The following is a 57,671-nucleotide window of genomic DNA, read 5'->3' as shown; positions in this document are numbered from 1 at the left end:
CAGAAGTCCATCTTAGCAGGTTCATTTTAGAACCAGCTTTATCGTTTGTTCCAGAAGCTCTACCACCACCAAAAGGTTGCTGACCAACAACTGCACCAGTCGGTTTGTCATTGATGTAGAAATTTCCAGACGCATTTTCTAATGCTTTAAACGCTTCATTGATTGCGTATCTATCCTGAGCAAAAACAGAACCCGTCAATGAATATGGAGAAGAAGAATCCACCAATTGTAAAGTTTCAGCCCATTTTGAATCTTCATAAACGTAGATAGATAAGATTGGACCAAAGATTTCTTCAACCATACTTTCGTATTGAGGATTTGTAGTTTCGATAACAGTCGGGTGAACGAACCATCCTTTAGAATCATCCACTTTTCCACCAATTACAACGTTTGCTTCGCTAGATGCGTTCGCTCTGTCAATATATCCTTTACATTTTTCGAAAGAATTTTTGTCGATTACAGCATTTACGAAATTTGATGGATCTTCCGGAGAGCCAATTTTAATAGAAGCGATCTGAGTTTCCATTACTTTTTTCACATCAGCCCAAAGAGACTGAGGAATATAAGCTCTGGAAGCTGCAGAACATTTTTGTCCCTGATATTCGAAAGCACCTCTTACCAAAGCCGTTGCAACTGCTTCTACGTTTGAAGAAGGGTGAGCAATTACGAAATCTTTTCCACCAGTTTCTCCAACGATTCTTGGGTACGTTCTGTAATTGTGGATATTATCACCAATCATTTTCCACATTCCCTGGAATACTTTTGTCGATCCTGTAAAGTGAAGACCCGCAAAATCTCTATGCGCTAAAACTTTTTCAGCCGTTTCTTTTCCGTCTGTGAAAATCATGTTGATGACTCCTTTCGGAAGACCCGCTTCAGTTAAAACATCCATGATAACTTTTGCAGAATAAACCTGCTTATCAGACGGTTTCCAAACCACTACGTTTCCAAGCATTGCCATACAGGTTGGTAAATTTCCCGAAATTGCTGTAAAGTTGAATGGCGTTACTGCAAAACAGAATCCTTCCAATGGTCTGTATTCCACTCTGTTCCAGATTCCTGCATCAGAAACAGGTTGTTCAGAATACATTTCCGTCATAAATTCTACGTTGAATCTCAAGAAATCAATGAATTCACAAGCAGAATCAATCTCAGCTTGATGTACGTTTTTCGATTGACCAATCATTGTAGCAGCATTGATGACATCTCTGTAAGGTCCCGCCAATAGATCAGCAGCTTTCAAGAAGATCGCAGCTCTGTGTTCCCAACCTAGCTCGTTCCATTCTTTTTTTGCAGCCAATGCAGCGTTGATAGCATCATCTACATGTTGCATTGTTCCTCTATGATAAAAACCGAAATCGTGAGCATGATCCTGAGGAGACTGAAGTTGTACTTTATCACCAGTTTTTACTTCTTCACCGTTAATGATCATTGGAATTTCTATTTTCTCAGCCCACATTTTTTTGTATTGAGCGATAAGACTTTTTACTTCTGGAGTTCCCGGAGCATAAGAATTTACCGGTTCATTTACTGCAAATGGTACTTGCGAAATTGCTTTTGACATATTATGATGTATTATTTTAATTTATAAATATGTTGATATACAAATTTACAATAATTAAAGGAAAGAAAAAATAAAGCATTTATCACAGAATAAATCTTCCGGCTGTATTTTATTCAAAAAAATATTCATTTTTATGACAAAGGTTATGATTGCTGCAGGTTTTGTTTTTAAATTTTTAATAAATATCTGAAAATAGATTGTTCTTAAAATTATTTTAGATGAGAATTATAATCAACGAAAATTAAATTATAAAATTACTTTTTTACTTCTGTATTACATCTTCTCCGTTTCCAAAATCTTCAAAACTAGTTTCTCTTCCTGGGTTAGATCTGCTTTACCATCATTCACTTCAATTTGCTCGAGTTCGTCGAGATATTTTTTGATGGTATTATTTTCGTAAAGGTTGATAACTAAAGGATGCACGTAATATTTTCTGCAAACCGTACTTGTATTTCCGAGGTGTGAAGCGACCATTTCGAGAGCTTCCTTCACTTTTCTTTTATATTCTGTGTTGGTTTCTGCGTACCCGATTTCTTTAAATGCAATCAGTGCATTCACTGTTCCAGACCAGGTTCTGAAGTCTTTTGCCGTAAAATCTTCACCGCTGATTTCTTTAATATAATCATTCACCATTCCAGAATCAATCGAATGATGATTTCCTTCATCATCATAAAACTGAAACAGCTCTTTCCCAGGAATATCCTTACATTTTTGAACCAATCTTGCGAGTCTTCTGCTTTTAAGATCAACATTATGCATGATTCCTTTTTTACCTTTAAACTTAAAAGTAATTTTCTGCCCGGTTATTTTTACGTGTTTATCTTTTAAAGTTGTTAAACCAAACGAACCATACAATTTTTCATACGCATTGTTTCCAATTCTGATGTTTGTTTTTTGCATTAAACTGACAATTAAAGCTAAAATTTTTCGCTTTTCGAAATTCCTTAATGCCAAATCCTGCTCAATATGCAGTCTCATTTGTGGCAAAGCATACCCAAATTGAAGCATTCTGTAAAATTTTGTGTGATTTCTCAACGCGCTCCAAAGCGGGTGATAGCGGTATTGTTTTCTCTTTTTTACATCAAAACCTGTCGCCTGTAGATGCCCGTTGTCCAACGCGCAAATCCATACATTTTCCCAAGCAGGAGGAATCACCAAACTATTGATTCGTTTAATTTCGTCCTTATCTTTGATTCTTTCTCCGTCTTTGAAATAAGAATATTTTTTGCCTCGTTTTTTCCGGATAATACCCGCAGATTCTGCATCGGACGTGTAAATAAGATTTACCGCCCTAGCAGAAGCCTCCGGATCTTTCATAATTTTTACAATCTTGGAAGGTTTCAGGTGAGAAATTAGGTCTAAGTCTGAATTATCCATAAGTTTTGGTTAAGAGTTCTTACCCCTTGAAAACAGCCATAAAATAATGGCTATTACGCCTACAACTAAAATAATTCCCCACCACATGCCTGCCTTAAAGATTGTTTCTACTGCTTCACAACTAGTCAATAATAGTAAACTGAATATCGTAATACTGTATAAGCTAAATTTTTTCATGATAATTTATTTTTTGGTGTTTATTATTTTAAATTCGGTGTCGGTCTGCGCGCCAAGTTTTAATTGATCTTTTAATTTCGTCTCCCGAAATATTCTCATGAAGTGCTTTGTACAAGAGATCTTTAAACTCGTCATCGTATGCAAACCTTAATGCTGTAATTTGGTCAAATCTCAATTTTTCCTCAACGTCATCGGATCTCAGCTGGAAAATCTCAAAATATCTTTGCTTAAATTCCAGTCTCACCATTCGGTTTTGCAATCCCAATGCATAATGTTGCCTGAGCATAATTGCCAAATAGAAAATTAGAAAAATAACAACAGAAAACAAAATCCAGATCAGTTGATCGGCTCATCATTAAAAATTTTATAAATCCCAAAAATTTCCAACAGAATCAAAAGAGGGAGATAAATAAAATGATGAGGTGGATAAAATTTCCTGTGATTTTTATAATTCTGCCTTTCCATAATGTACAGTGTAGCAAGAACCTTTCCAAAATGTTAAATTTTTAATAAGAATTATTCTTTGTGGTATGTAAATATTCTTGATTTGTCTTAGATGATTGAATTTTTTTAATAATTAACACATGTGTTTTTTCATTTAGAACGAAGCATAGCGGAGTGAAGAATCTTTATCCACAATCATTCAGAATACTCAAACACTCAGACTCTCAAATTCTTATACTTTATTTGAGCTATTTCCTGCTTTCCACTATATCTTTTTGGTTACGGGCTCCGCTTCGCTCCGCCCGCAACCAAAAAGGATGTCGTTTCAATCAGGGCTAGGTTACAGTCTTTCATTAGAAATATTTGTCAATAAAATCGGAGGCTTCGAGACCCTCAGCCTCTGGTTTTTGTAGAAAATTTGTCATTCTTACCAAGCCTATATTTCTATCTGCAATTGGTGACTGAGGCTCTCGAAGTCACCACTAAAGAAAACCGATTATCTAAAAAAATTAGCGTCATTCATATTCAACAACACCAAAAATTCGTAACTTCCCATCTTTAAAAAAATCATTAAAAAATGACTTCAAAGGAAAAAGTAGCTGCGCTTCGTGAAGAAATGCAGAAAAATAATGTTGATGCATTTATAGTATATTCTGCAGATCCACATATGAGTGAATATTTGCCGGAAGAATGGCAGGAAAGAGCTTGGCTGTCGGGATTTTTGGGTTCTGCGGGTTTTGTGGTTGTTACAAAAGATAAAGCCGGACTTTGGACGGACGGAAGATATTTCACACAAGCTGCCCTCGAATTAGAAGGTTCAGGAATTGACCTTTTCAAAGACGGAATGGAAGGAACTCCCAACTATATCGACTGGATTATTTCTGAAATTCCGGCGAATGGAAAAGTAGCAGTAAATGCTGTAGCAACGGCTCACGCGAACTGGGAACTTTTAACACATAAATTAAATTCAAAAAATATAACGCTTGTTGATAATCCTCTTTTAAAACAAATCTGGACAGATAGAGGAACGCCTTCTAAAAATACGATTTTCGTACACCCTGTAAAATGGGCTGGAAAATCTGTTACCGATAAAATTTCTGCAATCCGTCAGAAAATGGAAGAGTTGGAAGCAACCGTTCACATCATTTCAAGTTTGGACGATGTCGCTTGGACATTGAATTTAAGAGGAAGTGATGTACAAAGCAATCCTGTATTTTTAGGATACATTATTATCACTAAAAATGATGCAATCTTGTTTACAGACCTTGAAAAATTAGAGGTTGAAGCAAGAAAACAAATGGACGAGTCTTTCGTAAAAATGATGCCTTACGAAGAATTTTACAATCATTTAGGTATATTCAAAAACGAAAAAGTACTGGTTTCTCCAAACAGCAATCAATCGATTTTTGAAGCATTAAAATCGGATAATCAATTCATCAAAGCTCCAGTTCCTGGAAATTTAATGAAGGCTCAGAAAAACGAAACCGAACTGGAAGGTTTTAGAAAAGTAATGGTAAGAGACGGTGTTGCCATGGTGAAATTCTTGTATTGGCTGACTCACAATGCCGGAAAAGAAGCCATGACCGAATACTCCATCGGTGAAAAACTGAGAGGTTTCCGTGCTGAAGGCGAAAATTTTGTGGGAGAAAGTTTCGGAAGCATCGTTGGATACAAAGATAATGGTGCCATTATGCACTATTCAGCAAAAAGTGAAGGAAGCAAGGAAGTCACGAATGATGCAAGTATTTTGGTCGATTCAGGAGGTCAGTATTTGGAAGGAACGACGGATATTACAAGAACATTCGCTTTAGGTACGGTTTCTGATGATTTTAAGAGAAATTCAACTTTAGTTTTACAAGGAATGATCCGTTTGTCGATGGTAAAATTCCCGAAAGGGACGAAAGGTGTTCATTTGGATGCTATTGCAAGATTGCCACTTTGGATGGAAGGAAAAGACTTCAACCACGGAACAGGTCACGGAGTTGGAAGTTTCATGAATGTTCATGAAGGGCCTCAAAATATCAGAAAAGATATGAATCCGCAGGATCTTTTGGTTGGAATGGTTTGTTCGAATGAACCGGGATATTATTTGGAAGGAGACTACGGAATTCGTCACGAAAACCTGATCGCTGTAAAAGAAGCAGAAAAAACAATTCATGGGACATTCTATGAGTTTGAAACATTAACTTTCTGTCCGTTCTTTAAAGATACCATCGTAAAAGAAATTCTTTCTGAAAGCGAAATCGCGTGGTTAAACGCTTACCACAAAACTTGTGAAGAAAAAATCGCTCCATTCTTGGAAGGCGAGGTGAAAGATTGGTTCTTGGAATTGGTAAGTCCACTTTAGAAAGGTGAATAGTAAATTGTTAAAGGTCAATTTTTAAAGATCGAAGCAATTTAAAATAAATTTAAAAACGTCCTGCAATAATAGTTTGTAGGACGTTTTTCTTTTATGCAACCGTATTTTTACGGATAAAGTTTTAGGGTTTATCCTGAATGTATCGGAAATGATTGAGCCTATCTTTGTATCAACAAAAAAGAACATCATTCATATCTTCATATATACTTAGTAAATTCAAAGCAATCGAATCATCTCAATTCTTGGGGTGATTTTTTTATTTGATGTTTTCAATGGAAATTCCTTCGTGCGTTAAAACTAATGTTTCGGTAGCAACCTGAGAATCGTTGCTAATTAAAACCGGACCGATATATTTTGAAGGAAAACAATTCTGAAGCTTCCAGATAATTAAAGGATTGTGTTGATCGTCTAATAATTTAATGACCACATTTCGTCTTTCCACCGTTCCGAAATATTTTGTTTTAATCCAGTTAAAAAAATCGTTGTCGCCTTTTACAATGGCTCTTTTTAAGGTAACATCCGAGAATTTCAGTAATCCTGGAGCTTTTTGCTCAGAATCGAGTTTTGAATTTCCATCTCTAATAGAAACAACATCAATATTCATATCTAATCCTGAAATTTCCAGGAAATCGGTTCTGTTTCCGCCCCATTCCACAGTGAAATGATACCGGTTGATGATTTTTTGAGGCATGGTTAATTGGTTTGATTTGCTTAAAGTTACTGATTTTTAGTGGATTGTTTTTGATTTTGTTAAAACTTTGTGGTGACTTCGAGAGTCTTACTCAGCAACTGCAGATAGAAATATAGATTTGGTAAGAATGACAATTTTCTGCAAAAACCGGAGGCTGAGGCTCTCGAAGCCTCCGGTTTTTGTGACCAATATTTTTAATGATAGACTGTAACCCTAGCCCTGATCGTAGCATTTGTTTGAGCTCATTTTTTTTAGGTTTCGGCGCGGCAGCGAAGCTGCCGCGCCGAAACCTAAAAAAAATAGCGAGTGCGAAGAGCAGGAAATAGCTTCTAAAAAGAAAGGAAGCTTGAAGTCGGATGATGGAAAAGTTTTAGATAATTGAAAATAATAGATGCTACAATCATTGTATTCAGAACGACAGAGGGGTTAAATAATGAGTTAGAAAATAGTGACAATAGATAAACGGTATGGTTCTTTGCAATTAAAAAACGTAAATTTGCAGCATGAATAACGATACCATTTGTGCATTGGCTACGGCTAATGGAGTAGGGGCTTTAGGCATTATCAGAGTTTCGGGAGATGAGGCTTTATCTGTGGTTCAGAAGTCTTTTCCGGCGAAAAAACTGGCGAAACAGAAATCGCATACGATTCATTACGGATATTTTGTAGATGGGGAAGAGGCTATAGATGAGGTGATGTTGTCTATATTTTTGGCACCAAAAAGTTTTACGACAGAAAATTCGGTGGAAATTGCTTTTCACGGTTCGCCGCACATTGGAAAACGTATTCTCGAAACTTTAATAAAAAACGGAGCGAGAATGGCGAAAGCTGGGGAGTTTACACTTCGAGCTTTTATAAATGGTAGAATTGATCTTTCTCAGGCTGAAGCGATTGCAGATGTGATTGCTTCTGAAAATGAGGCTTCTAGAAAAGTGGCTATCAATCAATTAAAAGGTGGAATTACTAATGAAATATCTTTTTTAAGAACAGATTTACTAAATTTTGTTTCTTTGATTGAATTGGAACTAGATTTTGCTGAGGAAGATGTAGAATTTGCAGACAGATCAGCTTTGGTTCAATTATTAAATAAAATTGAATTAAAATTAAATTCACTTATCGAAAGTTTCCAATACGGAAATGCCATTAAAAACGGAACAGCTGTTGCTATTATTGGAAAACCAAATGCAGGAAAATCAACTTTACTAAATGCTTTATTGAAGGAAGAAAGAGCAATTGTAAGTAATATTGCAGGAACAACAAGAGATACCATCGAAGAGGTTTTGCATATTAAAGGTCATGCTTTCCGTTTAATCGATACGGCCGGATTGCGCGAAACGATGGACGAAATTGAAGCCATCGGTGTGAAAAAAGCCAAAGAAAAAGTTGAGAACGCCAATGTTTTGGTGTATTTAGCTGATGCAGGAACAGAGGATTTTTCTGAGGATACCGAAATGATCAAATCTTTGTTAAGAGATGATTTGAAATTAATTATCTGTGCAACGAAAATTGATGAAGTTTCTCCTGCAATGTACGAAAAAGTGGAAGATATTTTCAGAAATGCAATATCTCATGAATTTGATTTTATAATGATTTCAGCTGTTGAGAATCAGAATATTCAGGATCTTAAAAACGAATTGTCTTCTTATGTGGAACAATTAAAGGCTTCTGAAAATAATGTTGTGATTACAAATCAGAGACATTTTGAGGCTTTACAAAAGTCTTTGGATGCGGTACATAAAGTTAAGGAAGCTATTTCAGTTCAAATTTCTACGGAATTATTGGCGTATGAGTTGAGAAATGCTTTGGAACATCTTGGTGAAATTTCGGGAGAGGTAACAAATGATGAGGTGTTGGGGAATATTTTTTCTAAGTTTTGTATCGGAAAGTAAAAAAATACTTCAATTGATATATTTCAAAAGCTACATTTATGAATGTAGCTTTCTGATATTCTCAACAAATTAGCAAAAGCCGAAACTCTCCATTATTTTCCACGGGAGCTCTATGAATACAAGGCAAAACCTTTTGCTCGGGATGGTCCACAGCCAGTCTCCACAAGTTTCCTAATCCTAAATTTATAGGTTGGGCATTAGGTTTTGGTTGATAATGCAAATCGAAGAAATATTCTCTTAGAAAAGTTTCAAAATCTTCCTCTGAACCATTATGTAAATCTTTAAGTTTTTGTCGAACTTCAGGAATCAAAATTTTTTGTTCAACCTGATCATTTGCAATAATATCACTTGCAGCACCGTGATATGTGCATAAAAAAGTATCTGTTCCAATAGGAGAACGATCTACGTGATAAGAATAAACGTCAGTAGAAATGAAATCAAATTCCTCGTCTCGTTCATAGTTTTTAAGCAAATTTAAAGAAGGAGAAGCTCCAAAATCCGTTAATAATTGTAAATCGTTTAAGATGATTTCTCTCGCCGTTTTGCCTTGTTCGGATAATTTTAATTCTAAAAGATCTTCACGAAAAACTTCTGTAATATTTTCCTTTAATTGCAGTTTAGAAACAATTTCTTTAAAATCTCCATCCAGATTTCTTTCCCAACATAATGCGTTCATTTCTCCTTTAAAATTGGCATTTATGAGTTCAGAAAAAGTGGAAACGACTCCAATTTGGTCGTTGTTGGAAAATGTTTGGCTCATATAGGTGAGAAATTATTCGGTGATTTACGGTACAAAAATAATGAACAATTGGAAAATGAATGTGAATTTACTTTTTTTTCTGACTATGACTTATAAATTGCGGTTTTCCATAATTTTACATTTAAGATTTTCCTTATTATTGTTTTAAAAATTTTAGTAAAACTAATGAATTACCACGATCTCCAGATTGAAGTCTACAAATGGCTGAAATCTAAATATGATAAGGATTATTATTTCACATTTTCTGTAAGGCAGAAAGCATCAAAAGGAGCAGAGAAAAATTATTTTATTGGAACAGAAAGATCACGATATTTTTCTACGACATTTTGGCAAATTCCTGTATCATATCCCGGATCTTCTACTGATCTCATTAATCTTGTTTTTGCATTAAAAAAAAATAATAAGCTTGAGATTTACTTTCAATTTTATCAAACAAGATATCCTAATAGCCAGCAAAATCAATATGCATTAGATTTAATAAAGAATATAAAACCAAGACTAAAAAGTTTTTCATCTCTAAAATTTCAGGAAGGAAAAGAAAAATCTAAAATGGAATTTTTCACAGTGATTATTCCAAAACACTATGATAGTTTTGAAGAATCAATCCCAGATTTGGAATCAATGCTTTTAGAAATTATTCCGATAGTAGATGAGGAAATTTTAAAACTAAAGAACATTCATGCAGATTTTATTGCACATCGGTTTACAGTGAAAAGTCAGGCAGATATGATTTCTAGAATGTATGATCGATTCAATAAATATTCAAAAGGGGAAGAAGAAGAAATTGTAGAAGAGGAAGAGTGGAAAATTATCCAAGACTTTGATACTTGGTTTGTAAAAAAGTATGATGAAAGCCCAGGAATTTATAATGGTATGGTTATCGGTTTTATTTACCAGTTAATAAATTTTAAAAATCTTATTACCATTAATGATTTGAACAATCAAACTCAGGAAACATTGGAAATTGTAAGAAACGAAATCCCCAATTTCGATTATGAGGGATTGGATTATTTTGACGAATTTTTAAATTTTATTTTAACTAAGAATACACAAATAAAAAAGATGAAACAACCGATTAACCAAATTTTATATGGACCTCCAGGAACTGGCAAAACATATAATACTATAAACAAGGCATTAGCAATTATAGAAAATAAATCTATTGATGAACTAGCCAGAGAAAATCGTAAAAACCTAAAAAAGCGTTTTAATAGTTATGTAAATTCAGGGCAAATTGTTTTTACAACTTTTCATCAAAGTATGAGTTATGAAGATTTTATTGAGGGAATAAAACCTATCAAACCTAAAGAAGAGGATAACTTTGTTAAATATGATATACATAATGGGGTTTTTAAAAAACTATGCCTTTCCTGTTCTAAATTTAAATTTAAGCCCGGAGACAAAATTGGAGAATATGAAATAACCAAAATTGGTTCAGAGATATTATACCTCTTAAAGCCACAAGCGAAAACAATAGTTCCTTTGCCCATTTATCTAATTAATGAACTTTATTCTTTAGTAAAAGAAGGCAAGATTACACTAAAGGATATAAAAGATAAACAGGCTGCAGATAAAATGTCTTCTGATACTGAAAAATATATTATTAATGGTTACCCAAATATATTTCCATTATTAGTGGAAAAAATGATAAATGTAACTCAACCAGATAATCATGTTATTATTATTGATGAAATCAACAGAGGCAATGTATCGCAAATTTTCGGAGAATTAATAACCCTTATTGAGGAAGATAAGCGGTTAGGAAATAATGAGGCTCTAGAAATTACCTTACCATACAGTAAGGAAAAATTTAGTGTTCCATCCAACCTTTATATTATAGGAACAATGAACACTGCAGATAGAAGTGTAGAAGCGCTAGATACAGCTTTAAGAAGAAGATTTTCTTTTGAAGAAATGCCTCCAAAGCCAGACTTATTACAATCTCCATCCGAAATTTTTGAAAAGCTTTTATGGGATTACAAAGAGCATCCTTGGGAGGACGATGAATATATAGCAAAAGAAAAAGAATTATTAGATGCTTTGGATGCTCCGAAAGGTTTGTGGGATAAAAGAAAAGAGATTTGGACATTAATGAACGTTGATAAAAAAAATGGAAACATTAAAAATGGAACCTATTTCAAAGAATTCTTTAATAATGATATTAATTTTAAAGACTTATTAATAACCATCAACCAAAGAATTGAAAAACTCATAGACAAAGATCACGCAATTGGTCACGCTTATTTTATCGGAAAAAATGATGAAACGATTATTGAATCTTTTTATAAAAATATAATTCCGTTATTGCAGGAATATTTCTTTGGAGATTATGGGAAAATAGGATTGGTTTTAGGAAGAGGATTTGTAAGAGAAAAAGAAAATAAATCTTCTGTTTTTGCTGATTTTGATTATAGTTCAGAGAATTATGATGAAAAGGAGATGTACGAAATTATGGATTACAGAAATGATGCGGTACATCTAATAAAAATCAAAGGAAAGGAGGTTGAAATGGATTTTAGAAAAGCCATTCAAGTATTAATGAATCAAGAGATAGAATGAGTTCATCTAATCTTATCGTAGTTTTTGAACACGAGCGACTTACTTTCGATCTCAATAAAAAGGAAGAAAGAAACATTCATGAAGGACTAGAAAAATACTACGGAAATTACTCTCCTTTCTTTAGATTAATAAGAAATGGGGTACAGTTTAATCAACATGTTGGAGTTTTAAAAGTAGGGAATACAACGATCGAAGTTTTACCAAAGGCCGATACTAAAGGAGAAGAAGTGTGGAGACCTTTGTTGATTGATATGATTAAAACGATTTGGGGATTTAATGTGAAAACCTCTGGAAGTGCAGATTTAAAATTGAAAAGCAATTCGATTTTAAATTTGTATTTCGAACTTTTTGTGAAAGAATTAGAATTTTTACTTCATCGTGGTTTAATCAAAAAGTACAATAAAAAGGAAGGAAATTTATATGCTTTGAAGGGTTCGCTGCAATTTTCTAAACAGATTTCTCAGAATTTGACTCATCAGGAAAGATTTTATGTAAAATATTCTAATTATGATGTGAATCATAAAATGCACTCTATTTTGTATAAAGCTTTAAAGATGATTTATCAGGTTAATGATAAAATTGATCTGAAAAGCAGAATTGGAAATTTGTTATTAAATTTTCCAGAAATGAACGATATCAAAATTTCGGAATCTACCTTTGATAAAATTGTTTACGATCGAAAAAATCAGCATTACGAAAAAGCGCTTCAGATTGCAAAATTATTGCTATTGAATTATCATCCTGATGTTTCTAAAGGAAAAAATCATGTATTAGCATTAATGTTTGATATGAATATGCTTTGGGAGCAATTTGTATATATTATTTTAAAACGTGATTTGAAAAAACATGGCGTAAATGTAAGAGCTCAGGTTTCAAAAAAAATCTGGCAGTCGGAATCAGGAACTAAAAGCAAAATGAAACCCGATATTATTTTGGAGAAAAATAATATTGCTATCGTTTTAGATACAAAATGGAAAAATTTGTACGGTGATAAACCTTCTCCCGAAGATTTGCGACAAATGTATACATATCATCAATATTACAACGCTGTAAAGACGGTTTTGGTGTATCCTGGTGAAGAAGAAAAATTGATTAGTGGGAGCTATTTTAAGGTAGGAAATCAAGATTTATTGTCAGATCATATGTGCAGCATAGCCTACATTAGAACGAATGAAAACATTAAAGAATGGCGGAAAAATATCAACAGTTTTGTAAAAACCAAATTGTTGAATATCTCTATTGATCAATAATTAAAAATATTCCATATAATTGTATAGAAAATAAAAATTATACAACACCCACTTGAAAAATAAAGCAGAGGAAAAGCACAAGGAGATCATCAATCTTCTTAAATACAAAAAGCAGATCATTCTCCAAGGTCCTCCCGGAACGGGAAAGACAAGGGAAGCAAAGCTTGTTGCTAAAGAACTTTTGGGTGTTTCTTCTGTAAAAGAGCTTGAGGACAATGAATATTTCAAGTTGGTTCAGTTTCATCCGAGTTACACTTATGAAGACTTTGTACGTGGAATTGTTGCAAAACCGAATGAAGAAGGTGAAGGTATTATTTATAATGCAGAAAATAAAACGCTGGGGAAATTTGCAGAAGAAGCAGCAAATAATTATTTAGCCTATCTTGGTAAAACAAAGAATAAAATTAACTTCCAAAATAAGCTCAATGTTTTATTGGAAAAGATAAATACTGAAATTGTTTCAGGATCAGTTTATTATTTCGGTGAAAAAAGTACTGCACAAATTATTTCAATTAAAGAAGATGGATTGATTTATAATTTTCAGGATCGTGAAGAAATCAAGTACAAGATTCTTTTCAGCGATATGGAAAAGGTATACAACAATTGGAACGAAATATCAAAACCTATCGATTTAAGGGATCAGGAAGCGAAGTTGGGCTTAACGATGAAAGGAAAATATCCTTATTATTACATGATTCAACAGCAATTGATTGCCATTAATATCAATAAAAATAATCCTGTTATTCAGGAAAAACTGAAGAATTTTGTCTTGGTTATTGATGAAATCAACAGAGCCAATTTATCATCGGTTTTGGGCGAACTTATTTACGCTTTAGAATATAGAGGAGAAACTGTCGAAAGCGTGTATGAAGTTGGCAGCAGGGAACTTATGCTACCTCCGAATCTCTATATTATTGGAACAATGAACACGGCAGACAGAAGTGTCGGATACATCGATTATGCGATTAGAAGACGTTTTGCCTTTGTTGATATGTTACCTACAGACTTGTTGGAGTTGAAGGAAAATTTTAAATCAGATTTGTTTAATAAGGTTAAAAATATTTTTACAACAGATGATTATGAAACGCATTCCTTCAATTTATCTGGAGAATTTAGACCAAAAGATGTTGCACTGGGACATTCTTATTTTATTCAGCATTATGAAAAGGATGAAAATGGAGAGGATATTAAAGATAAACCAGTGGATTTTAATTTCAGATTGGAATATGAAATAAAACCGCTTCTTCTGGAATATGTAAGAGACGGAATTCTTGTTGGAATGGTCGGTGAACAAAAGATTGAAGACTATATCAAATCTTTGTAAATGGATATTTTATTAAAGGAACACTATTTTCATTCATTAAAAGTTTATTACGGATATCTTCCTGAAAATTCAGATTCTTCGGAAATTTTGCTCCTTGATAGGAAAGAAGATCTGAATAAAATAAAAGCCAGAAAATTTAAAAGGGAAAGAGGAAAGGATTATTATTGTTATGATCTTAAAATTGCAGATAATAAGATTAATATTTCTACCAATTATTTTGTTGGGATCGATTGGTTTTGGCAAAATGGAAAACATACTATTCAAGTCGAACCTAAGATAAATTCTACTGTCTACAAGCATTTTGAACAGCTTATCAGTTTAGAAAATGAAAATTTAATTGATCAGGTAAATGCAAATGCAGAAAAGAATATTTTTAATAATTTTTACGAAAAAGAAGTAGATTGTGTTGCAATGCTGATGGAGATTATATCTTATCCCGATGTGGCAAAAAAAACAGATCAATTACTGTTGATAGACTGGGATTCTCCTCAAATTAAAATTACTCAAAAACAGGATTTATTAACGCCCTTTATTATTATTCGTTTTTTGAAAATTTTGCAGGATATTGTTCGAAAAGGATTAAAAAAATCTTATTACAAAGTTCAAGATAATCTTAAAAATCGATTTAAAGGTAAAATTCTTACGGCTGAAAATATTAAACGAAATATCTTTAAGAATAATTTTACAGACACACTTTGTGAATATCAGGTTTTTGGTGAAAATTCCATTGAAAATAGATTTTTAAAGAAAGTATTTTTGTTTTGCGTTCAATATATAGAAAATGATTTTTCTTATTTTAAAAATAAAAAAAATATTGAATGGGTTATAAATTATATTCGACCTGTTTTTGAAAATATTAATGATGAGATAAACTTAAATGAAATTAAAAATTTAAAGCATAATCCGTTTTTTAAAGAATATAAGGAAGCAATAGATATGGGACATTCAATATTGAAAAAGTTTTCTTACAATATTACAAAAACAACTGAGCAGAAAATTTTTACTCCACCTTTCTGGATCGATATGCCAAAAATGTTTGAGTTGTATATTTATGCTAAACTATTGAAAGACAACTCTAATATTTCTGCCACAGAACTTAATCATCAATTTTCAACATATGGAAACTCTTTGGATTTTCTTATTTGTTCTGGAAAAACCAAGATTGTTGTGGACGCAAAATATAAACTTCAGTATAATTACAAAATCATTCACGACGATATAAGACAAGTTGCAGGTTATGCGAGATTAAAAAAGGTAAAATCAACACCTCCAATTATCAATGATGAAGAAATTGCCTGTCTAATTATTTATCCAAATCCTGATTTACAGCAAGATGTAAGTTTAAATTTAGAAAACCTTTTAAACGAAAACAACGAAATAAAAGCTTACCATAAAGTTTATAAGATAGGAATTCCGTTGCCTTTAATAAAGCCTTGATTTAATTTAAAATCTCAATCAAAGAAATTTTTTCATATTGCTTTTCATGAGTTTTCAGATTTAAAAATTTTAATGATAATTGTATAATTCGATAATGATTTTCTTTATTAATTATTTTTTTCGACCATACATTAAAATTCTTTTAAAAGAATAAATCGCAGGAAGTTTTGGGAATTTCTCTGCAATTCTTCGCTTAAATTCTATGGTGAAAACTTCTTGTTGATCTTTCTTAAGCCTTTCTAAATAAGGGATCAGTGCCGATCCGGAAATGAAATTAAATAAAGTTTCATGATCTTCTGCGATGATTGGATACACTTTTTGAAATAAATTCAATTCCTCAATTCCATTTTCAAATAAAATCTGTGCATATTCATCAATCGTCAAAACAGCGGAAGGTCGATTCCAGCCATTTAATTGAGTTTTAAAAGGTTCTTCAGTTGCTAATTCAAACAAAATTTGATTCAAAATATTTCCCGGTTGATAAGGCATTTGTATCGCCAATTGACCGTTTTTTTTCAATTTTGAAATCAATTTTGGGAATAATTCTTTATGATTATCAGACCATTGCAAAGCTGCGTTGCTGAAAATAAGATCCCAATTTTCATCATTATTTAAAATATCTTCCGTAGTTGTCTGTCGAAATTTAAGTCTTTCATTTTCAAGAGTTTTCGATTTTTCCAGCATTTCCGCTGAAGAATCAATTCCGATAAAAGTTGCATTGGAAAATTTTTCTGCAAGAATTGAGGTTTGTTCACCGGTTCCGCAACCTAAATCTATGGCTTTCATTTGATTTTCATTTTTAATCAAATCCGAAAGATCAAAGAAAGGTTTAAAGCGAATATTTTTAAACTGATTATAAATTTCAGGATTCCACGACATGATTTTATTGATTTAATGCTGAGTCAATTTACAAATTTTTAAACGAAAAAAAATCATAGAATCTGAGAACTTTCTTTAATACTGTTCATTACAAAAATACTTTTCGTCTGCCCAATTCCTTCAATTTCAGATAATTTATTCACAAAAAATTCATGAAACTCATCCATATTGGGAGCTAAAATTTTTAACATAAAATCGAAATCTCCGCTAATATTATAAAATTCCACAACTTCTTTCAGTTTTCCAACTTCTTCGATGAATTTTCCTGCCGTTTTTTTATTATGAACATTGAGTGCGATCATACAAATCACCATCATTCCTTTGTTCACTTTTTTGCGGTCAACAACAGTCGTATATTCCTTGATGATTCCTAACTTTTCCATTCTCTTAATTCGCTCATGAGTTGGAGTAGGGCTCAGATTAATTTTATTCGCAATGTCACGAATACTCAGTTTAGCGTCTTTTTGCAGGATTCTCAGGATGGAAAGATCTTTTTCATCAGGTGTATAATTTTCTGTTGCCATTTGTTCTGTTTTTTGGGATTAAATTTTAAATAAAAGAATATTTGTTCTTTTATATATTGTTTAATTTAAAATATGTTCCAAATTTAAATCATAATTTTTACATACGTTCTATTAATTTTAATTTTGCAGCATAATTGAACTATATGGAAAGAAAGGATCTGATCTTAATTTTAGCATCGGTAGGTACATTTGTGGAGGCTTTGGATATTGCCATTATTAATCTTACGATTCCTTCTATTCAGGAGCAGTTTGGTATTGGTGCAGAAACTGTTCAATGGTTGCAGACTTTATACGTTTTATTTTTCGGTGGTTTTCTTATTATTGGCGGAAAACTTTCGGATCAGATCGGGAGAAAGAAGATTTTTCTTTTGGGATCATTAATTTTTATGCTAACATCTCTGGGTGCAGGTTTGTCAACGGGTTTTGAAACATTGGCTATTTTCCGTGCTTTGCAGGGATTGGGAGCTGCTTTTATTATGCCTTCCGCAATGTCGATTGTTACAAATACCTTCAAAGAAGATCAGGAAAGAAACCGTGCAATAGGAATTTTCAGTTCATTTGCGGCGATTGGATCGGGGAGCGGACTTTCGTTAGGTGGGATTATCAGTACGTATATGAGTTGGCACTGGGTTTTCTTAATCAATGTTCCTATTTTATTATTAACTCTAATTTTTGCCTATCAATATCTACCAAAAGATGAAGCTGGAAACCCTCAGAAAACAGATCTTTTATCTGGAATTTTATTGGTTTTGGGATTATTAAGCTTAACCTACGGTACTCATGAATTGATTCATATTAAAGAAAATACATTCATGGTGGCGGGTTCTTTAGCAGCTGCGATTTTACTATTGGTTTTTGTCTTTTATCGTTTAAAATCTACATCGGAACCTTTAATTGATTTAAAATTATTCAAGCACAAATCTTTGATGGTTTCCAATTTAGCTTTCATTGCTTTAGGAGGATTCTTCATCGGATTTTTGTTCTTAATTTCTTTGATGTTGCAGAAAGATATGAACTATAGTGCGGCTTCTGCAGGATTAATGTTGGTTCCGTTTAGTGTGATGTCAGCTTTGGTGGCGAAATTCATTTTACCTCATATTTCTAAAAGATTAAATTCATCACAAATGGGTATCTTTGGTTGGATTTTCATGTTAAGTGGGGCTTTGGCTTTATTAATTTCAGTTTATTTTGATCATCCATTAACATTGGTCTTAATTGGTGCAGCCTGCATTTCTGGAATTGGTATGACGTTTTGTTTTACAGCCTTATCTGTTTTAGGAATCCAAGATGTAAACCCGTCAAGTTACGGTGTTGCTTCAAGTTTAAGCTCTACAAGCTACTTTTTGGGAGCAGGAATCGGCCTATCTTTTATGACATTAATGAGTCAGATTTTCCCTTCAAAACTGGCTGTAGGAAATTTAAGTTTAATCATATTAATAGGATATGCTGTATTTGCATTAGGAATGTTATTCTATTTTATCATTAAAAATATTAAAATAAAACAGGCAGAAATGGTTGTTTCATAAATTGATTTAGCTATATTTATTATACTAAACTATATGAATGGGATCGGCGTATTTTATGTATGTCGGTTCTTTTTATTTTTGTACTATGAAAATACAAATCATCAGCGATCTGCATCAGGAATTTGGAATCACCGACTTATCTTTTGATAACGCGGATGTTGTGGTTTTGGCAGGAGATGTAAATTTGGGAACCAAGGGAATTGATTGGATGAAAGCCGAAATTCCCAATAAACCAGTGATTTATGTTCTTGGAAATCACGAATATTACAAAGGTTCTTATCCAAAAACTTTAAATAAAATAAAAGAAGATGCAAAGGATTCCAATGTGTTTGTGCTGGAAGATTCTTTTGTAGATATTGATGGAATTCGATTTCACGGAGCAACTTTATGGACCGATTTTTCGATTTTCGGAGATCCCAGACAATACGGATTTATATGCCAGAATGGAATGAATGATTACAAACAGATCCGACGAGATCCTTCTTATTCCAAAATGAGGTCGATTGATATTTACAAAATTCACCAGTTTTCCAGAGTATGGTTAAAAGAAAGTCTTGAGAATTCAAAAGACATGAAAAATATCGTGGTAACGCATCATGCACCAAGTCTGCAGTCGAGTCCTGAGCATTTTAGAGAAGATCCGTTGACTTCAGCTTATGCTTCAAATCTTGAAGATTTTATCTTGGAACATCAACCTTTATATTGGATTCACGGGCACATTCATACACCAAAAAGATATAAATTAGGAAAAACGGAAATCATCTGTAACCCTCATGGATACATTGATGAGAAATATAATGGCTTTGAAAAAGAACTCATTGTTGAACTTTAATTTTATTTTAAAAAAACATAAAGTAAAATAATATTTTCTTCGTCTATAATGGTACAGGTTTTAACCCTAAACTTTATGGAGAATACAAACATTAAAGATGGCATTATTCTTATTCCGGATTTCAGCGGGTTTACGGAATTTGTATTCAATACAAAACTTTATACAGGAGAATATATTGTAAGACAACTACTTTCTACGCTCATTGATATGAATAATGAGTATTTTGAAATTTCAGAAATCGAGGGCGATGCCATATTATTTTACCGATATGATAAGAGTCCGTCGTACCAAAAAATTTCAAGAATGTTGAGGAATATGCAAAATGCCTTTACCCGAAAAGTCGAAGAATTGAGTAAATCATTAAGCACAGCAATAGATTTATCATTAAAATTTATCGTTCATTACGGAAAATTTTCGCAGTATAAAATCGGAAATTTTCAAAAATTATACGGAAAACCAATCGTTGAAGCTCATCAAATGTTGAAAAACGGTTTGGCAGAATATCCGTCATATGTTTTGTTCAGCAATTCTTTTTTGGAAAACAGTCAGAATGAAGAAGATGAATTTAATGAAGAGAAAAAACATCATCCGGAAGTCGGTGTGATACATTATTTTGAAAGTTAGGCGTTACGAATTGGAGGTTTTTTGGATGATGCTTTTATTTTTTTAGGAGCTATTTCCAGCTTTCCACTATATCTTTTTGGTTACGGCTCCGCTTTGCTCCGCCGCAACCAAAAAGGATGTCGTTGCAATCTGGGCTATTGGATCAGGATTAGGAAACTCGGTCAAATCAATACTTTAAAGATAGGTTCTAAAACTTTTTTCACTTTTTTTACAATTTGATGTAACATTTATTCAATGTATGGTGTCTTATTAGAGTAAACCTAATAATTAATGAGAAGATTATTTTCACCAATCGCTCTTCTGGCGGGGCTCTTGGCTTTTGCTCAAGAGAAAAATGATACCATAAAAAAAGAAAAGGAAATTGAAGCTGTGACGGTAACTGTCAGAAAGCCAACGGTAGAATCTAAGGTTGACCGTACTGTTTTCAATGTTGCCAACAGCTCTATTTTAGCGGGAAATACAACTTGGGATGTTCTAAGAATGACTCCTTTGGTAAGTATTGATAACAATGATGCCGTAAAAGCGGAAGGCGAATCGGTGACGGTGTATATCAATGACAGAAAATCTGTTTTCACCGGAAAGGAGCTGAAAGAATATTTAAAGACCATTCCTGCCGATAATTTAATGAAAATCGAGGTCATCACAAGTCCGTCTTCAAGATATGAAACTGCCGGATCTGTCATTAACATTGTATTAAAAAAACGCGACGATGAAGGTATTAAAGGAAGTGTAACCTTTAATAACAGGCAACAGCAGAAAAATTCACAGTACACGAATCTCAATTTAAATTATCATAAAAAGAACTTCACACAGACGTTTATAGGAAGCTACAGCGACAACTCTTATCTCCAAAAGAGCAGCCTTTTGAGTACAGTGTATGCAGATAACTCTCTTACGGAAATCAACACAGAAAGTACGGGAAGAAGCAAAAGTCCGTCTGGTTCATCCACATCAGAATTCGAACTGAATGATAAAAATACAGTCGGATTAATTTTAGAATATTACCAGGGAAATTCCTCAAATTCTTCCGATGCAAACGGAATTACAAGCATTAATAACGATTTGAAAAGCTCCTATACACAGAATCAGTGGTCAACAGGACTAAACCGTAATTTGGGAGCCAATCTCTTTTATAAATTTTACGATAAAGAGAAAAACAGAATTCTAGATGTCAATCTGGGATCCAACTATTATGGACAGTCCGAAGATAACAATTTTGTGAAAAATCAGTTGGCAGGAACTACCACCAGCTTGTATGAAACCAAGGTTTTATCGGATACAGAAAACAGAAATTATTATCTGAAAATTGATTATACTCAGCCTTTGGGGAAAGAGTGGGGAACAATGGAAATAGGAGGAAAAATGGATTTTAATAATAATGTTGTTCCGAACGATTTATTTGCGACCCAAATGGACGGATTGAGCGGTCATGATATTTTTCATTATGAGGATAATATTAATTCATTATACGCAAACTATAGTAAAACTTTCTTTAAGAAATTAGAGACAAGAATCGGACTTCGTTACGAATATATCAACTACAAAATGCGACAGGATGTTGCAGGAACAAGCAGAAAAGATTCTTACGGAGCTTTTCTTCCAAATTTATTATTAAAATATACTTTCTCAGATAAATACGATCTTAGTCTTACTTACAACAGAAATCTTTGGAGGCCGTGGTATGCAGAATTTAATCCTTTTATGATTCCCAACGACAACGGATTTTACAGCCGCGGAAACCTGGAACTGGAACCGAATCCTAGTCACAGATTATACATGAAATTGGGGCTTTTTAAGAAATATTTTATTTCAGCAAGATATATGTATACAGATCAGGATTACTGGACGAGCTATATTTTCGAAAATAATGCTGCAGATCCTACGAAGAACAGAACAATTACCCAACCGGATAATTTCAGCGGAAGGGTTCAGAAATATTATCTTTTTGCTAATACAAACCAAACATTCCTGAAAAATAAACTGACCGTGAATGTTGGGTTGGGATGGTATTATATCGATAATAGCGACTTTAATCTAAGAAATGATCTCAAAGGACAAAAATATGTGAATTACTGGGGTGGTTCTACCAATATTTCGTATACCAATTTATTCGATAAGAATATCAATTTAAGTGCATGGGTAGAAATTTCCAATCAAAACAGTGGAAATTCTTATGCGAACAGAACCAATGTTTTTCATAATATTTCTGTAACCAAAATTTTCCCAAAAACACAAATGGAAGCCAGTTTGCAGTTGATGAATATTTTCCAAAGACCAAATTTTGATACGACAACTTTTAATCAAACAGGTACGCTTCGAAATTCTATGCAATGGGATTGGTACGGAGTTTCTCTTTCTTTTGTAAAACGTTTTGGAAACCAGAAAGTGAAGGAAAATACCAAAACCGATGTGGAGAAAAATTCGGGAGGAGGAAAATAAATTAACTTTAGTTTAAAATAAAATTTAAATAAAAAGCATCTGGAATTTCGGATGCTTTTTTGTTGTCTTAAATAGGATCGTATCATTTAATATTATCATATTTCAATAATGTTTAATAGGGCTCAATCATTAGCTTTAAATATGAAAAATCGTTGTAAAGTTTTACTTAAAACTTCTTTATTGCCTTTATGAATTTTTTTATCTTAATAAAATAAAAAAGAGCCCAAAAAATTGGACTCTTCGCTTTAGAAATATATAAGTAAGATTACTTTAAAGTAAACTTCACCTTCGTTTTAATAGCATCAGAAGAATTTCCGATTTGTGCTTCAAAATCTCCCGGTTCTGCCACCCAGTCGTGTTTCTGAGCATCAAAGAAACTTAATGCTGACTTATCAATTGTGAAAGTCACTTCTTTTTCTTCGCCTGGATTTAGATATACTTTTTCAAAACCTTTCAATTCTTTGGTTGGTCTTTCAACAGATGATTTTAAATCAGAGATATACAATTGTGCAACTTCTGCTCCGGCTCTTTTTCCTGTATTTTTTACAGAAACCGTAAACGTAATTTTATCATCTTGAGACATCGTTGTCTTATCAGCTTTAGCCTTTCCAAACTCGAAGGTTGTATAGCTCAAACCATGTCCGAAACTGAATAATGGCTTAATTTTTTTCGTGTCATGCCATCTGTAGCCTACAAAAATTCCCTCGTTGTAAGTAATATTGATAGGATTTTTCTGATCTTTTCCTTTATCAGCAGCCAATTCTGCTTTATTTCCAGGATATTCTCCCAATGTGTGAGCCGCATTATCTTCCAGCTTTACAGGGAAAGTGAAAGGTAACTTTCCTGACGGGTTCGCATCTCCGGCTAAAATTGCAGCGATAGAATTTCCAGCTTCAGAACCTAGATACCAAGATTGTAAAACGGTCGGAACTTCTTTAATCCAAGGCATTGCAACCGCATTTCCGGAAACCAGAACAACCGCAAGATTTTTATTTGCTTTTGCCAATGCAGCAATCACATTATCCTGATTGTAAGGCAGTCCATAGCTTTTTCTGTCATTTCCTTCACTGTCCTGAAAGTCGGCTTTATTTAATCCTCCCACGAAAATTACATAATCAGATTTTTTTGCCAATTCAACAGCTTCTTTCAATAATTCTTCGGGAGAGCGTGTATCTTTTAGGTCTTGTCCGGATTTCACACCGTTATACTCTCCGCCGATATCTCCAACATATCCTCTCGCATATTGTACATCGGATTGTTTTCCGAATCTTGCTTTGATACCGTCAAGAGGCAGCGTTTCATATTTCACTTTTAATGAAGACGAACCACCACCAACAGTCATGATTTTAATGGCATTTTCACCAATTACAGCAATTTTTTTAGCTTTATTAATATCTATCGGAAGTACATTTCCTTGGTTTTTCAACAGTACAATTCCTTCCTCACCAATTTCTTTCGCAACAGCTTTATGTTCCTCAGAAGCGATATTTCCGAAAGGCTTGTTTCTGTTCATCGTAGTTTTATAAGCTAAATTCAAAAGTCTTGAAACTTTGTCATCCAGCTCTTTTGTGCCTACTTTTCCCGATTTAATTAAATCTAAATAGGGTTTTGCTAAATAATAATTATCGTAAGCATTTTTTGTACCTGCTGAAAGCCCGTTGGTCCAGCTTCCAAATTCAAGATCTAAACCGTTATGTATGGCTTGTTCGGTATTGTTTACAGCTCCCCAGTCGGAAACAACAACACCTTTGTATTTCCATTCACCTTTAAGAATATCATTTAAAAGATACTGATTTTGGCTAGAATACTGACCTTTATACATGTCATAAGCTCCCATGATCGTCCACGAATCTCCTTCTGTCACGGCTGCTTTGAAAGCCGGAAGATAAATTTCGTACAACGTTCTGTCATCAACTTTCACGTTGCTTGTATGACGGAACATTTCCTGATTATTCAAAGCAAAATGCTTCACAGAGGTCGCAACACCATTAGATTGTACACCTTTAATGTAAGGAACCACCATTTTCGATGTCAAATAGGGATCTTCACCCATGTATTCAAAGTTTCTTCCGTTCAGTGGAGTTCTGTAAATGTTCACTCCAGGTCCTAGAAGAATGTCTTTTTTTCTGTAACGCGCTTCTTCTCCAAGTGCTTTACCGTAGTTCCATGACATTTTTTTGTTCCATGTTGCGGAAAGTGCTGTCAATGCGGGATACGCAATGATAGAATCATTCGTCCAACCTGCCTGATTCCATTCGTCCCACATTACTTCCGGACGAACTCCATGAGGACCGTCTGTTGTCCAGAATTCAGGAATTCCCAATCTTGGAACCCCCGGCGAACTGAATTTTGACTGCGCATGAAGCATCGCCACTTTTTCTTCCAGAGTCATTCTGGAAAGTGCATCCTGTACGCGTTGTTCTACAGGTTTGGATTCGTCTAAGTAAACAGGTAGGGTAGTATTTTGAGCCATATAAGAAGCAGAAATAAGTGTGAATAAACTTACAATGGCGGTTTTCTTTAACATAAAAAGCCTTTTTAATGATTGGTAACAAAAATAGCAAAAATATTTATTATCTCAAATTGAGAAAATGTGTTTTTTGAATAAATGGTTACTTATAACCAATCTTTTTAATAAAACAGTAAAAAATAAAGACATCATTCCAAGAAAATTGAAACAATGTCTAAATATAATAATAGAAATTTTGTTAAGTTAACTGTCAATAGTCAAATATGAATTTTACAGTATGAAAGAAAATTCACTTATTGAAAATTCATCATTCACCCGATTAATTCCACCCTTTGATAGCACCGCCCTTAAAGATTTCATCTGCTTTTTTAACGACCTCATCAGATTCGTAAGCTTTTACAAAGTTTTTCACTTTTTCGGCGGTTTTATTGTCCTGTCTCGAAACGATTACATTTACGTAAGGCGAATCTTTATCCTCTTTAAAAATTCCCTGTTTTTCGGCATCTAATCCTGCCTGTGCGGCAAAATTGTTATTAATAATGGCAATTACCACTTCCTTATCATCCAATACTCTCGGCAATTGAGGTGCTTCGATTTCTAAGATTTTTAATTGCTTTGGATTATCAACAATATCAGTTACTTTCGGCAATAAGCCGATGCCGTCTTTTAATTTTAATAAACCGTTTTTCTGTAATAAAAGTAACGAACGACCACCGTTTGTAGGATCATTCGGAATTACAATTGTACTTCCATTTTGTAGTTCATTTATGCTTTTAATTTTCTTTGAATACGCCACAATCGGATACACAAAAGTATTTCCTACAACCGCTAATTTGTATCCTCTTTGTTTTGATTGTTCATTTAAATAAGGAACATGCTGAAAGGCATTTGCATCAATATCTCCGTTGTTTAGAGCCTCGTTGGGAACCACATAATCGTTGAAAGAAACGAGTTCAACCTCAAGATTATATTTCTCTTTGGCAACTTTTTTTGCCACCTCGGCAATTTCCTGCTCCGGACCGGATGTGATGCCGACTTTAATGAAATTCGGATCATCTTTTTTTGTTGAATTACAAGCGGTGAATAATAAAAACGCCGCTAAAAAACCAAAAATCTTTATTTTTTTCATTGTAAATTATTTTCTTTTTTAAACAAAATGGCGAAAAAAGCAAAAAGGCAAAATTTTGAAATTGCTAGATAAAAATAGAATATGGCTTTACACCTTTTTGCTTACTTTTTCACCGAATCGATGGCAGAAAATTATCAAGCCACCACACTATTTCACATTCAAATTATAATTATATTTTCAAAGCTCTCTCACACTAAAACTCTTATACTCTAGAAAACTCAAACCATCTTAACGGTGATCAAATCTTTTCGCTAATCTGTCCCCGGAAAACTGAATGATAAAAACAATCGCCACCAATAATCCCAATACCAGATTCATAATTACCGCATCATAACCAATATAACCGTACTGATAACCGATTTGTCCCAATCCACCAGCTCCGACTGCACCACCCATCGCGGAATATCCGACCAGAGTAATTAATGTGATCGTCGCATTGTTGATTAATGCCGGAAGCGCTTCCGGCAACAAAACTTTCCGAATAATCTGAAGTGGATTAGCACCCAAAGCTCTTGCAGTTTCAATTAATCCGTGAGGAACTTCAAGCAGACTGTTTTCTACTAATCTTGCAATAAAAGGTGCTGCTCCTATGCTTAAAGGAACTAAAGCTGCATTCACCCCAATTGATGTTCCGACAAGGCTTCTTGTAAAAGGAATCATCCAGACAATCAGAATAATAAAAGGAATAGAACGGAAAATATTAACCAAAACAGACAAAATCCTGTTATAAATTACATTTTCCAAAAGCTGGTCTTTTCTTGTCAGAAATAGAAGAATTCCAACCGGTAAGCCCAACACAAAACCAAAAAAGCCAGATACAAATGTCATAAAAACTGTCTCCCAGATTCCCTTCGATAAAAGAGAAATTACCGTCTCACTAAGCATATCCTCTTACCGTATTTTGAATTTTGTTTTGGTTGAAATAGTAGATAGCCTGCTGGTTTTTCTCCTCTTCACCCTGAAGCTGCAAAAGCAGTTTTCCGAAGTTGGAGTCTCCAAGATATTCTACATCAGCTTTTAAAAGCTTGTAAGGAATTTTATATTTATCGTATACGATGGAAAGCAGTTCTTCAACAGAAATCTGCTCATTAAGTTCAACTTCAATCAACGGAAATAATCCGTCTTTTGGCTCTTTTTGTAGTTTTTTATTCAGATCTTGTGGTATAGTCATAACACTAGAGTTTAAAAATTGTTTGATGATAGGATTCTCTTTATTAGAGACAATCTCGCTTAAAGTTCCTTTAATTAATAGTTTTCCTTTGTCAATTACCGCAACGTGGTTACAGACTGTTTTGATAACTTCCATTTCGTGGGTAATCAGCAAAATGGTAATTCCTAATCTTTGATTAATATCTCTCAATAATTGTAAAATCGATTGGGTTGTTGCCGGATCCAGTGCACTTGTCGCTTCATCACAAAGCAGTAGATAAGGATCATTTGCTAACGCTCTAGCAATTGCAACTCTTTGTTTTTGTCCGCCCGAAAGACTTTTAGGATAGTCATTGGCTTTTTCTTCTAAGCCGACAATCTTTAAAAGTTCATTGACTTTTTTATTGATTTCTGTTTTATTAACGTTGTCTAATTCCAGCGGAAGCGCAATATTTTCAAAAACTGTTCTCGAAGAAAGAAGATTAAAGTGCTGGAAAATCATTCCGATTTTTTTCTTTCGTTGGCTAATTGTTTGGAATTTAATTTCGTAAAATCTTTTTCATTTATAATAATTTCACCATTATCAGGTTTTTCAAGAAGATTCACTGTTCGGATTAAAGTGCTTTTTCCTGCTCCCGAAAATCCGATGATTCCCACAATATCCCCTTTTTCAATAGTCAGGCATACATTATCGAGTGCCTTGAAAGACTGTTTTTTCTGATGAAAAGTTTTTGAAATATTCTTTATCTCTATCATTTTTGATGCTAATTCTTATTAAACAAAAAAAGGCTCTACAACGTGGTAAAGCCTTTAAAAATATGTCATATAAAAGTAAGGTCAACCACAGCAAAATCGTAATCTAGGCATACAGCAGTACATCATCATTGAATTGATGGTGTACTTTTTCATTGAATTATAATTAAATCCAGATTTCATTCTATATTTCTTTCCTGATTACGGTTGCAAATATAAGGCATAAATTTTTATTAGTCCACTAAAAAAGTAGACTTTTTGTAAAATAATTACAATATTAATATTTAAATATTTGATTTTCAGTTAATTTTTTTTTTTTTTTAAAATTTTGGTTTAACAATTTTATGCTTGCTTGTCATTCTGAATGGAACGAAGTGGAGTGAAGAATCTGTTAATGATTTTAAAACCTTATTCATAGAGATTCTTCCTTCGTCAAAATGACAAATATGTTATTTTTAAAATGAATATTTCTTTTTTAACTTTTAAGTCATATTCGCTATTAAAATCAAAAACCATCATTTATTAAACTAGTTAAATGCACAAGATTTCCAATCACCCTAAATTTGTCATATCAAAATCAAACAAATAACAAAATGGAAAATAGAATTTTAGGATTGCACCATATTACAGCAATCGCAGATAATGCAAAAAGAAATTTAGATTTTTATACAAAAGTTTTAGGAGTAAGATTAGTAAAGAAAACTGTAAACTTCGACGATCCGGGAACGTATCATTTTTATTTTGGAAACGAAGAAGGAACTCCGGGAACGATTCTTACTTTCTTTCCGTGGGAAGGAATCGGAAAAGGAACAAATGGTTCTGGTTTGGCAACTCACATCGGATATTCTGTACCAAAAGGAAGCTTAGAATTTTGGAAAAATAGATTGAAAAATTTTAATGTAAATGTTGAAGAAGGTGAAATTTTTGGTGAAAAATTAATTTCATTTCAAGATCCGGATGGTTTACAATTACAGTTTATTGAATCTTCAACATCAGATGACAGAAAAGTCTGGACAATCAATGATATTAAAGATGAAAATGCTTTAAAAGGTTTCCACAACATCACGTTGACATTGAGAAAAGCTGATCCAACGATCAAAGTTTTAACTGATATTTTAGGATATGATCTTCAAAAACAGGATGGTAAAAGATACCGTTTTGCAACCGATGCAATTGAAACAGCCAATCTTGTCGATATTATTGAAAACGATAAAATTTTAGCAGGAAGAAATGCGGCAGGAACCAATCACCACGTGGCTTTCCGCGTGAAAGACGATAATGTTTTAATGGAATTCCGCGAAAAAGTATTGTCTGCCGGATTGAATATTACTCCGAAAATCGATAGAGATTATTTCTATTCATTGTATTTCCGTGAACCGGGTGGCGTTTTATTCGAAATCGCAACCGACAACCCGGGATTCACTGTTGATGAGCCTTTAAGTGAATTAGGAACAAACTTAAAACTTCCAAAACAGCATGAAGGTTTACGCGAAAAAATTGAAGAAGTATTACCGAAGTTATCATAGGTCATTACTCAATTTTTAGAAAGATCTTACCTTTAAATTATTAATTAAAAAATCAAAAACAATGGAAACAACAAAAGTAGAATTAGGAAACGTGAGAGGCGAAATCCAGCTTTTCTCGGATGATAAAAAAGCGGGAAAAATGGATATTTCGGTAATTGGAAAAAAATTAACAGTTTATCACACCGAAGTTGATGAAGAATATGCAGGAAAAGGTTTTGCTAAAATATTATTAGACAAGCTGGTTTCTTACGCCAGAGAAAATGACATGAAAATTGTACCGTTGTGTCCGTATGTTCATGCTCAATTCAAACGCAATCCGGAACAGTATAAAGATGTTTGGTTGAAGGAAGAGGAATAAGATTCACATAAAACCAACACCCATAAACAATCAACCAACAACAAAAACCAAAACTATGTCACTTATCACAGGACTTCACCACGTAACCGCCATCACGGGCGACGCACAGGAAAATATAGACTTTTACACCGGAGTTTTAGGACTTCGACTGGTAAAGAAAACCGTAAATTTTGATTATTCGGATGTTTATCACTTCTATTTCGGAGACGAATTCGGAACTCCGGGAACGATTATGACGACTTTCCCTTATGGAAAAGGTCTTGTTAACGGAAGACACGGAAAAGGGATGTTGAATACCACTGCATTTTCGGTATCCATCGATGCTTTGGACTATTGGATGAATCGTTTGAATCAGTTTAATATTCCTTTTAAACATCCTCAGCAAAGATTTTCGGGCGAAGTTTTTATTTACCTGGAAGATTTCGACGGGTTAGGTTTGGAGTTGGTTTTTAATGATAAAGATGATAGAAAAGGCTATTATAACGGGTTTATTCCAAAAGATTTTGCCATAAAAGGAATTCATCATGTTGAAATTTGGCTGGATGCCTATGAAAGAACGGCGGCTTTGTTGACGACGCAAATGGATCATAAACTCATTGCCGAAAGTTCTGATAAATTCAGATTTGCAACGGAAGATGCACCAGGAAAGTATGTTGATTTACTTTGTACACCAACCGCTTTGAAAGGCTTGGCAGGAAGAGGAACAGTTCACCACGTAGCTTTTGCAACTCCAAATGCTGAAACTCAGCTTGAAATGATTGAAAAATTAAACAAGTTTGGCTTGGAACATACTGAAGTGAAGGACAGAAAATATTTCACTTCCGTATATTTTAAAGAGCCGGGAGGTGTTTTGTTTGAAATAGCGACTTCAGGTCCGGGCTTCGATGTAGATGAGGAATTGGCTTCTTTGGGAGAACATTTAAATCTTCCAGAACAATTTGAAGAAAAAAGAGAACATTTGGTTGAAGTTTTACCGAAAATTAATTATCCGACAGAAAAATTTAGATAAAATGAGTCATAGTTTAGATATAAAAATAGGAGGGAAATCATTAAATGAAGCTGAAAAAGTTTTAATCATGATTCACGGAAGAGGTGGAAGTGCGCAGGATATTTTGAGTTTATCACAGCATTTAAATGTAAAAGATTATGCTTTATTGGCACCGCAAGCAACGAACGGAACATGGTATCCATTTTCATTCATTGCTCCCGTAGATCAAAACGAACCATGGTTATCTTCTGCAATTGAAACCATTGGAAAAACTGTTCAAACAGCTTTGGATACAGGAATAAAAGCTGAAAATATTTACTTTTTCGGGTTTTCGCAAGGGGCCTGTTTGACTTTGGAATTCCTGGCAAGAAATGCGCAAAAGTTTGGTGGAGCAGCAGCCATAATTGGTGGAGTGATCGGTGAAACAATCAACCGTGAAAATTATAAAGGTGATTTTTTTCAGACCCCGATTTTTCTTGGAACAAGCAATCCGGATTTTCATGTTCCGGTGGAAAGAGTTTACGCAACAGCCAATATTTTAAGAGAAATGAATGCGGATGTAACGGAAAAAGTCTATGCTAATTTTGGGCATTCCATCAATCAGGAAGAAATTGAGTTGGCAAATTCGATTGTTTTTAAATAATTCTTAGCCGAGAATACACGAATAATTTATTAGCGTATTCGTGGCAAAAAATAAAATATAGAATGAAAATTACAAAAATATTCAGTGATGAAAATGGAGACTCTCGTTTTGAAGACATCGAAATTTCTTTGATTGATCAAGGGGAAATTGGATTTCTTTCAAAAGATATTGACGTTAAAAAATTACAATTCAGACAGGTTGCTGCGGAGTACGATTATGATTTTCATTGTGCACCACAAAGACAATATATTGTACTTTTGAATGGCGGGGTTGAAATCGAAACTTCGTTGGGAGAAACCAGACAATTTCAGACAGGAGAGGTACTTTTGGTAGAAGACACTTCAGGAAAGGGGCATAAAACCAAAAATATTGAGAAAAAAACGCGGACTTCACTTTTTATTCATTTATAAATTAAAAAAATGAAAACATTAAATTTTTTAGTGATTGGAAAAAATCAGGAAATTCTTGAGACTTTAAAAAGAATTATCGAAAACAACGAAGGCTGGAATGCGGAAATTCAGAGCGATGAAAATTTTTGTTATGAATATATCAAAGAAAATCAGGTAGATATTGTGCTGTTGAGTTCCGGATTGGAAGAGCAATTTGAAAAAGATATTAAGGTTTTTTGTGAAAATTTAGACAAAGAAATCAAAGTTATTGACCATTATGGCGGAGGAAGTGGACTTTTGAAGAACGAAGTTTACGCACTTTTTCCTAATTTGCAGCCATAAACTGCAATTATGTCCCAAAACATCATCGAAAACGTAACACGATTCATCAGCCTTAGCGAAACCGAAGAAAAATTTTTCACCGATTCTCTAACGTTACAGACCTTTCCCAAGAAAACTGTTTTGTTGAGAGAAGGTGAAATTTGTCAGTTTGAAGGGTACATTCAAAAAGGTTGTGTACGAGTGTATTATCTTGATGATAACGGTTTTGAGGTCACCATTTTATTCGCCATTGAAGATTGGTGGATCAGTGATATCGCTTCATTTCAGGAACAAAAACCTTCCCGATTATACATTGAAACATTGGAAGATTCGGAAATATTTATGCTGAATCCGACAACAAAAGAAAAATTATTAACCGAAATTCCGAAATTCGAAAGAGTTTTCAGAATGTTGGTTCAGAGAAATCTTTCAACATTACAAAACCGTTTGGTAAATACTATTTCCAAAGCTGCGTCCGATCGATATTTAGAATTCATTAAAGTGTATCCATCTATTCCGCAAAGAGTTGCGCAATATTATATTGCTTCTTATCTCGGAGTTTCTAAAGAATTTGTGAGTACAATCAGAAAGCGTTTGGCTTCTAAAGAGAAGTAATTTTCTCTCGCTGATTTTGCAGATTACGCAGATTTTAATTTTATTTAAAATAATATTCACAACGTTTGTCATACTGATTCCTATGACAAACGTTGTCGTTTATAAACCGACATAGGAAAATGTAGCGTTAAGAAAATTAATGATGTGAACGTTAATAAAATTCTACTGTTTGAGCGCGACACAAAAGTTGAATCGAAGAACAAATACTATTATCGCGCGAGTTTTAAAATTTTAGAGAACATCATTAATTTTTAGCGGAAGTTTCCAAGTCTTGAACTTTTGGTCCTTTTGTTTCAAGACAAAAGGACTTAATTATTTTAAAAGAAAAAGCAATTTATTAAACTAGTTAAATGTCCAGCAATTCTAATCTTCCGAAATTTGTCTTATCAAAACGAATAAAATACGAACAGATATGGACAGAAAAGATTTTTTAAAAAAAGGATTATTGGGAACAGGAATGTTTGTGGCATCCGCTTCATTGGGTAATACAATGAAAAATGAGATTGACGAAATTGAACCGTTAGAACCCATCGGATATAATCATTTACCCTATACAGATTCGAAAATAAAGGACAATTCTGTGATTCATAAAGCGGATTCCCGAGGAAAGGCAGATCATGGCTGGCTGGTTAGTAATCATACATTCAGTTTTGCAAATTATCACAATCCGGAAAGAATGCATTTTGGAGTGTTGAGAGTTTTAAATGATGATAAAGTGGATGCGGGGAGAGGCTTCGGAACGCATCCTCACGATAATATGGAAATCATCAGTATTCCGTTGGAGGGAGATTTGGAGCATAAAGACAGTATGGGAAATACGGCTGTAATCAAAAGTGGGGATATTCAGGTGATGAGTGCCGGAACTGGAATTATGCACAGTGAATTCAACAAAAACCAAGATCAGTTGGTAAAATTCCTACAAATCTGGGTGTATCCGAATAAAAGAAATGTCACTCCAAGATATGATCAGATCACACTTGACAAAACAAAAAGCAAAAACCAATTCCAACAAATTCTTTCTCCAAATGCGAATGACGACGGAGTTTGGATTCATCAGGATGCATGGTTTCACTTAGGAAATTTTGAAAATAATACTGAAACCAATTATCAGATCAGGAAAAAAGGGAACGGTGTCTATGCGTTTATCATTAAAGGAAGCGCAGAAATCGAAGGTCAGAAATTGGAACAAAGAGATGGTTTTGGAATTTGGGACATTTCAGATTTACAGATTAAAGCAACATCAGAAAACACGGAAATTCTTTTAATGGATGTTCCTATAACGATGTAATACATTATACTATGAACCTTGTTTCATAATTATTGTTGGTTGGCTCTCTTTTTTAAGGGAGCTTTTTTAATCAGTAAGTTCTATCGGATTTTCATATTTTCTGTTTTCTTCTCTTTCTTTTTCCCTTTGTCTTGCTATTTCCTGCCCTTTTATAATGGTCGTTCCATAGCTTGCAAGTATTGCGGTCGTATTAGCATCGGCATTTCTTAATGCCTGTTTTAATTTGGGTTGCGTGGTTTCTATGGCATCAGTATATCTGCTTTTCTTAATGTTAATTAATTTTCCTTTCAGTTTAGAAGCGGGTACAGATTTTACCAATTCGAAATCAAATTCTCCTTTATCATCCGTTATTTTAATGATTAATCCGGGTAATCCACTGAATTTATAAGGACCATAAGGTAAAGGAATGTCGGGAGAATACCATGCAATCCAGTTTCTTCCTTTAGAAGTGATCTCTGCTTTCTTACAATTAATGGTATTAATTACCTTTGTTTCATTTACTAGTTTCCAATCTTTTTTTACTGGTTCTTTATAAGTGAGTAAAGACATTCCAACAGATCTAAAATATTGTACATTTTCATTTGACTGTATTATGGTAAAAGATAAATTTGTTTTCGGAATCACTACACCCTTTTTCCAACCAAGAGTAATGCTTCCATCAGGATTAGTTGTCGATGTTCCTGAATTTTCCATTATAGAATCAGTTTTTAATGAGATTGTATTCGCAAAAAAAGCATCCTTATCAGCTACCTGTAATGAGAAAAATTCTTCTGTCTATTATCCGTTCGTGTATCAAATTTAGCTTTCAATTGATAAATGAATTCACCACGTAAAGAATCTTGTTTATATAATTGAGCATAAGATAAAACGCTACAAAAAAGGATGAACAACTGAAATAACTTTTTTTTGTAATACATAAGAGATATTTTCATTATAAATTGAAGTTATGATGATTCCGCGATAAGTGGTCACTGCTAGCGCGAGCGTCTCGCTCGTGCTCATGAATTCTTTAATTGACTTGACGGCACGAGCGAGACGCTCGCGTTAGCGAAATTTATAGATTGGTATCGATTTTCAAAATACTATCATCGTCTTCATAATAATTTTTTGCACTACTGTATTTCCATTCAAAAGGTTGCGAAACAAAACCACTTTCAACAGGGTTTTGATGCACGTAATTTAATTTTTGTTCAAAAACTTTCAAAGACCAAATTTCTATTGGCTGATTATGTTGTTGCCAGAATTGATGAGTTTGAACATTTGAATTTCTCTTTCCAGCTTGTTTAAACATCCAGAGAAGCCATTCTTTTCTACTTTCTTCATTATTTTCTTTAATTGCTGTAATCATTTGTTTAGAGATAAATCCCTTAAAATCTCGAATTAAATCTGATGGGTTTTCATTGGCTGCCCGAAAAATTAAATGGATATGACTTGGCATAATATAATATCCAAAAATGATCATTCCTTTATTTTTCCGACAATAATCTAGGGAGTTAATTATAATATCAAAATACTCCAATCGTGTAAAAACATCAATCCAAAATACTGTTGCAAAACTTATAAAATAAGCTCCGTCTTTTTCTTTAAATTTATATTTTCGACTCATAAATTAAAACTTTTCATCAATCGAAACTAATGAAAATAAGTTATAAATGTTTGATTTTTAATGATTTTAATTAATGTTGAATTAAGGTTGAATTTGTTCACTATCAGCTAGCGCTAGCGTCTCGCTCGTACTTAAATACAGAAATAATCTTTTATAATTTTAACCTACTAATCTATTAAAAACACAATCTGATTTGTTATTTTAATAACTTTAAGAATCCTTTTTGTAATTTTAAAAGTAATATTAAAGGATTTAAAGTATATTCTTTTAGTATTATTTATAATATTTGCAGCGTAAAAGTAAATTCTCGCAATGTAAAAATAAAAGCAAGCAATGTAAAAGTTAAAATTTGCAACGTTGTTTAATATTCTCGCATCGTAAAATATACTTTTTTAAATGTCATTAACAAAGTTCAAGTTATAAAACGTACTTTTCGCAATGTAAAATATAAACCTAGCGATGTAAAGTATACTTCTTCAAATGTAAAAGTTAATCTTAGCATAAAATAAATCATTCACACTATCAACAGCCAATCAATAACGATCAACCATCAATCCCAAACAAATTAGCAAAAGTCAAAAAAAATCCCGATTTTTGCCCTCTTCAACAATTCCGAAAAATTCATGAAACTTTGTATTGCCGAAAAACCCAGTGTTGCCAGAGATATCGCCAAAGTGTTGGGCGCGACCACGCCTAAACAAGGCTATATGGAAGGAAATGGCTATTGCGTGACATGGACTTTCGGACATCTTTGCACCCTCAAAGAACCTCACGATTACGGTCCGCAATACAAGTCCTGGAATTTGTTTTTGCTGCCGATCATTCCGCCAAACTTCGGAATTAAGCTGATCCCGAATAAAGGTGTTGAAAATCAGTTTAAAGTCATTGAAAAGTTAGTCGAAGAATGTGATGAGGTTATTAACTGCGGGGATGCCGGTCAGGAAGGAGAACTTATCCAAAGATGGGTTTTACAGAAAGCAAAATGCAACAAACCTATTCAGCGTTTGTGGATTTCATCTCTTACCGAAGAGGCGATTAAAGAAGGTTTTGCAAGTTTAAAACCTGCCGAGGATTACAAAAATCTCTATCTCGCAGGAAACGCAAGAGCAATTGGCGATTGGTTATTAGGAATCAATGCGACACGACTTTTTACCAAAAAATTTGGTGGAAATAAAGCCGTTCTTTCTATCGGAAGGGTACAGACTCCGACCTTGGCGATGTTGGTTCAACGTCAGAAGGAGATTGATGCTTTTACAACCGAAGAATATTGGGAACTGAAAACCAAATATCGTGACGTTATCTTCAATGCCGCAATCGATCGTTTAAAAGCATTGGAACGTGCTGAAAAAGGTTTAGAATACTTAAAACAAAACCCTTTCGAGATTGTTTCTTTTGAAATTAAAGAAGGAAAAGAAAAAAATCCAAGACTTTTCGATTTGACCGGACTTCAGGTGGAAGCCAACAAAAAATACGGTTATTCTGCTGAGAATACGTTAAATTATATTCAAAGTCTTTACGAGAAAAAACATGTGACTTATCCGCGTGTGGATACGACCTATTTATCTGAAAGTTTATACCCGAAAATTGAAGGAATTCTTAGAAAAATGTATCCTTATCAGGAGTTGATTTCTCCATTATTAGAAGCTCCGATTCCAAAGTCAAAGGCAGTTTTTGATGATGCAAAAGTGACGGATCACCATGCAATTATTCCGACGGAAATTCCGCCTTCACAGAATTTAAGCCGAGAAGAAAAACTGATTTACGATTTGGTTGCCAAACGTTTCATCGCCGTTTTTTATCCTGAATGTAAGATTTCAAATACTTTAGTAGAAGGTCAGGTGGGAACAATTCCTTTTAAAACAAGTGGAAGACAGGTTCTTGAACCGGGTTGGAGAGCGGTTTATTCTAAAGAACCGAAAGAAGAAACAACGGATAAAGAAAAAGATAAGGAAGAAGAACAGACAATTCCGGAATTCACTGTTGGTGAAACCGGACCACATGATCCAATGATTCATCAGGGTAAAACAACACCGCCAAAACCGTACACAGAAGCAACGCTTCTTCGTGCTATGGAAACTGCCGGAAAGCAAGTTGAAGACGAAGAACTTAGGGAAATGTTAAAAAACAACGGAATCGGAAGACCTTCAACTCGTGCAAACATTATCGAAACTCTTTTTAAGAGAAAATATATCGAAAAGAAAAGGAAAAATCTCATCGCTACCCAAACCGGAATTCAGCTGATCGACACAATTGAGGATGAATTGCTAAAAAGCCCTGAATTGACGGGAGAATGGGAATCTAAGCTTCGTAAAATTGAAAGTGGTGAATATGAAGCCAATCAGTTTAAAGAAGAATTGATCCAAATGGTGACGGAATTGACCAAAAAAGTGGTCGACGGAAAAGGAAAAGTCATTTCTTTGGAAGAGGAAAAAGTTGAGGTCGTTAAAGAAAAGAAAAAGCGCGAACCAGCTGTGAAAAAAGAATTGCAGTCTTGGGAAGAAACCCAATGTCCGAAGTGCAAAGAACACCATTTAATGAAAGGAAAAGCGGCTGTTGGTTGTTCAGATTTTAAAAATTGTGGCTTTAAAGTTTCATTTGAAATTTTCGGTAAAAAGTTATCAGATAAACAATTAATGGATTTAGTCTTAAAAGGAAAAACTTCGAAATTGAAAGGCTTTACAGCTCATCCTGAAAACTTAGTGGAAGGAGTTTTATCTATGGATGAAAATTTTCAGATTGTTTTAAATTAAATAACTAAACACAAAAAGTACAAATATTTTCACAAATATCACAGAGAAATATTCAATAGGAGCGGACTTTAGTCCGCTTTCAAATTTTATACAATAAAAAGGCTTTAGCCAAAACTTAATTCAAACTTAACAACTTAAATCTCCTTAATGGTTTAATTTAAAAACATTAGGAATTAAAAAATAAATCAAAACATAACATTTGCATCATTCGTGAAAAACATTTGTGAAAATTTGTGTTTAAATTTACATTTTAAAATCAAAAAATGACTCCACAAAAAAGACAACTTATCATCGATAGTTTCAACCGTTCCGAAACTTTAAAATTCTACAAAGCTGAATTATTAGAAGTTAAAACAGATTTTATCTCCATGAAAATTCCCAAAATGGAATTAATGACTAGAAAAGCAGGAATGTTCAATGGGGCAATGATTGCCTCTTTAGTTGATGTTTCTTCAGGTTACGCGGCGGTAAGTCATTACGAAGAAGATTGCTATGTTGTGACGGTGGAGTTGAAAGTTAATTATTTACGACCTGCAATTGGAGATGCTTTGGTTTCAAAATCTTATGTTATTAAAGGCGGTGCAAAAATAAGCGTCATTCGAACTGAAATTTACACTGTTGATGAAAAAGGCGAATCAGAAAGCCATGTCGCAACTTCGTTAGTTACCATGATGAAAATTAAATAAAAATGAAAAAAATGTATCGAGAATTTTATATTTAAAATCAACAAAATCAGATTCTAAATAAAAATTCTCGATACAAATTTCTTTCAAAATTTCACTAGAATTAGCAGAGTACAATAACCCAAAAACGCTCAAACCCTAAGACACTCAAACCTAAATTCCGAGACTCAAAACGAGAACGCCTGCACCGAAAATTGCAGATATGCATTATTCCCAACAGGATTCCACATTCCCCAAATTCCGACAGGAAGCTTGTAACCAGCGATCGTAAAACTTTTAGAAACAATTAAACTTATTTCTGTAAATCCGTCTCTTTTGGCGAAAAAATTACTTTCTTCTCCGGCATGATTCAGGGCAAATCCGTACCCGATTCTTCCTCGAACTTCCAGGTTCTGATCTTCTTTTTTATAAAGCGGATATTCTGCCGAAACAAAGGATGAATATTTGTTTTCCGTGTTGTCTTTATTTCTGTCACGTCCGAACACAACAGTGTTTGCACTCAAAGTCAAAGGAATTTTATCGCTGATTGTGTAGTAAGATCTCAGATCCCAGAATCGTCCCGTTTCACGGGCATTATAATTGAAAAACTCTTTGTTGTTGTAGGTTGCTCCGGGTGAAAAATTATAAATGTCCCAAAGCTCAACGGTCAGATGCTTGTTTTTATATCCGATATAGTTATTGAATTCTTTGTAAGAGCCATCAACATTTCCTCCTGTCCAAAAACCTCCATAGAAATTTTTTCCGTCCAAATGAATATCTCCAGTATAAATTAAACCCGATGAGACCTCAAGTCCTCTCCATAAATGGCTGTTTCTGAGTTGTAAAGCTGAGTGAATTTGCTGGGCAAAGGATAAAGAACTCCCTGTGATAATTAAGAAAATTATCAGTAATCGATTTTTAATCATAATGTTGCGTTTTCTTATTCAAGTTTGCGCCATTCTACATCCGGCAATTTTTACCGGATGATAGAATGTTGAAAAACACAAATTTGAAAATTATAATTTTAGTTGTTTACGATATCTTTTTCTCGGATTTTAGAACCGAAAAGGGCATAGGAAAGCATTAATAATTCACAGACAACAGTGAGAATCCAAGTCCATCTCCATGATCCGAAAGCATCTGCCAAACCTCCCTGAATTAATGTAAAAACGGCTCCTCCAAATACTGCAGAAATGAAAACTCCTGATGCTTTTGAGGTATATTTGTTTAACCCTCTGATAGAAAGTGTATAAATGCAACTCCACATCGATGAATGTAAAAGTCCGATTGCAACCAAAAACCAAAGATTTTGAGTAATCATGGCTACAATCGCTAAAATTGTTGCTAAAATTGTCGTTACAATTAATTGAGTTTTTGCTGAAATATGATTTAGAAAACTAGAAACCGATCTTCCAACCAAAAATCCACCCCAATACAATGTTGAAAGTAGGGCATGAATTCCCAGATCCATTCCACCAATCATAATGTCTGTTTTACCGAAGAACGTTATGGGATGACCAGATTCCGTCAATTCAAAAGCGTGAAGATTGATATTTGCACCAATCGCAACTTCAGTTCCTACGTAAAAGAAAATCGCCAAAACCCCCAATGCAAAATGTCTGAAAGACCAAATACTTCGCTCAAGTTTTTCTCCATCTACCGCTCTTGTGTTTTCAATATCAGGAAGATGCAGTCTTTTTGTAATTAAAATAACCGTTAAAATACAGGCAATTAAAACAGAAAGTGGAAGCAATAATTGTTTGATTTCAATTTTTTCAATGGAAATTCCGCTGAACATAATCACCGTTACGAAAAACGGGGCAGAAGTGGTTCCTATCGAATTTATTGCTGTTAAAATATTCAGACGCTGAACAGGCTGTGTTCCTTTTAGCTGATAAGAAGCCGCGTAAGGATTTACAACGACCTGAATGACCGCTGCGGAAGTTCCCATCAGATAAGATCCTGCAACGAAAATGATAAATCCGAAAGGAATAATTGCATCTCCAACATTGAATTGTAAACCCGGAAAATTAGCACCAAACCACGAAGATAAAAGGTACATAAACAATCCTGAAATCATGAATAAAAGTCCTCTCAAAATGGTGTTTTTGTATCCGAAAGCATTTACCCATTTACTTCCCAATGTTCCGTTTAATAAATATCCTAAAAAGAAAAAGAAGGAAATAAGGGTTGTAAATGTATTTTTTAAACTTCCTGCATGAGACAGAAAAGTGAATTTCAGGGGAGCCTGAAGCTGCTCGTTTACTGTAGTTAAAAAACCGACAATAAAGTAGATAAATGTAATAATAGCGAAAGGAAAAACGCTGTTATTTGCCCTTGAATCCAAGGTTTTTACGTCTGAGTTTACGATCATATGTGTTTGTTTTTTAAATAATTGTTTCTAATACTTTGCCAGCTCCCTGATTTTTAATTTCTTCAGTAAATTTAGAATAGAGATTGGTAAATTTTTCATTTGATTTTAAATCAATACTTTTTAAAGCAGATAATTCAAGAAATTTTATAGAATTAATATTGGAAATCAATTGTTTATCTTCTTCTGTAATCCACGGTTCTGCAACTTCAAAAGAATGTCCGTTATCATCTACTTTATATTTTAAATAATGTCTATAGGAAGCGATTAAAAAAGCAACTCTTGTTAAATCTTTATTACCATTTACCATTTTAGCCAAATTGGGCATAATGTAAACCGGGAATTTTGAAATTCCGTCAAAGCATAATCTGCTCACCTGATCGCTTACGCTATGGTTTGCAAACCTTTCAATTAAAGTCTGTTTGTAGACATTTAAATCCGTATTTTTTGGAGCCGGAACGTAAGGCGTAATGTCAATTTCCATAAAATCACGGATAAATTTCACAATGCTTTTATCGGTCATTGCTTCATCGACTTTTCTGTAACCTTTTAAAAATGAAGGATAAGAAAGTAAGGTGTGAGAAGCGTTCAGAAGACTCAATTTCATGTTTTCAAAAGCAGTGACATCATCTGTAAACTCAACGCCGACTTTTTCCCAATTGGGTCTGCCTGCAACGAAGTTGTCTTCAATTACCCATTGCGTAAAGTCTTCGCAATAAACAGGGGCTTTATCTTCAGTTCTACTTTTTTCATTAAGTCTTACAATATCTTCGGAAGTCGTTGCGGGAGTGATTCTGTCGACCATAGAATTGGGGAAAGTAACGTTTGTTTTTACCCATTCTGCAAGGTCTTTATCCTGATTTTCAATAAAAGTTGTAAACGCTCTTTTAGCAGTATTTCCATTGTGTTGAAGATTGTCGCACGAAAGAATCGTAATTGCTCCACTTCCGTTTGATTTTCTCTGGCGAAGACCTTCCGCAATAAATCCAAAAACAGTGGTGGGATTTTCCTGATTTTTTAAATCATGCTGAATTTTTTCATTATTTAAATCAAATTCATTGGTTTCTTTATCCAAATTATAACCGCCTTCTGTAATGGTTAAAGTAATGATTTTTGTGTCTTTATTTGCAATTTTTTCAATAACAGCTTTTGGATTTTCAACACCCCAAATCAGCTCTGTTAAAGATCCAATCTTAAAAACCTCATCTTTTCCGTCTCTTCCACAAACTGTTAAAGTATAATCAAGATTTTGAGATCTTAAATTATTGACGATTTTTTCATCGGAAGGTAAAAGGCAAATTCCGCAGATTCCCCAGTTTTGCTGATCTTCATTTTCCAACAACAGATTGGTATAATATTGTTGATGAGCCCGGTGAAAGTTTCCGACACCGATATGTACAATTCCTGAGGTGATATTTTTTTTGTTAAATTGATATTGTGAGATCATCATATAGAATAGTTTTAATTAATTGTTAATCATTTCCTAAACTTATATTAATAATCACATTGCTCATGAAAATTTGTTGATAAATTGTTAATGGGAACGTTCCCAGGTTTTTGGGAACGTTCCCATTTGTGGATTTTTTTGTTATTTTTGATAAAAAAACACACCGGATGAAGCGTGTAACCATTAAAGATCTGTCAAAATTTTTGTCATTATCTACGTCTACCATCTCAAGAGCGTTGATAAATGATAAAAATATTAATGCAGAGACGAAGCAAAAAGTGTTGGATGCCGCCAAAAAATTAGGCTACAAACCCAACCCGACTGCACTGAATTTAAAGTACGGACAAACCAAGAATATCGGCTTTGTTGTTCCTGAAATGATCACTCCTTTTTCCTCGAAAGTTTTGCAGGGAATTCAAAATATTTTATATCCGCTTGGTTACAGGGTAATTATTATGCAAAGTGATGAAAATCCTTTAATAGAAAGGAAAAATTTAGAACATCTGGAAGAATTTAATGTGGACGGAATTATCATCAATCTTTGCCATGAAACCTATAATGAAGATGTTTACAGAAATATTATCGACAAAAATATTCCTCTCGTTTTCTTTGATAGAATTCCCGCAAAGTCTTTAGATGTCTCAAAAGTAATTGTTGACGATCATATTAAGGCATCGCTTGTTGTGGAACATTTAATAAAAACCGGAAGAAAAAAAATAGCTCACATTATGGGACCTTCCACGATTCGAAATGTGATTGAAAGAGCCAATGGTTACAAAAGAATTGTAGAAAAATATTCTGTTTTTAATCTGGATTTAATTGTTCAAACCGAAGGAATGATGTTTGATGATGGAAAAAATGCTATCAAAAAACTATTAGATAAAAAAGTTGACTTCGACAGTATTTTTGCTTTTTCAGATACATTAGCAATTGGTGCCATGAATTTTCTTTTGGATCAAGGGTTTAAAATTCCACAGGACGTTTCCATTGCGAGTTTTTCGGGAACAGAACTTTCGACGATTGTTCATCCTCAACTGACAAGTGTAGAACAGCCTTTGGTAAAAATCGGAGAAAAAGCAGCAGAATTAATTTTAGAAAAAATAAAAGATATTTCCATCCCAAATCAGACTATAGTGATGGAAACTGAATTGGTTTACAGAGCATCAACCATTATTTAAAATATAGTGAATAAATTTCACTTTAAAGTATATGAGATTTTTCATCAAATGGAATAGCTTTTGCACAGCATCAACCATACAAATTCAAAAAATAAAACTATGAACTTAATTATCCGACTTCTTATCACGGCGATTGTTGCTTATCTTTTAACAAAAATTTTACCGGGAGTTCACTTCGAAGGATTTTCAGGCGCGGTTATTTTCGCAATCGTTTTGGGAGTTTTAAATATTATTGTTAAACCTATTTTAAGCCTTTTCGGGTTACCTTTAACGATCATTACATTAGGACTATTTGCATTGGTAATTAATGCATTAATTATTTTAATAGCAGATTATTTCGTCGATAGTATGACAGTAGATGGCTTTGGATGGGCATTTATTTTCAGTATTTTGCTTTCCATCATCACTTCTCTTGCGAACTCGATGTTTGCGGATAAGGATTAAAACGTAAAAGTTAAATTTATATATTGTCGATTCGTCAGTCATTTTGATTGGCGAATTTTTTATTTGGAGCTTAATCCCGCTTTCCATTATATCTTTTTGGTTACGGGCTCCAGAACTTTGTTTGTAAACCTGTAGTTTATGCTCCGCCCGCAACCAAAAAGGATGTCATTTCAATCGGGGCTAAAGTTTCAGACATTCCTTAGGATGTTGAAAATCAAATACAGATTATCCAAGTTTATTAGAAAATTTCAAAAAACATTTCTACTCATTCATGTTTTAAAAATAATTAACTTTGGCAATCTTTGAATGAAGGATGATAAAATCCATCGAGATTACGATCATCCGTAAAAAAATGAATCAGAATATGAAACTTAAGTACAGTCTGCTGGCTTTGGCAGCTCCGCTTTTAATGAATGCACAACAAGTAATGACGCCTGAAATCCTATGGACTTTGAAAAAAGTTGGAGTACAGGCAGTTTCACCAGATCAGTCTTCGTTGATTTATAAAGTAGGTCAGGTTGATCTTAAAACAGAAAAAACGAAAAACGAGAACTATTTCTTAAATGTCCTTAATAACCAGTCTACGAAAATAGATTTTGGAAAAAAATCCCTTATTCAGTGGGATAAAAACGGAATTTACGCTCAGGAAGGAGACAAAATTTTCCTTTCAAAAGACAGCGGAAAAACGTGGACAGAATTTTATACAATCGGAGAAGTTGACAATATTGTAATTTCTCCTGACGGTAAAAAAATTGCTTTCAGCAAGCAGGTTTTGGTGGAAAAAGTAATGGGAAAAGACAAATATTCCGATACGCCGAAAACCACAGCGCAAGTTTATACAGACCTGAATCACAGACATTGGGATTATTTTAATGAAGGAAAATATAACCATGTTTTTGTGGTAAATACTTCTGATAAAGTAGATTCTGCGAAAGATTTACTGGAAGGAAAATTGTGGGATTCGCCTCAAAGACCTTTCGGAGGAGCGGAAGATTTCATCTTTAGCCCAGATTCTGCACAACTTTTATATGTTACAAAACCTAAAAGCGGTAAAGAATATTCAACAAGCACCAATACAGATATTTTCGCTTATGATTTCGCTTCAGGTTCAACAAAAAATTTAACTGAAACCAATAAAGGGTACGACGTAAATCCAAAGTTTAGTCCGGATGGAAAATCTTTGATTTGGCAAAGTATGGCGAGAGACGGTTATGAAGCGGATAAAAACGACATCAAAATTCTGGATTGGAAATCAGGAAAAACAACCAATCTTACAAGCGGTTGGGACGAAAGTGTTTCCGGAGACGTTTTCTGGGGTGGAGATTCAAAAATGATTTACTTTACAGCAGCTTTCAGAGGGACAAAGCAATTATTTTCTTTAGATCCTAAAAGTGCTAAAGTTCAGCAAATTACAAGAGGTGATTTTGATGTGAATGAAATTTTCGCAGATCAGAAAAATTCACTCTTAGTAGGAAGAACAGATGTAAACCATGCAACAGATATTTTCTCTGTAAACCTGAAAAACGGAGAAATGAAGCAGGTTACGGAAGCTAATAAAGATATTTATGCCAATTTAGCTCAGGGAAAATCTGAACTGAAAATGGTAAAAACTTCGGACGGAAAAGAAATGGGAGTGTGGTTTCATTATCCGCCAAACTTCGATCCGAACAAAAAATATCCAACTTTAGTTTATTGTCAGGGAGGTCCGCAATCTGCATTAACTCAGTTCTTTAGTGTAAGATGGAACTTTGCTTTAATGGCTGCAAACGGATACATTGTTGTCGCTCCAAACCGTCGAGGAATGCCAGGTTGGGGAACAAAATGGAACGAAGAAATCTCAAGAGATTGGGGAGGTCAGCCAATGAGAGATTATTTAGCAGCAACAGATTTCGCAAAAACTTTACCATATGTTGATGGTAATAGAGTAGCGGCTGTTGGAGCTAGTTATGGTGGTTACAGCGTGTTTATGTTGGCAGGAATTCACCAAAACAGATTCAAAACTTTCATTGCTCATGATGGATTATTTGATATGAAATCTTGGTATTTGACAACGGAAGAGCTTTGGTTCGCGAATTGGGATTTAGGTTCTCCATGGGAAAAACCTCAGCCAAAAGCATATACAGAATTCAATCCAAGTAATTTTGTTGATAAATGGAATAAGCCAATCATGATCGTTCAGGGCGGAATCGACTTTAGAGTACCTTATGAGCAGGGTCAGGAAGCTTTCCAGGCTGCAAAATTGAGAGGTTTGAAAACGAAATTAGTATATTTCCCGAATGAGAATCACTGGGTTCTTCACCCACAAAACGGTTTAGTTTGGCAAAGAGAATTCTTTGATTGGTTGAAGGAAACTTTGTAATTAAGAATTAAAAATGAATAATTAAATCTAAATGATTTGATTATTCAGTAAAAATATCAATTGGAACGGGCTTTAGCCCGTTTTTTGTTTTTTAATGTGAGAAGGCTTTAGCCAAAATTTATATATTTGATAATGCAAAACAGAATTTCATCCTTTCCACCGATTGTAAACGAGGATTCTAAAATTATAATTTTAGGTTCAATTCCCGGTGTAAAATCTTTAGAAAAGCAACAATATTATGGTCATCCACAAAATAAGTTCTGGAAAATCATGTTCGAATTATTGAATGAAAATTTTACAGAAGATTATCAAGAAAGAATTAATATTTTAAAGAAACACAACATAGCACTTTGGGACGTCATCGATTCTTGCGAAAGAAAAGGAAGCCTTGATTCTGAGATTAAAAATGAAGAGGCTAATCAGATTAAAGAACTTTTAGAAGAATATCCAAATATCAAAACCATTTTCTGTAATGGTGGGAAATCGTTTAAAAATTTACAGAAAATTTTGGGAAAGAATTTTAAAGTTCCGTTTTACTTATTGCCTTCGACAAGCCCTCTGCACACCATTTCTTTTGAAAAAAAATTAGAAGATTGGAAGGCGATTTTGAAATTTTTATAAATTTTATAACAGAATATAAATATCCTTAAAATAGTATAACTTTCAAACTAAAACACTAAAACACTAAAACACTAAAACACTCAGACTCTCAAACCCAAACACTCCCTCAACCCCTCTAAAAGTCTCAACTGATTCCTTGTCCTATCCAAATTATGTTCTCTATATTTCGTCGAATAATAAATATTTCCATTCAAATAATCTGTTAAAAAACGAACAGCTTGAATGTAAATAACGACTTGCGCCGCATATTCAAGATTTTCCAATTCAGTGGTTGTTAATTTTTCTTCTAAATGAGATAAAAAACCTTTTTTTACAGCATTAAATATCTCAGAATCAAAGTTATTCTCGGTAATTCCATCGTCTTCATCGGTGATATTGCAATACGAACGAATCATATCTCCAAAATCATATAAAATGGTGGAAATCATTACTGTATCAAGATCTATCACAGCAATCGGCTCGTTGTTTTCATCAAAAAGAATATTGCTGATTTTAGGATCTGCATGAATAATTCTTTTTGGAAGATTTTGATTTTTAATTAATTCAATCCACTTTTCGGGCAAACTTAAAAAATCATTGGTTAAATGAATATCTTTTTTTGCTCTTTCAATTAAATCAGAATCAGCGTTTTGAAGTGCTTTTTTATAATCGGAAATCCGTTTTTCAAAATTGATGAAATTGGGTAGTGTTTCTTTAATATCAATCAATTCATCAGTATTAATGCAATCTAAAAAATGACTGAATGCTTTCGCTGCTTTGTAAGCAATTTCCAATGATGGACCCTTAATAAAAGTTGTGCTTTCATCAATAAAATTCTGTAACCGCCAAGATTGTTCATTAATGTCATGAACCAAAAATTCCTGCATTGAAGAAGGAATGGGTTCAATAATCTCCATTTCATAATTGTTGGCTCGAAGTAAACAGTTAACCCGCAAATGATTAAGAATAATATTCGAAGGATTCTTGAAAACAGAACTATTTATCTTTTGCAAAATATACTTTTTACCGTTCTCATAATTCTCTAAAACATATGTAGAATTAATCAATCCGTTGTCAATTGGATAGAATGTATAATTTTCAGTATTAATGAATTGATGAATAATATTTTTTATTTCCATAAATCGTTTGGATAACGTCCTTTTTCGATTTCTTTTTCAAGAAAATTTTTAATGATTTGTTTATCATCGGCATAAGTCATTCCCATCCATTGTGAAGGTGAAGTTTTTACTAAGACTTTTGTTTTATTTTCATTAATCATTTGCTGAACAGCAGAAGGAATATAAAATTCTTCTTTAGGTTGAGGATTTGATTGAATAAATTCAACAAAATAATTTTCCAAAGAATCAAACAGTTGGGGTGAAAAAACAAAGAAATTCATCGAAGCCAAAGTCTGCGAATTTATTTCTGTATCTTTATTGTTTTCAGTGTAAATAATTTTACCATTTTCTCTTCGAACGGAAGTTTGTTCTTCAACTTTTAGTAAATAGTTGTCTGAATTTAAAGTACAAATTCCTCGCGCAACTGTACCATTATCGCTCAAAGTTGTATCGATTGGATAGGCGATTAATTCAAATTGTTTTTCAGAAATATTCCCCAAATCAATTTCGTTGGAAGCCAAATGATAAATTTCCTTTCCATAAAAATCATCAGCATTAATTACCACAAAAGATTCATCAATAAAGTCTTTTGCACACAAAATTGCATGACCTGTTCCCCAGGGTTTTTCACGGCTTGAAATATCAGCATTTTTCGGAACAAATTCTTCCAAATCCTGATAAACCCATTTTAGATCAAAATTTTTACCTTTTGAAATAGAATTAAGCCTTTCAACATAACTTTCGGGAACAAATCGGTTGATAATAATAACCATTTTATCGAAACCAGCTTCTAAAGCATCATAAATAGAATACTCCAAAATCGGAGATCCGTTTTCTAAAATTCCGTCGACTTGTTTCAATCCTTTGTACCTTGTTCCGAGACCTCCAGCTAAAATGAGTAGTGTTTTTCTAGATTTCATCGGTCATTGCAAATACAGGTTTACGATTTTTCCATTGTCCTTTTGTGAAATCTGGAATTTCAACCATTTGACCACCTTTTGATACAGATTCTTCACTTAAAGGCGTGATAGAATACCATGTTGCCAAGTCGTAAACGTCCATTGGGAATTCAATATTTCGTTTGATACATTCAATAAAAGTATTCATAACAAAGAAATCCATTCCACCATGACCCGCTCCGGAAGCCGTACTTTCGAATTTTTTCCACATCGGATGATCATTTTCCGTCAGCCATTTTTCCGGGTTGTCCCATTTATCATTATGATCCATTAATTTCTCAAAATAAATATGCCCTTTATCAAACCCTCCCGAACTGAAATCTTGCCAAAGCCCGTCAGTTCCCTGCACTCTGAATCCCAAATCGTAAGGTCTCTGTAAACTTGTATCGTGAGTTAAAAGAATCGTTTCGCCGTTTTCACACGCAATTTGTGTAGTTACAACATCCCCTTGTTTGAATTTTACCTTTGCATTTGGATGGTTTTCACCACCTTTTGCATGATCTACAATATATTTATGAAGTCCGACAGATTTTGTTGAAAACGAAGAAAGTCTCGTTAATCGATTTCCGCGATTCACATTCATCATCATAGAAATTGGTCCCAAACCGTGAGTAGGATAGAGTTCACCATTTCTTTTTACGTAATGCTCAGTTCTCCATTTTGCTTCGCTAAAACCCTTTTCGCCAAATTCAACACCGGAATTGTAAGGTGTAACGCCGTCATTGAACAAGACTCCTCTCAAATCGTGCTGATAACCGCCTCTTCCGTGAACCAATTCGCCAAACATTCCTTTACGAACCATATTTAAAACCGCCATGATATCTCGTCTGTAGCAGACATTTTCCATCATGAAAATTGGAACTTTTGTTTCTTCATAAACCTTTACAAATTCCCAGCAATCCTGCAACTTTATCGCACCGGAAACTTCCATTCCGACGATTTTTTTTGCTCTCATTGCTTCGGTTCCCTGTGGAAGATGCCATTCCCATGGTGTTGCAATAACAACAGCATCTATATTTTTAGATTTTAAGAGATTTTTGTAATCATATTCTCCGTTGGAATATTCCTGAGCCGCGGGTTTGTTATTGTTTTTCAGGATCTTTTGGGAAGCAGCTAACATCGTTTTATTGGGGTCTGCAAAAGCAATAATTTCTACATCATCACGTTTTGCCAATAGCTTTACGTGTTCCTGACCGCGAAGTCCGACTCCGATGAATCCGACACGAACTTTTTTTCCGGCACTGAAATTTTCAGGATAAGCAAATAGCGAATTAGGTAAAATAAGCGCTCCAAAACTAGCCAGCGCAGCAGTCTTGATAAAGTCTCTACGAGATGTATCCATTTGTGTAATTTTTATGTTTTAAAAGTAGATAAAATTTTGATACATCTGTAAAAATAATTGAATTTTTGAAGGTGTATTAATTAGAAAGTTTTTTTTGTTTAAATTTTTATTAAACTAAGTTGTATTTTTATTTTAAATTTACATCTATATTCACTTTAAGTGAATTATTTTTTTGATTTAAAATTAAAAGATTTTTGCTGTATTTTTGGGCATTCAAATTTGAATATCATGAAAAAACTAATACCGCTATTTTTATTATTTATTTCTATTAATCTTTTTTCTCAGGAATATCATTTTGATTATTCGATAGAAAGTCAAACTAATCAACTCGAACCCAAAAAGGAAAAGACTATATCTACATCATTTTATGATACAAAAGATAAAATTCATCTACGGTTAACCAAATATAATAACAAGCTGAGAGCCACAATTTATGAGAATGATAAGCATTTAAGACATTCTTTTAAGGTAACTGAATCAAAAGGATCAGTTACTTTTGAATATACCCACACGAATGATTTTAGTAAAAATAAAAATACAAGCATTTCTAGAAATGATATTATAGAAGTTAATAAAATAGATTCATTACAATATCGTGTTGTTGCTTTTAAGAATAAGAAAAAGACGAAAAAAAGGTTGGAAGGAATAATAACTTTAGAAAAATCGAAGTTTAATTATTTAGAAATGCAGTTGGAACATTCTAAAAACGATGAGATTCGTGAAAAAATATTAAAATTTTTAGATCCAAACTCTAATTATATAATAACGAATATGAAGTTGGATTATTCAATGGGATATTCTTCCGAAACAGCTTTAAAAATCCAAAACGTTGATTTTTCACTGCGAGTTCCCGAAAAATTAGTAATAAAAGAATATGATTTCTTTGGGGAATTTCAAGATTAATCCATTCCCCAAGAAAACAATTTATTATTTCTCAATTCTATAAACTTCTTCATATGGCTGGATCAGAACCCATCCGTTTCCTGAAAATTTCATCTGAAATTCTTCACCGCTTCCTCTTCCAATCAGGCTTTTGAAAGATACATTGGTTTTAAGTTCAGGAGAAAGGTTTCCTGACCATGCAACTGTTGCGTTTGGATCTGTGAAAACCGGCGCATCGGGAGTTACCATTAATGTCAATGGTTCACCGTGAGTCGTGATCGCGATATGTCCAGTTCCGGAAAGTTTCACCTGGAAAAGTCCGCCGGACATTACTCCTGCAATGCTTTTTAACATGGTGATGTCGCTTTTTATACTTTGTTCGTGAGCCAAAACATCGTTTCCATTCACACAAACCGATTCGTTATTTAAATAAAGAATTCTAACTTTTTTTCCTTCATCTGCAACATACAATTTTCCCGTTCCTTCGGCTTTCATCAATCTTGCTCCTTCACCGCTGATCGCTTTTTTTAGTAAATTTCCAATTCCTCCGGAAAGCATTCCCTGTCTTTCAAAGTTGATGTTTCCTATATATCCAACCATGCTTCCAGCCTTTGTCCAGACAGATTGATTATTTAAATTGATTTCCAAGAGTGCTGGTTTTTCCAATTCAAAATAGTCTCTTTCCATCGGATTTTCTTTTGTTTCGTTCACAAAAGCTTCAATCGAATATTTGCTCATAGTGTAAATTTTAATGTTCCCAAAAATAGTTTTTTTAACCTTTAAAAATTACCGTAATATCACTGTTTTTTATTTCATTTAAAATTAATTTAACACTAATGTAAATAATACTTGACAAAGGGGTGTCGGATGTCGTATATTTGCACCTCGAAAATTACACCTTGTAATTTCAATAATTTTTAAACCGTAATTTAAAAAATGAAAACATCAGATTTTAATTTTGATCTTCCTGCAGAATTATTGGCAGAACACCCATCAGAGCACAGAGACGAAGCTAGACTAATGGTACTTGATAGAAAAACACAAACTATCGAGCACAAATTATTCAAAGATGTTGTGGATTATTTCGAGGAAGACGATTTATTTATCTTTAACAATACTAAAGTTTTCCCTGCACGTCTATACGGAAACAAAGAAAAAACCGGAGCGAAAATTGAAGTTTTCTTATTGAGAGAGCTTGATAAAGAAACTCGTGTTTGGGATGTTTTGGTAGATCCGGCAAGAAAAATCAGAATTGGTAATAAATTATTCTTCACAGAAGATGAGTCTTTGGTAGCGGAAGTTATCGATAACACGACTTCAAGAGGTAGAACATTGAGATTCTTATTCGATGGTTCTTATGAAGAATTCAGAGCTAAATTAAAAGAATTAGGAGAAACTCCACTTCCAAAATACATCAAAAGAGATGTTGAGCCGGAAGATGCTGAAAGATATCAGACGATCTACGCAAAAGTGGAAGGTGCGGTTGCTGCTCCTACTGCTGGTCTTCACTTCTCAAAACATTTGATGAAAAGATTGGAGATCAAAGGAATAAACTTCGCGGAAGTTACGCTTCATGTTGGTTTGGGAACTTTTAACCCGATTGAAGTTGAAGACCTTTCTAAGCACAAAATGGAGTCTGAAGAAATCTTCATCGACGAGAAAAATGCTCAGATCATCAATAACGCTGTTGATGCTCACAGAAGAGTTTGTGCTGTAGGAACAACGACGATGAGAACGCTTGAAACTTCTGTTTCTTCAAACAAAAAAATCTCTGCATTCCACGGTTGGACGAATAAATTCATTTATCCACCACACGATTTCGGAGTAGCCAACTGTATGATTACGAACTTCCACACTCCAAAATCTACATTAATTATGATGATTGCAGCGTTTGCAGGAAGAGATTTCGTAATGCACGCTTATGAAGAAGCTGTAAAAGAGAAATACAAATTCTACTCTTACGGAGATGCAATGCTAATTTTATAAAAAAGTTGTTAGTTGTTGGTTGTCAGTTGATGGTTTTGACTATTTTCTGACAACTATCAACCATCAACCAACAACAAATCATATGAAAGACATCAGAACTTTATCACTAGACCAGCTTAAAGATTATTTTACATCTTTGGGAGAAAAACCGTTTCGAGCGAAACAGGTTTATGACTGGTTGTGGAGTAAAAATCTTCACTCGATTGATGAAATGACGAATCTTTCAAAGACTCTTCGTGAAAGAATCGCGGAAGAGTATACCATTAATCCTGTTTCTGTGGATTTGCTTCAAAAAAGTACGGATGGGACCATTAAAAACGGTGTGAAATTACACGACGGTTTATTGGTAGAATCTGTTTTAATTCCTACAGAAACGAGAACTACAGCTTGTGTTTCTTCACAGGTTGGATGTTCATTAAACTGCGAATTCTGCGCAACAGCTCGTCTGAAAAGAATGAGAAATCTTGAAGTTGCTGAAATTGTAGATCAGGTTGCTTTAATCGACAGCCAAAGTAAAATGTATTTTGATAGACCGCTTTCCAACATTGTTTTTATGGGAATGGGAGAGCCGATGATGAATTACAAAAATGTTGTGGAAGCGATCAGAAAAATCACTCAACCGGAAGGTTTGGGAATGTCTCCGAGAAGAATTACCGTTTCTACTTCGGGAATTCCAAAGATGATTAAAATGCTGGCTGATGAAGAATTGAAAGTGAAACTGGCTTTGTCGCTTCACTCCGCAATCGAATCGAAGCGTAACGAAATCATGCCTTTCTCCGATAAATTTCCTTTAACGGAAATCATGGACTCTCTTCAATATTGGTACAAAAAAACGGGTTCAGTCATTACTTTTGAATATTGTGTATGGAAGGGAATTAATGATGGAGACGAAGATATCAAGGCCTTAATCAAATATTGTAAACAGGTTCCATCTAAAGTTAATTTAATCCAATACAACCCGATCGGTGACGGAAAATATGACCAATGTAACAAACAGGCGGAAGAAAATTATATTCGTCAGTTGGAAAATGCTGGAATTGTTTGCGTTGTAAGAAAAAGCCGTGGCGGAGATATTGATGCTGCCTGCGGACAGCTTGCCAATAAAACTGCGGATTAAAATTTCCTTAAAAAAATCAAAAAATTTTCTTAACGAATCCTTAAAATCATAACTTTGTACCACAAAATTAGTGATGATGGATTACTTTATGGATGAAAATGGGCTGGAAAGTGTCTATTCATGGGCGATTCCTATCCATGCTACAATTATATTAGCTGAAATGATCTATAGCCATGTTTCAGAGGCTAAACTATATGATAAAAAGGACGTTGCAACGAGTGTTTATTTGGCATTAATGAACTTCGGGCTTGATCTTTTAATGAAAGGATTTGCCATGTTTGTGATGTTTTTCTTTTACAATCACAGGCTTTTTACTTGGGATTTCACAATTTGGTATTGGATAATCTGTTTCGTGATAACGGATTTTGCATATTACGTTCTACATTATGTCGATCATCACTCGAGGGCATTTTGGGCGGTTCATATTACACATCATAATTCTGAATATTTTAATTTAACGACAGGTTTCAGAAGTCCGGTTTTACAGCCTTTGTATAGATATTTATACTTTTCTCCTTTGGCGTTTTTAGGGTTTAATCCATGGCATATCATGGTTGTCTATGCGATTGGTCAGGTTTACGGGACTTGGGTTCATACGCAGACTGTGAAAAGTATGGGTTTCCTTGAATATATCTTGGTAACACCTTCTCATCACCGTGTTCATCACGCTTGTAACATCAAATATCTTGATAGAAATATGGGAATGTGCCTGATTATTTGGGATAAAATTTTCGGAACTTTCGAAAAAGAAGATCCTAATACTCCTGTAAAATATGGAATTTATCCAAAAATGCCGGATAATAAACCTGATACTGTTCTTTTGTATGAATGGCGAAAAATTTGGAAAGATATTAAGCAACCTGGTTTAAAATTTTCAGACAGAATCAATTATATTTTCAATTCTCCGGGATGGCGACATGACGGGACTGGGAAAACGGTAAGACAATATCAAAAAGATTACTGGGCGAAAAAGAATAAGAAAAAAGAACAGATTCAGAAGAAGTCTGCTTAATTTTTTAACACAAACTACACAAATATTTTTCACGAATAATTATAATTTGATATTTTTCAATATAATCTATATAATCAATTGAGACGGGCTTTTTGCTCGTCTTTCTTTTATAATATAATTTAATGTTATTTTTACTTTGCGACCTTTGCGTTAAAAATAGATTCTTCCTTCGTTAGAATGATAAATGAAACACCTTATTTTTACATAAAAATTAATGCCATTTGTGTTTAAATAAATATTTTTACCTCATGAAAAAATTATTTCTAGCCTTAACAATCATAATTTCTACGCTTTCATTTTCTCAACAATCTCAAATTTTCAAAATAAAAAAATACAGAATCAATTATTTGGATGAAAAAATTAAGGAAACATCCGGTTTAAGTTTAATGAATGGAAAACTCTATACTTTCAACGACAGCGGAAATTCTCCCGAACTTTTTGAACTTGATAAAACAACAGGACAAATCATCAACACGATAAAAATCAATGGAAAAAATAAAGATTGGGAAGCATTAACGAATGACGGAACCAATCTATACATCGGAGATTTCGGAAATAATGGAGGTACAAGAAAAGACCTTGAAATTTATAAAGTTTCTTTTGAAAAAAATACATTAAAAAATGATTCCATTAAATTAATTTCCTTTGAATATCCTGAACAGGAAGACTTTATTCCAAAATATGCAGAAACGAATTTTGATGCAGAAGCCATGATTTATTTAAATGGAAAAATCCATCTTTTTACTAAAGAGTGGGGCTCAAAATCGACAACGCATTACATGATTGATCCTGAAATTTCGGAAAAACAAAAGGCAATAAAAATAGAAACTTTCAAAACCAATTACATTGTTACGGACGCTTCTTATTTTAATACAAAGCTTTATCTAATAGGGTATACAAAGAAAACAGAAGTCTTTTTAGACGTTTTTAATGAAACCGAGTCCGGAATATTTTTTAAAGAAAATCCTAAACATTATTATCTGGGAAGCGCTTTGTCTATCGGACAAATTGAAGGAATTGCAGTGGATGAAACAGGAATTTATATTTCAGGGGAAAAATTTCATTCTCCGATTGGCGGAGGAAAACAAAGCCTTTATTTTATTCCAAATGATAAACTCAAGGATTAATTTATCATAAAATTGCCCGAAAAAAATTATCTTTGTGGGAATTAATAATTTATCCATCATTCGAAGATTGTGGCGAATACTGTAGAAGAAATCAAGCGACCGATCAATGAGGAAATGAAACTTTTTGAACAGAAGTTTTATGAATCGATGCAGAGTAAAGTACCTTTATTAGATAAGGTTACGCGTTTTATCGTTACTACAAAAGGGAAGCAAATGCGCCCGATGTTCGTATTTCTTTGCGCAAAATTAGTCGGTGAAGTCAACGAAAAAACCTATCGTGGAGCTTCCATGATCGAGTTGATTCACACGGCAACTTTGGTTCATGATGATGTGGTGGATGAAAGTTTTAAACGTCGTAATTTCTTTTCAATCAATGCTTTGTGGAAAAATAAAATTGCAGTTTTGGTTGGAGATTTCCTGCTTTCAA

Annotated in this window: 52 protein-coding genes (2 of these 52 only partly in view); 30 read left to right on the top strand and 22 right to left on the bottom strand. The window is 33.7% G+C overall.

Going from position 1 to position 57,671, the window contains the following annotated elements; genetic code table 11:
- The 4 genes from pruA to ACKX2A_RS05570 all read right to left on the bottom strand — a co-directional run.
- Positions 1 to 1,564: the 5' portion of an L-glutamate gamma-semialdehyde dehydrogenase gene (gene pruA, locus ACKX2A_RS05585; protein WP_415328192.1), read on the bottom strand. Its footprint begins 62 nt before the window's first position; 1,564 of the gene's 1,626 nt are visible here — the first part of the coding sequence; it begins with the start codon at positions 1,562 to 1,564; its stop codon lies beyond the left edge, outside the window.
- Between the two features lie 273 nt (positions 1,565 to 1,837).
- On the bottom strand, positions 1,838 to 2,941 hold the full coding sequence (locus ACKX2A_RS05580) for a DNA topoisomerase IB (RefSeq protein ID WP_415328190.1): 1,104 nt from the start codon (positions 2,939 to 2,941) through the stop codon (positions 1,838 to 1,840).
- A 205-nt stretch (positions 2,942 to 3,146) separates the two neighbouring features.
- A complete protein-coding gene (locus ACKX2A_RS05575) occupies positions 3,147 to 3,404 on the bottom strand; it encodes a DUF6526 family protein (RefSeq protein ID WP_415328189.1) in 258 nt (85 codons plus the stop codon).
- 50 nt (positions 3,405 to 3,454) lie between these two features.
- Positions 3,455 to 3,583 (bottom strand): DUF6526 family protein, encoded by a 129-nt coding sequence (locus ACKX2A_RS05570; RefSeq protein WP_415328187.1) that lies wholly within the window; start codon positions 3,581 to 3,583, stop codon positions 3,455 to 3,457.
- 556 nt (positions 3,584 to 4,139) lie between these two features.
- Between ACKX2A_RS05570 and ACKX2A_RS05565 the strand changes: the two genes are divergently transcribed.
- A complete protein-coding gene (locus tag ACKX2A_RS05565; protein ID WP_415328185.1) occupies positions 4,140 to 5,909 on the top strand; it encodes an aminopeptidase P family protein in 1,770 nt (589 codons plus the stop codon).
- Between the two features lie 268 nt (positions 5,910 to 6,177).
- On the opposite strand, the gene ACKX2A_RS05560 is transcribed toward ACKX2A_RS05565, so the two are convergent.
- The gene (locus ACKX2A_RS05560; RefSeq protein ID WP_415328184.1) at positions 6,178 to 6,612 is read right to left on the bottom strand and encodes a phage tail protein; all 435 of its coding nucleotides are present in this window, start codon (positions 6,610 to 6,612) and stop codon (positions 6,178 to 6,180) included.
- A gap of 503 nt (positions 6,613 to 7,115) precedes the next feature.
- Here ACKX2A_RS05560 and mnmE point away from each other — a divergent pair.
- Positions 7,116 to 8,501 carry a tRNA uridine-5-carboxymethylaminomethyl(34) synthesis GTPase MnmE gene (gene mnmE / locus ACKX2A_RS05555; protein WP_415328182.1) on the top strand — a complete coding sequence of 462 codons (1,386 nt, stop codon included), beginning with the start codon at positions 7,116 to 7,118 and terminating at the stop codon, positions 8,499 to 8,501.
- A gap of 61 nt (positions 8,502 to 8,562) precedes the next feature.
- On the opposite strand, the gene ACKX2A_RS05550 is transcribed toward mnmE, so the two are convergent.
- Positions 8,563 to 9,261: a DUF1826 domain-containing protein gene (locus tag ACKX2A_RS05550; RefSeq protein ID WP_415328181.1), complete on the bottom strand. Its 699-nt coding sequence runs from the start codon at positions 9,259 to 9,261 to the stop codon at positions 8,563 to 8,565.
- A 165-nt stretch (positions 9,262 to 9,426) separates the two neighbouring features.
- Here ACKX2A_RS05550 and ACKX2A_RS05545 point away from each other — a divergent pair, with 165 nt between their 5' ends.
- Genes ACKX2A_RS05545 through ACKX2A_RS05530 form a run of 4 tightly spaced genes read left to right on the top strand, consistent with a single transcriptional unit; the run spans position 9,427 to position 15,831 of the window.
- Entirely contained in the window at positions 9,427 to 11,820 is a 2,394-nt protein-coding gene (locus ACKX2A_RS05545; protein ID WP_415328180.1) for an McrB family protein, read from the top strand.
- The gene (locus ACKX2A_RS05540; protein ID WP_415328178.1) at positions 11,817 to 13,070 is read left to right on the top strand and encodes an McrC family protein; all 1,254 of its coding nucleotides are present in this window, start codon (positions 11,817 to 11,819) and stop codon (positions 13,068 to 13,070) included. The genes ACKX2A_RS05545 and ACKX2A_RS05540 overlap by 4 nt, the downstream gene beginning before the upstream one ends.
- Positions 13,071 to 13,122: 52 nt before the next feature.
- Positions 13,123 to 14,394, top strand: coding sequence for an McrB family protein (locus ACKX2A_RS05535; protein ID WP_415328177.1), 1,272 nt, complete (start codon positions 13,123 to 13,125; stop codon positions 14,392 to 14,394).
- Positions 14,395 to 15,831 carry a 5-methylcytosine restriction system specificity protein McrC gene (locus tag ACKX2A_RS05530; RefSeq protein WP_415328176.1) on the top strand — a complete coding sequence of 479 codons (1,437 nt, stop codon included), beginning with the start codon at positions 14,395 to 14,397 and terminating at the stop codon, positions 15,829 to 15,831.
- A 111-nt stretch (positions 15,832 to 15,942) separates the two neighbouring features.
- Here ACKX2A_RS05530 and ACKX2A_RS05525 read toward each other — a convergent pair whose 3' ends face one another.
- The gene (locus ACKX2A_RS05525; protein ID WP_415328175.1) at positions 15,943 to 16,710 is read right to left on the bottom strand and encodes a methyltransferase domain-containing protein; all 768 of its coding nucleotides are present in this window, start codon (positions 16,708 to 16,710) and stop codon (positions 15,943 to 15,945) included.
- A 53-nt stretch (positions 16,711 to 16,763) separates the two neighbouring features.
- Positions 16,764 to 17,234 carry an Lrp/AsnC family transcriptional regulator gene (locus ACKX2A_RS05520; protein ID WP_415328173.1) on the bottom strand — a complete coding sequence of 157 codons (471 nt, stop codon included), beginning with the start codon at positions 17,232 to 17,234 and terminating at the stop codon, positions 16,764 to 16,766.
- A 143-nt stretch (positions 17,235 to 17,377) separates the two neighbouring features.
- Here ACKX2A_RS05520 and ACKX2A_RS05515 point away from each other — a divergent pair, with 143 nt between their 5' ends.
- From ACKX2A_RS05515 to ACKX2A_RS05500, 4 genes are all read left to right on the top strand, one after another.
- Positions 17,378 to 18,760: an MFS transporter gene (locus tag ACKX2A_RS05515; RefSeq protein ID WP_415328171.1), complete on the top strand. Its 1,383-nt coding sequence runs from the start codon at positions 17,378 to 17,380 to the stop codon at positions 18,758 to 18,760.
- An 85-nt stretch (positions 18,761 to 18,845) separates the two neighbouring features.
- Positions 18,846 to 19,592 carry a metallophosphoesterase gene (locus ACKX2A_RS05510; RefSeq protein WP_415328169.1) on the top strand — a complete coding sequence of 249 codons (747 nt, stop codon included), beginning with the start codon at positions 18,846 to 18,848 and terminating at the stop codon, positions 19,590 to 19,592.
- Between the two features lie 75 nt (positions 19,593 to 19,667).
- Positions 19,668 to 20,216 carry a DUF2652 domain-containing protein gene (locus ACKX2A_RS05505; protein ID WP_415328167.1) on the top strand — a complete coding sequence of 183 codons (549 nt, stop codon included), beginning with the start codon at positions 19,668 to 19,670 and terminating at the stop codon, positions 20,214 to 20,216.
- Positions 20,217 to 20,486: 270 nt separating this feature from the next.
- Positions 20,487 to 22,655 carry an outer membrane beta-barrel protein gene (locus tag ACKX2A_RS05500; protein ID WP_415328166.1) on the top strand — a complete coding sequence of 723 codons (2,169 nt, stop codon included), beginning with the start codon at positions 20,487 to 20,489 and terminating at the stop codon, positions 22,653 to 22,655.
- Between the two features lie 265 nt (positions 22,656 to 22,920).
- Here ACKX2A_RS05500 and ACKX2A_RS05495 read toward each other — a convergent pair whose 3' ends face one another.
- From ACKX2A_RS05495 to ACKX2A_RS05475, 5 genes are all read right to left on the bottom strand, one after another.
- Positions 22,921 to 25,182, bottom strand: a complete 2,262-nt coding sequence (locus tag ACKX2A_RS05495) for a glycoside hydrolase family 3 C-terminal domain-containing protein (protein WP_415328164.1) — start codon at positions 25,180 to 25,182, stop codon at positions 22,921 to 22,923.
- A gap of 262 nt (positions 25,183 to 25,444) precedes the next feature.
- The gene (gene metQ, locus ACKX2A_RS05490; RefSeq protein WP_415328162.1) at positions 25,445 to 26,254 is read right to left on the bottom strand and encodes a methionine ABC transporter substrate-binding lipoprotein MetQ; all 810 of its coding nucleotides are present in this window, start codon (positions 26,252 to 26,254) and stop codon (positions 25,445 to 25,447) included.
- 228 nt (positions 26,255 to 26,482) lie between these two features.
- Positions 26,483 to 27,139 (bottom strand): methionine ABC transporter permease MetI, encoded by a 657-nt coding sequence (gene metI, locus ACKX2A_RS05485; protein ID WP_415328161.1) that lies wholly within the window; start codon positions 27,137 to 27,139, stop codon positions 26,483 to 26,485.
- Entirely contained in the window at positions 27,132 to 27,905 is a 774-nt protein-coding gene (locus tag ACKX2A_RS05480; RefSeq protein WP_415328160.1) for a methionine ABC transporter ATP-binding protein, read from the bottom strand. The genes metI and ACKX2A_RS05480 overlap by 8 nt, the downstream gene beginning before the upstream one ends.
- Entirely contained in the window at positions 27,902 to 28,159 is a 258-nt protein-coding gene (locus ACKX2A_RS05475; RefSeq protein WP_415328158.1) for an ATP-binding cassette domain-containing protein, read from the bottom strand. Before ACKX2A_RS05475 ends, ACKX2A_RS05480 begins: the two co-directional genes overlap by 4 nt.
- A 590-nt stretch (positions 28,160 to 28,749) precedes the next feature.
- Between ACKX2A_RS05475 and ACKX2A_RS05470 the strand changes: the two genes are divergently transcribed.
- The 8 genes from ACKX2A_RS05470 to ACKX2A_RS05435 all read left to right on the top strand — a co-directional run bounded on the left by ACKX2A_RS05470 (position 28,750) and on the right by ACKX2A_RS05435 (position 34,284).
- A complete protein-coding gene (locus ACKX2A_RS05470) occupies positions 28,750 to 29,682 on the top strand; it encodes a ring-cleaving dioxygenase (protein WP_415328157.1) in 933 nt (310 codons plus the stop codon).
- Positions 29,683 to 29,743: 61 nt separating this feature from the next.
- Complete coding sequence (locus ACKX2A_RS05465) at positions 29,744 to 30,040, top strand: GNAT family N-acetyltransferase (protein WP_415328156.1); 297 nt, start codon at positions 29,744 to 29,746, stop codon at positions 30,038 to 30,040.
- A 55-nt stretch (positions 30,041 to 30,095) separates the two neighbouring features.
- Complete coding sequence (locus ACKX2A_RS05460; RefSeq protein WP_415328154.1) at positions 30,096 to 31,049, top strand: VOC family protein; 954 nt, start codon at positions 30,096 to 30,098, stop codon at positions 31,047 to 31,049.
- A 1-nt stretch (position 31,050) separates the two neighbouring features.
- Positions 31,051 to 31,671 carry an alpha/beta hydrolase gene (locus ACKX2A_RS05455; protein WP_415328152.1) on the top strand — a complete coding sequence of 207 codons (621 nt, stop codon included), beginning with the start codon at positions 31,051 to 31,053 and terminating at the stop codon, positions 31,669 to 31,671.
- Positions 31,672 to 31,733: 62 nt separating this feature from the next.
- Complete coding sequence (locus tag ACKX2A_RS05450; protein WP_415328150.1) at positions 31,734 to 32,081, top strand: hypothetical protein; 348 nt, start codon at positions 31,734 to 31,736, stop codon at positions 32,079 to 32,081.
- Between the two features lie 9 nt (positions 32,082 to 32,090).
- Entirely contained in the window at positions 32,091 to 32,402 is a 312-nt protein-coding gene (locus tag ACKX2A_RS05445) for a hypothetical protein (RefSeq protein WP_415328149.1), read from the top strand.
- 9 nt (positions 32,403 to 32,411) lie between these two features.
- Positions 32,412 to 32,996 (top strand): Crp/Fnr family transcriptional regulator, encoded by a 585-nt coding sequence (locus tag ACKX2A_RS05440; protein WP_415328148.1) that lies wholly within the window; start codon positions 32,412 to 32,414, stop codon positions 32,994 to 32,996.
- Positions 32,997 to 33,408: 412 nt separating this feature from the next.
- Positions 33,409 to 34,284 (top strand): pirin family protein, encoded by an 876-nt coding sequence (locus ACKX2A_RS05435; protein ID WP_415328146.1) that lies wholly within the window; start codon positions 33,409 to 33,411, stop codon positions 34,282 to 34,284.
- A 66-nt stretch (positions 34,285 to 34,350) separates the two neighbouring features.
- On the opposite strand, the gene ACKX2A_RS05430 is transcribed toward ACKX2A_RS05435, so the two are convergent.
- Together ACKX2A_RS05430 and ACKX2A_RS05425 are read right to left on the bottom strand one after the other, a co-directional pair.
- A complete protein-coding gene (locus ACKX2A_RS05430; RefSeq protein ID WP_415329415.1) occupies positions 34,351 to 35,001 on the bottom strand; it encodes a GLPGLI family protein in 651 nt (216 codons plus the stop codon).
- A 337-nt stretch (positions 35,002 to 35,338) separates the two neighbouring features.
- Positions 35,339 to 35,890, bottom strand: a complete 552-nt coding sequence (locus ACKX2A_RS05425; protein WP_415328145.1) for an REP-associated tyrosine transposase — start codon at positions 35,888 to 35,890, stop codon at positions 35,339 to 35,341.
- A gap of 623 nt (positions 35,891 to 36,513) precedes the next feature.
- Here ACKX2A_RS05425 and ACKX2A_RS05420 point away from each other — a divergent pair.
- Together ACKX2A_RS05420 and ACKX2A_RS05415 are read left to right on the top strand one after the other, a co-directional pair.
- A complete protein-coding gene (locus tag ACKX2A_RS05420) occupies positions 36,514 to 38,640 on the top strand; it encodes a DNA topoisomerase 3 (RefSeq protein WP_415328143.1) in 2,127 nt (708 codons plus the stop codon).
- Between the two features lie 263 nt (positions 38,641 to 38,903).
- Entirely contained in the window at positions 38,904 to 39,326 is a 423-nt protein-coding gene (locus ACKX2A_RS05415; protein ID WP_415328141.1) for a PaaI family thioesterase, read from the top strand.
- Between the two features lie 164 nt (positions 39,327 to 39,490).
- Here the strand turns inward: ACKX2A_RS05415 and ACKX2A_RS05410 are convergent, their stop codons facing one another.
- The 3 genes from ACKX2A_RS05410 to ACKX2A_RS05400 form a co-directional block, all read right to left on the bottom strand.
- Entirely contained in the window at positions 39,491 to 40,228 is a 738-nt protein-coding gene (locus ACKX2A_RS05410) for a hypothetical protein (RefSeq protein ID WP_415328139.1), read from the bottom strand.
- A 98-nt stretch (positions 40,229 to 40,326) separates the two neighbouring features.
- Positions 40,327 to 41,676 carry an MFS transporter gene (locus ACKX2A_RS05405; RefSeq protein WP_415328136.1) on the bottom strand — a complete coding sequence of 450 codons (1,350 nt, stop codon included), beginning with the start codon at positions 41,674 to 41,676 and terminating at the stop codon, positions 40,327 to 40,329.
- 13 nt (positions 41,677 to 41,689) lie between these two features.
- Positions 41,690 to 43,123: a mannitol dehydrogenase family protein gene (locus ACKX2A_RS05400; RefSeq protein ID WP_415328134.1), complete on the bottom strand. Its 1,434-nt coding sequence runs from the start codon at positions 43,121 to 43,123 to the stop codon at positions 41,690 to 41,692.
- Between the two features lie 164 nt (positions 43,124 to 43,287).
- On the opposite strand from ACKX2A_RS05400, the gene ACKX2A_RS05395 reads away from it, so the two are divergent.
- The 4 genes from ACKX2A_RS05395 to ACKX2A_RS05380 all read left to right on the top strand — a co-directional run bounded on the left by ACKX2A_RS05395 (position 43,288) and on the right by ACKX2A_RS05380 (position 47,722).
- Entirely contained in the window at positions 43,288 to 44,298 is a 1,011-nt protein-coding gene (locus ACKX2A_RS05395) for a LacI family DNA-binding transcriptional regulator (RefSeq protein ID WP_415328132.1), read from the top strand.
- 99 nt (positions 44,299 to 44,397) lie between these two features.
- Positions 44,398 to 44,742: a phage holin family protein gene (locus ACKX2A_RS05390; protein ID WP_415328130.1), complete on the top strand. Its 345-nt coding sequence runs from the start codon at positions 44,398 to 44,400 to the stop codon at positions 44,740 to 44,742.
- A 364-nt stretch (positions 44,743 to 45,106) separates the two neighbouring features.
- Positions 45,107 to 47,101, top strand: a complete 1,995-nt coding sequence (locus ACKX2A_RS05385) for a S9 family peptidase (protein WP_415328128.1) — start codon at positions 45,107 to 45,109, stop codon at positions 47,099 to 47,101.
- A 132-nt stretch (positions 47,102 to 47,233) separates the two neighbouring features.
- Positions 47,234 to 47,722 carry a DNA-deoxyinosine glycosylase gene (locus tag ACKX2A_RS05380; protein ID WP_415328126.1) on the top strand — a complete coding sequence of 163 codons (489 nt, stop codon included), beginning with the start codon at positions 47,234 to 47,236 and terminating at the stop codon, positions 47,720 to 47,722.
- Between the two features lie 80 nt (positions 47,723 to 47,802).
- On the opposite strand, the gene ACKX2A_RS05375 is transcribed toward ACKX2A_RS05380, so the two are convergent.
- Genes ACKX2A_RS05375 through ACKX2A_RS05365 form a run of 3 tightly spaced genes read right to left on the bottom strand, consistent with a single transcriptional unit; the run spans position 47,803 to position 51,120 of the window.
- Positions 47,803 to 48,840: a phosphotransferase enzyme family protein gene (locus ACKX2A_RS05375; RefSeq protein WP_415328124.1), complete on the bottom strand. Its 1,038-nt coding sequence runs from the start codon at positions 48,838 to 48,840 to the stop codon at positions 47,803 to 47,805.
- On the bottom strand, positions 48,831 to 49,739 hold the full coding sequence (locus tag ACKX2A_RS05370; protein ID WP_415328122.1) for a nucleotidyltransferase family protein: 909 nt from the start codon (positions 49,737 to 49,739) through the stop codon (positions 48,831 to 48,833). Before ACKX2A_RS05370 ends, ACKX2A_RS05375 begins: the two co-directional genes overlap by 10 nt.
- The gene (locus ACKX2A_RS05365) at positions 49,729 to 51,120 is read right to left on the bottom strand and encodes a Gfo/Idh/MocA family protein (RefSeq protein WP_415328121.1); all 1,392 of its coding nucleotides are present in this window, start codon (positions 51,118 to 51,120) and stop codon (positions 49,729 to 49,731) included. The genes ACKX2A_RS05370 and ACKX2A_RS05365 overlap by 11 nt, the downstream gene beginning before the upstream one ends.
- Positions 51,121 to 51,348: 228 nt before the next feature.
- On the opposite strand from ACKX2A_RS05365, the gene ACKX2A_RS05360 reads away from it, so the two are divergent.
- Positions 51,349 to 52,023 (top strand): hypothetical protein, encoded by a 675-nt coding sequence (locus ACKX2A_RS05360; RefSeq protein WP_415328120.1) that lies wholly within the window; start codon positions 51,349 to 51,351, stop codon positions 52,021 to 52,023.
- Positions 52,024 to 52,047: 24 nt separating this feature from the next.
- Here the strand turns inward: ACKX2A_RS05360 and ACKX2A_RS05355 are convergent, their stop codons facing one another.
- A complete protein-coding gene (locus ACKX2A_RS05355; RefSeq protein WP_415328118.1) occupies positions 52,048 to 52,740 on the bottom strand; it encodes an AIM24 family protein in 693 nt (230 codons plus the stop codon).
- Positions 52,741 to 52,938: 198 nt separating this feature from the next.
- Here ACKX2A_RS05355 and queA point away from each other — a divergent pair, with 198 nt between their 5' ends.
- The 5 genes from queA to ACKX2A_RS05330 all read left to right on the top strand — a co-directional run.
- Entirely contained in the window at positions 52,939 to 53,988 is a 1,050-nt protein-coding gene (gene queA / locus ACKX2A_RS05350) for a tRNA preQ1(34) S-adenosylmethionine ribosyltransferase-isomerase QueA (protein ID WP_072963310.1), read from the top strand.
- Positions 53,989 to 54,070: 82 nt separating this feature from the next.
- Positions 54,071 to 55,105, top strand: coding sequence for a 23S rRNA (adenine(2503)-C(2))-methyltransferase RlmN (gene rlmN / locus ACKX2A_RS05345; RefSeq protein ID WP_415328115.1), 1,035 nt, complete (start codon positions 54,071 to 54,073; stop codon positions 55,103 to 55,105).
- Positions 55,106 to 55,178: 73 nt separating this feature from the next.
- Positions 55,179 to 56,117, top strand: coding sequence for a sterol desaturase family protein (locus ACKX2A_RS05340; protein ID WP_415328114.1), 939 nt, complete (start codon positions 55,179 to 55,181; stop codon positions 56,115 to 56,117).
- Between the two features lie 248 nt (positions 56,118 to 56,365).
- Positions 56,366 to 57,244, top strand: a complete 879-nt coding sequence (locus ACKX2A_RS05335) for a hypothetical protein (protein WP_415328112.1) — start codon at positions 56,366 to 56,368, stop codon at positions 57,242 to 57,244.
- 69 nt (positions 57,245 to 57,313) lie between these two features.
- Positions 57,314 to 57,671, top strand: partial view of a polyprenyl synthetase family protein gene (locus tag ACKX2A_RS05330; protein ID WP_415328110.1) — the 5' end (the start) only. 620 nt of this gene lie beyond the right edge of the window; the window shows 358 of its 978 coding nt (coding positions 1-358); it begins with the start codon at positions 57,314 to 57,316; the stop codon falls past the right edge of the window.

Origin of the sequence: Chryseobacterium sp. MMS23-Vi53, assembly GCF_047651245.1 — a bacterium.
Classification (GTDB): Bacteria; Bacteroidota; Bacteroidia; order Flavobacteriales; family Weeksellaceae; genus Chryseobacterium.
This window is presented reverse-complemented; position numbering and strand designations above follow the sequence as displayed.

What these genes read in the sequence shown, in the direction of transcription:
- ACKX2A_RS05580 (WP_415328190.1), bottom strand. Translation starts at nt 2,941, where the DNA reads ATGGATAATTCAGACTTAGACCTAATTTCTCACCTGAAACCTTCCAAG.
- ACKX2A_RS05575 (WP_415328189.1), bottom strand. Translation starts at nt 3,404, where the DNA reads ATGCTCAGGCAACATTATGCATTGGGATTGCAAAACCGAATGGTGAGA.
- ACKX2A_RS05570 (WP_415328187.1), bottom strand. Translation starts at nt 3,583, where the DNA reads ATGGAAAGGCAGAATTATAAAAATCACAGGAAATTTTATCCACCTCAT.
- ACKX2A_RS05565 (WP_415328185.1), top strand. Translation starts at nt 4,140, where the DNA reads ATGACTTCAAAGGAAAAAGTAGCTGCGCTTCGTGAAGAAATGCAGAAA.
- ACKX2A_RS05560 (WP_415328184.1), bottom strand. Translation starts at nt 6,612, where the DNA reads ATGCCTCAAAAAATCATCAACCGGTATCATTTCACTGTGGAATGGGGC.
- mnmE (WP_415328182.1), top strand. Translation starts at nt 7,116, where the DNA reads ATGAATAACGATACCATTTGTGCATTGGCTACGGCTAATGGAGTAGGG.
- ACKX2A_RS05550 (WP_415328181.1), bottom strand. Translation starts at nt 9,261, where the DNA reads ATGAGCCAAACATTTTCCAACAACGACCAAATTGGAGTCGTTTCCACT.
- ACKX2A_RS05545 (WP_415328180.1), top strand. Translation starts at nt 9,427, where the DNA reads ATGAATTACCACGATCTCCAGATTGAAGTCTACAAATGGCTGAAATCT.
- ACKX2A_RS05540 (WP_415328178.1), top strand. Translation starts at nt 11,817, where the DNA reads ATGAGTTCATCTAATCTTATCGTAGTTTTTGAACACGAGCGACTTACT.
- ACKX2A_RS05530 (WP_415328176.1), top strand. Translation starts at nt 14,395, where the DNA reads ATGGATATTTTATTAAAGGAACACTATTTTCATTCATTAAAAGTTTAT.
- ACKX2A_RS05525 (WP_415328175.1), bottom strand. Translation starts at nt 16,710, where the DNA reads ATGTCGTGGAATCCTGAAATTTATAATCAGTTTAAAAATATTCGCTTT.
- ACKX2A_RS05520 (WP_415328173.1), bottom strand. Translation starts at nt 17,234, where the DNA reads ATGGCAACAGAAAATTATACACCTGATGAAAAAGATCTTTCCATCCTG.
- ACKX2A_RS05515 (WP_415328171.1), top strand. Translation starts at nt 17,378, where the DNA reads ATGGAAAGAAAGGATCTGATCTTAATTTTAGCATCGGTAGGTACATTT.
- ACKX2A_RS05510 (WP_415328169.1), top strand. Translation starts at nt 18,846, where the DNA reads ATGAAAATACAAATCATCAGCGATCTGCATCAGGAATTTGGAATCACC.
- ACKX2A_RS05505 (WP_415328167.1), top strand. Translation starts at nt 19,668, where the DNA reads ATGGAGAATACAAACATTAAAGATGGCATTATTCTTATTCCGGATTTC.
- ACKX2A_RS05500 (WP_415328166.1), top strand. Translation starts at nt 20,487, where the DNA reads ATGAGAAGATTATTTTCACCAATCGCTCTTCTGGCGGGGCTCTTGGCT.
- ACKX2A_RS05495 (WP_415328164.1), bottom strand. Translation starts at nt 25,182, where the DNA reads ATGTTAAAGAAAACCGCCATTGTAAGTTTATTCACACTTATTTCTGCT.
- metQ (WP_415328162.1), bottom strand. Translation starts at nt 26,254, where the DNA reads ATGAAAAAAATAAAGATTTTTGGTTTTTTAGCGGCGTTTTTATTATTC.
- metI (WP_415328161.1), bottom strand. Translation starts at nt 27,139, where the DNA reads ATGCTTAGTGAGACGGTAATTTCTCTTTTATCGAAGGGAATCTGGGAG.
- ACKX2A_RS05480 (WP_415328160.1), bottom strand. Translation starts at nt 27,905, where the DNA reads ATGATTTTCCAGCACTTTAATCTTCTTTCTTCGAGAACAGTTTTTGAA.
- ACKX2A_RS05475 (WP_415328158.1), bottom strand. Translation starts at nt 28,159, where the DNA reads ATGATAGAGATAAAGAATATTTCAAAAACTTTTCATCAGAAAAAACAG.
- ACKX2A_RS05470 (WP_415328157.1), top strand. Translation starts at nt 28,750, where the DNA reads ATGGAAAATAGAATTTTAGGATTGCACCATATTACAGCAATCGCAGAT.
- ACKX2A_RS05465 (WP_415328156.1), top strand. Translation starts at nt 29,744, where the DNA reads ATGGAAACAACAAAAGTAGAATTAGGAAACGTGAGAGGCGAAATCCAG.
- ACKX2A_RS05460 (WP_415328154.1), top strand. Translation starts at nt 30,096, where the DNA reads ATGTCACTTATCACAGGACTTCACCACGTAACCGCCATCACGGGCGAC.
- ACKX2A_RS05455 (WP_415328152.1), top strand. Translation starts at nt 31,051, where the DNA reads ATGAGTCATAGTTTAGATATAAAAATAGGAGGGAAATCATTAAATGAA.
- ACKX2A_RS05450 (WP_415328150.1), top strand. Translation starts at nt 31,734, where the DNA reads ATGAAAATTACAAAAATATTCAGTGATGAAAATGGAGACTCTCGTTTT.
- ACKX2A_RS05445 (WP_415328149.1), top strand. Translation starts at nt 32,091, where the DNA reads ATGAAAACATTAAATTTTTTAGTGATTGGAAAAAATCAGGAAATTCTT.
- ACKX2A_RS05440 (WP_415328148.1), top strand. Translation starts at nt 32,412, where the DNA reads ATGTCCCAAAACATCATCGAAAACGTAACACGATTCATCAGCCTTAGC.
- ACKX2A_RS05435 (WP_415328146.1), top strand. Translation starts at nt 33,409, where the DNA reads ATGGACAGAAAAGATTTTTTAAAAAAAGGATTATTGGGAACAGGAATG.
- ACKX2A_RS05425 (WP_415328145.1), bottom strand. Translation starts at nt 35,890, where the DNA reads ATGAGTCGAAAATATAAATTTAAAGAAAAAGACGGAGCTTATTTTATA.
- ACKX2A_RS05420 (WP_415328143.1), top strand. Translation starts at nt 36,514, where the DNA reads ATGAAACTTTGTATTGCCGAAAAACCCAGTGTTGCCAGAGATATCGCC.
- ACKX2A_RS05415 (WP_415328141.1), top strand. Translation starts at nt 38,904, where the DNA reads ATGACTCCACAAAAAAGACAACTTATCATCGATAGTTTCAACCGTTCC.
- ACKX2A_RS05410 (WP_415328139.1), bottom strand. Translation starts at nt 40,228, where the DNA reads ATGATTAAAAATCGATTACTGATAATTTTCTTAATTATCACAGGGAGT.
- ACKX2A_RS05405 (WP_415328136.1), bottom strand. Translation starts at nt 41,676, where the DNA reads ATGATCGTAAACTCAGACGTAAAAACCTTGGATTCAAGGGCAAATAAC.
- ACKX2A_RS05400 (WP_415328134.1), bottom strand. Translation starts at nt 43,123, where the DNA reads ATGATGATCTCACAATATCAATTTAACAAAAAAAATATCACCTCAGGA.
- ACKX2A_RS05395 (WP_415328132.1), top strand. Translation starts at nt 43,288, where the DNA reads ATGAAGCGTGTAACCATTAAAGATCTGTCAAAATTTTTGTCATTATCT.
- ACKX2A_RS05390 (WP_415328130.1), top strand. Translation starts at nt 44,398, where the DNA reads ATGAACTTAATTATCCGACTTCTTATCACGGCGATTGTTGCTTATCTT.
- ACKX2A_RS05385 (WP_415328128.1), top strand. Translation starts at nt 45,107, where the DNA reads ATGAAACTTAAGTACAGTCTGCTGGCTTTGGCAGCTCCGCTTTTAATG.
- ACKX2A_RS05380 (WP_415328126.1), top strand. Translation starts at nt 47,234, where the DNA reads ATGCAAAACAGAATTTCATCCTTTCCACCGATTGTAAACGAGGATTCT.
- ACKX2A_RS05375 (WP_415328124.1), bottom strand. Translation starts at nt 48,840, where the DNA reads ATGGAAATAAAAAATATTATTCATCAATTCATTAATACTGAAAATTAT.
- ACKX2A_RS05370 (WP_415328122.1), bottom strand. Translation starts at nt 49,739, where the DNA reads ATGAAATCTAGAAAAACACTACTCATTTTAGCTGGAGGTCTCGGAACA.
- ACKX2A_RS05365 (WP_415328121.1), bottom strand. Translation starts at nt 51,120, where the DNA reads ATGGATACATCTCGTAGAGACTTTATCAAGACTGCTGCGCTGGCTAGT.
- ACKX2A_RS05360 (WP_415328120.1), top strand. Translation starts at nt 51,349, where the DNA reads ATGAAAAAACTAATACCGCTATTTTTATTATTTATTTCTATTAATCTT.
- ACKX2A_RS05355 (WP_415328118.1), bottom strand. Translation starts at nt 52,740, where the DNA reads ATGAGCAAATATTCGATTGAAGCTTTTGTGAACGAAACAAAAGAAAAT.
- queA (WP_072963310.1), top strand. Translation starts at nt 52,939, where the DNA reads ATGAAAACATCAGATTTTAATTTTGATCTTCCTGCAGAATTATTGGCA.
- rlmN (WP_415328115.1), top strand. Translation starts at nt 54,071, where the DNA reads ATGAAAGACATCAGAACTTTATCACTAGACCAGCTTAAAGATTATTTT.
- ACKX2A_RS05340 (WP_415328114.1), top strand. Translation starts at nt 55,179, where the DNA reads ATGATGGATTACTTTATGGATGAAAATGGGCTGGAAAGTGTCTATTCA.
- ACKX2A_RS05335 (WP_415328112.1), top strand. Translation starts at nt 56,366, where the DNA reads ATGAAAAAATTATTTCTAGCCTTAACAATCATAATTTCTACGCTTTCA.